This window comes from Serratia sp. AXJ-M (assembly GCF_046531865.1).
GTDB classification, from domain to species: Bacteria; Pseudomonadota; Gammaproteobacteria; order Enterobacterales; family Enterobacteriaceae; genus Serratia; species Serratia liquefaciens.
Genome location: NZ_CP059394.1, coordinates 1,326,446 through 1,383,618, shown reverse-complemented (window position 1 = coordinate 1,383,618; position 57,173 = coordinate 1,326,446). Strand labels below are relative to the sequence as shown.

Here is a 57,173-nt window from a genome sequence, read left to right as displayed (position 1 = left end):
GGCCAGGTAGTCCCGTTCGCTAAAATTATCGGTAATCATGATAATGGGCGTTAGGTATTTATCTGAAACCCGCTGAGAAATATACTCTCTGACCGCCACCTTATCCGCTAACATACTGAAATCATTATGCGGGTAGCGCATGCGCTGATAAATCTTCTCTGAAAATGTTTTCGGGTTTTTGAAGCTAACCCAAGAGCCGTGGGCAAGATAATGGCTGACTTGGTAATAGATAAAATCGGGTGCGGCCCGATAGAGTCGTTTTGCGAGTTTTCTCATTCTTCTCTTTCTTCCATGAACATAGCATACGCAGGAATGCTTCTCACATTCCGATTATTGCATCTCAATTATAAAACCCTGCGGGGCATCCCTTACAGTGGGTAAGGGAATAATCGGACGATTCCTATTATTAGAGGCGACAGGGAAAGTACCAATGAAATTAAAATTCATAGATATCAATATTGTGAGAAATGCGTTTTGGATGATATCCGAAAAAATGGTGTCTATTCTGGGGGTCATTTTCATTACCGCCTATATGGCGAAATACATCGGCCCGGAAAGCTTCGGCAAGATCACCTTCGCTACCGCTATTTTCGCCATTACCCAAACGCTGGCGCTGCTGGGCTCCGATACCGTTCTATTCAAGCGGATTAGCCGCAACCCAGGTTCCGGAACCGCCCTGATGTTTTCCACCAATCGGCTGCGACAGGGCTGCTTTGTGCTGCTCTCTGCGGCAATATTGATTTACACCGGGCTGCGTGAAGATTTCATTACCTTCTATTTTTGCGCCGCCACCTTTGTCGCCAGCTTCTTCTCGCTCAGAGACGTGTTCACCATTTATCACGACGCCCGGCTGGAATCACGCTTCAATACGCTGGCTAACGTAGCCGGGTTGGGCAGCGCACTGCTGGTGCGTTATCTGATTGTTTATCTTGATCTGCACCTGTATTTCCTGGCAATCCCGATCGTGATGGTTTACCTGATCCCCTATCTGATTCGCCACCATATCTACCACCGCCGTTATCCGCGCTTTGTCGCGCCAAAACGCGTACGGCGTAAATATGTGCGCTATTTGCTCGCCAGCGGCCTGCCACTGGCGGTTTCCAATGTCTCCATTGCCATTTATACCCGGCTGGCGCAGCTGTTCCTGATGTGGTTCGTCTCGGCGCAAGCGCTGGGCATTTACTCGGTTGCCATCACCCTGGCAACCGCCTGGATGTTTGTTACCGATGCGGTGATCACCTCGTTTTTCGCCAAAATCTTCGCCTATCACCGCGATGACGCAATGCGCACCGCCGCCAAACTGAATGGGCTGGTGCTGGCCATCGCCGCCGCCATCGTGGCCGGTATCGTTTTGCTTGGCAAACCGGTCATTGTGTTGCTGTACGGGGAGCAATATTTGGCAGCCTATCCGGCGATGGGCGTCTTGGCGGTTTCAACGCTGCTTTCCGCGTTGGGCACCGTAGCCTACAAATACATTGTGCTCTTCTCCGGCTATGGCTTCCTGTCGAAGAAGATGTTTCTGGTGTTTATCATCAACATTCCGCTGTCGTACTTTCTGATCCGCCAGTACGGCATGATGGGCGCCGCTTATAGCACCCTGCTGACAGAGCTGTTGTCACTGACCCTGCTTAACTACTTCTTCCGCCGTGGCGCGGTATTGCAAATGCATCTGCGTTCGCTGAACCCCTGGACCTATATCAGACGCACTCAGCACGCCGGTTGAGGTTGGTAGGCTTCGGGGAGCAAAGCACATTTATCTGCATGAAACCGTTAATTTATGGGATAGTTTGTGCCCGGTACATGCGAGGTAGAACGTGGGTATGGATCTCTCTGACAGGCATATTCTTATTGTGGGCGCAGGCATTATCGGCGCGACCATCGCTTATCATTTGGCTCGCCGTGGTGTGAAGGTCACCGTCATTGACCAACACCACCCGGCATCAGGTGCCACCGGCAGCTCTTTCGGCTGGATCCACAGCACGGTGAGTGATGATGCGCCCGATGTCCTGCTTCGCCGCGCGTCCGTGGCCGACTGGCATCGGCTGGAGAAAGAAGTGCCGGAGCTTTGGCTGCATTGGGCCGGCGCACTCAGTTACGACAGCGATTCATTGGCGGCTCAGGCCCATGAAAAAATGCTTGAGCAATCCGTGATCTCCCAGCTTGAACCCGCGATGAATAATCCGCCTCCACAGGCTTATTATGCAAAACAGGATGGCGCCGTTGACCCGATCGACGCCACCCACGCCTTGCTGGATACGGCTTGCCGCCTCGGCGCTGTATTAAAAACCCAGACGCCGGTCACCGGACTCGTCAGGGAAGGCGATGCCATTACCGGCGTTGACACCCTGCAGGGAACGTTCAACGCAGATTGTGTCGTGCTGGCCTGCGGAACGGGTATTTCCCCTTTGCTAAACGCCATTGGCATCTCACTTCCGATTAAAGCTTCGCCGGCAATTTTGCTGCGCTACAGCACGCAGGACCACGTCATCAATACCCTCATTTCAGGGGATGATATAGAAGTTCGCCATGCCCGCAACGGCGATATCCTAGCCGCTGAAGATTATCCGGCCGTTGGTGGTGCTGATGAGATGGCTTCCGACACCTTGGCGGCAATAGCCAAAAGGTTGAAAGGGACAGGATCCGCACGCCAGCTCAGCCAATCGGTGGGACAACGGCCCGTACCCGAGGACAAATGCCCCGTCATGGGGTTTATCGGTGAGGTTACTGGGCTTTATGTGGCCGTGATGCATCCGGCGGTAACCTGCGCCGCCACGGTTGGAAGGTGGGTCAGTGAAGAACTGATCGACGGTAAAAACCGGGAAATCCCCGAGCGTTATCGACCCACGCGTTTTTGCGAAAAATAGCAGGCCACGCAGTAAAACCGGGCGAAATTCAGGGTTGGAATGAATATCGCCCGCTCAGATCATCAATGCAAACAACGGCCCAAATTAAGACGCTGCTGGTTATGGGTTAGGTCACTTCATATGCAGCACCAGGGCGCCAGCCAGTACCGTCAGCACGCCTGCCCACTGCAAGGCAGATAGCCGCTCGCGCAGTAACAGCGCGCCGAGCAGTGCGGCAATGCCGCCAGACAGGGTGCTCAACACCGTCACAATCGCCAGCGATCCGCTACCGGCCCCCTTGGCAAATGCGCTAAAGCCCGCCAGACTCAGCAGGCTGGCCAGCAGCAGCAGTCCTCCTTGTCGCCAGTTAGGTCGGCTTACCAAAGCGCGTCGGTCAGTATTCAGCGCTAGCAGAGCCGTCAGCCCCACCGTATAACCAAGCCACAGGCTAAGGCTCGGCCCCAGCACCGGCAGCGTGTATTTCCCTTGTAACCAGAAACCGGTGCCATAACAAAAGGCGGCGATCAACGCAAAGGTCACTGCGGGCAAAGTCGAGCGCGATCTGCCCGGCTGACGACCCGGGCTCACGGCAGTCAACATGACGCCCAGCAGACACACCGCCAGCCCTGCCAGGGTCAAAGCTCCCAGCCGTTCACCGCTGATCCACGATAACAGCGTAGTGACCGCCCCGTAGCTGGTAACCAGCGGCGCCACCATCGCCGCCTTGCCGATAGCAAAGGCCTGCGACAGTGCCAAGGTGCCGCTCACCGTCAGGCTCGCGGCCAGCAACGCCAGCCCCCAAATGGAAGCTGAAGCTTCTAACCAAGGGGCCGAAGTGGCCCATAACCACGCGCTAAAAATCACAAAGCCGATCGCCTGCGAGAAAAATACCGCCCTACGCACCCCCACCGCTCGGGCGTTAATGCCAATCAAAAAATCCGTGCTGCCCCAGCACAGCGCGGCGGCCAGCCCCATCATTACGTCCACGCGATACTCCCGTCCGATTGTTGCCCCAAAAGTAAGCAAAAAATCGCTTGTGGAACATCGATAGATTGGCAATATGGTTGAATGAAACTCAAGCTGAACGCTCAACCTCGCCTGCCGTCGCTGAAAGCCTTGCATACCTTCGAGGTTGCTTCCCGCTGCGCCAGTTTTACCGAAGCGGCGGAAGAGTTGAACGTGACGCTGGGTGCGGTCAGCCGCCAGATACGTCATCTGGAGAACGAGCTGGGGGTGGAACTGTTTCACCGCAAGGGCAATGCGGTCGCGCTTAACGAGACCGGAAAAAGGCTGGCGATTGATGTCACCCGCGCGCTGACGCTGCTGCAAAAAGCCAGTGACCGCGCCCGGCCAGAGCAACAGCAAACGCTGAAACTGACCTGTACCCTGGGGATCGCCAGCCATTGGCTGGCGGCACGTTTGCCGGCGTTACGCCGTGCCGATCCCGATGTTTCGCTGGTGTTGGATGCCAACGAAAGCTTACGCGATCTGGCCAGTGGTGAAGCCGACATTGCTATCCGCTATAGCCCCACGGACAACCCGCCGCCACACTCGCACGAACTCCTCGCCGATGCCTTCGCCCCGCTGGCAAGCCCAAGCTTTCTCGCCGCCCATTCAGCGCCGATCACCGCCGCTGACTTGGCATCGATGCAGCTGATCCATTCGCCGTGGAAAGACGGGCATAAGCTCGGCGTTGCCGGTTGGCAGGACTGGTTTGCCGCCTTTGGCGAAGGCACCACCGCGCCACGCGGTATAATCACCTTTAACAGCGTCGGGCATGCGCTTCAAGAAGCCATCGACGGCAACGGCGTGGTACTCGGTAGCCTGGCGGTCGCTCAGGACGCCCTGGCTGCCGGCAAGCTGGTTCGGGTGTTTGGCGAAAACCAACAACTGCCCGCAGCCTATCAATATCGCCTGTGCTGGGCGGACAGCGCGTTCGTCAGCACTACCACCCGCCGCTGGGTGAATCTGCTGCTACAGGCGGCCGGTAAACCCCCGGCGTTCTGACGCAGCACTTATTGCTCCCACAGGTGCGAAAAATCCATCTATTTTATATATCCAAAATAATTCGAGTTGCATCGCGGCGACAACTAAGCGCATCCCCGGGAGCGTACAAACAGTACGTGACTGGGTAAGCGCAGGAAGTCAACAAAGAGGCAGCTTGAAGTATGAAAGATATAATCAAATTTTTTGCTGCGAGACAAACCGTGGACAGACAACGCTACCTGCAACATATTGGATTCGCAGGCATCCCCCAACCAGACCTCCTGACGCTGCAGCAATTACACCGTGGCCATATGCTGCGGGTTCCCTTTGAGAACCTGAGCATTATTTACCATCAGGGCATTGATCTGGAAGAACAGGCGCTGTTCAATAAAATTGTCGAACGCAACCGCGGCGGTTTTTGCTATGAGCTGAACCGGCTGTTCGCCCTGCTACTGAAAGACATCGGTTTCAAGGTGAATTTTATTTCCGGCGAGATCCGCGCCCGCGACGGCAGCTTCGGCGCGCCCTTCGATCATATGGCGCTGATGGTAGAGCTGGATCAGCCGTATCTGGTGGACGTGGGGTTTGGTGATTCGTTCCTGACGCCGCTGAAAATCACCACCACCGAGCAGCAACCGCAAACAAGCGGCACCTTCCATTTGGAACAGGAAGGCGAGACCTACTATCTGGAACGCCGCAATGGCGATAACCGTTCGCATGCCAAAACCCTGTACCGCTTTACCCTGCAAAAACGCGAGCTCAACGAGTTTGCCGACATGTGTGAATACCACAGCACTTCACCGCAGTCGCACTTCACCCAAAAACTGGTGTGTTCCCACGCCACAGAAAATGGCCGCGTGACGATCAGTGAGAACAAGCTAATTATCACCGAAGATCACCACCGTCGGGAGTCGACGTTGCATTCGGAACAGGAGCGCCGTGAAGCGCTGATGCGCTATTTTGGTATCGATCTGGACAACTGACGCTCTGAATTAGCTATGGCATGGCCCGGTGGCGCAGTATAAAAAGGGCTAAGCCGCCCGCAGGGAAATAACGCCCCTTTCAATAGGGGAATATTCCTTCTATTTTATAGCGCTACAAAAATTAAATATTTACGCTTTCCTTCCGCCTTCAAAATATAAGACACAGACTATTGACAATTTAATTAACACCTATAAAAACGATTTAATAATGATAATTTATAAAATTTTACAATTGGCATATTATTTTGTTTATAAAGCAATTTTAACGATATATATCCCGCGATAATCAGTCATGGCAGCTCATAGCACTGATATATTTTTCCAGATAGGGTAGTCTTTATCTGGCAGTCGAAATTATTTAAACGACGTACCCCAAGGAGCTATGCATGAGTGACAATGAAAACAGCAAAACGCAGATTGATAATTTACGTGATGTGGTTTCTCAGCTGAAGGAAATGAGACACTATGCACAATCCAATACCGAGACGCTGTCTGCGCAATGGCTGGCTTTCGACCAAGGCGAATATAAACATAAGGAATTCGCTGGGGCGATTGGCGACCTGCTGAATAAACAGGGTGCCTGCCTTGAAGGGTTGGAAAAAACCATTCAGGATATCGAGATAGAAATAAATCGCCTCGACAGTGAGTCTTGATAATACGAATTTACGCTAACCCGCCTTAGGCGGGTTTTTATTATTCCGAGCGGCAAATTACCCGGGCGATATCTTTTGAATTATTCAAGGTGCGCACTTCGCCGAACAGCTCGGTCGCCTCGTCATATTCCTTACGTAAATAACCCAGCCACTGCTTGATGCGTGCCACGTGATAAAGGCCGGTATCGCCCTGCTTTTCCAGATGAACATATTTTTGCAGCAGCTGCACCACCTGCGGCCAGGGCATGCGCGGTTCATTATACTTCACTACCCGGCTCAGGTTCGGCACGTTAAGCGCGCCGCGCCCCAGCATCACCGCATCACAGCCGGTGGTTTGCAGGCAATCTTGCGCACTTTGCCAGTCCCAGATTTCGCCGTTGGCGATCACCGGAATGGTCAGACGCTTGCGGATCTCGCCAATCGCCGCCCAGTTAATGCGCTCGGCCTTGTAGCCGTCCTCTTTGGTGCGGCCATGCACCGCCAGCTCGGTGGCACCCGCCTGCTGGACCGCGTCGGCAATTTCGAAACTGCGGCTGACGCTGTCCCAACCTAATCGAACTTTTACCGTGACCGGCAAATGATCCGGCACCGCCGCACGCATCGCTTTGGCCCCCTGATAAATCAGCTCCGGATCTTTCAGCAGCGTCGCGCCACCGCCGCTGCCGTTGACCAGCTTGGACGGGCAGCCGCAGTTGAGATCGACGCCATAGGACCCGAGTTCAACCGCACGGGCGGCGTTTTCCGCCAGCCACTGCGGATATTGGCCCAGCAGTTGGATGCGCACCAGGGTGCCGGACGGCGTGCGGCTGGCATGATGCAGTTCGGGGCACAGGCGATAGAAAGATTTGGCGGGTAACAGCTGATCGACCACGCGCAGGAATTCGGTGATGCACAGGTCGTAGTCGTTCACTTCGGTGAGTAACTCACGCACCAAAGAATCGAGAACGCCCTCCATCGGAGCCAATAATACGCGCATGATTACCCCTGCTAAAAAAGACGCGCAATGATACGGGCGAATACCCGCATCAGACAAGCATCCAGGGGAATAAAAGCCGGCTAGCTCAAACGGCGTATCGGTTCATTGGCGAGAAACGCCACGATGTCTTCGATCGCTTCGCGGAAATAAATGCCATAGTTATCATCCGCCACGTAGCCCAAATGCGGCGTCGCCAACACATTGGGCAGACGGCGGAAGATATCGTCGAGCGGCAGAGGCTCGACGTCGAACACATCCAGCCCGGCCCCGGCTATCCGCTGGTTCTGCAAGGCGTCAATCAACGCAGCGCGGTCGACAATGGCCGCACGTGAGGTGTTGATCAGGTAAGCGGTTTTTTTCATTGCCTGCAGCTCCTGCTGGCCCACCAGCCCGCGAGTGCGTTCACTCAGCACCAGATGGACGGAAACAAAATCGCTTTGTTCAAACAGCGCCTGTTTAGATTCCGCCAGGTGAACCCCCTGCTGCGCGGCTTTTTCCGCCGTCAGATTTTGGCTCCAGGCCACCACACGCATGCCAAAGGCCTGCGCGACCACCGCCATCTGACTGCCAATCTTGCCCAGGCCCAACAGCCCCAACGTTTTCCCTTGCAGCGTCACGCCCAGCGCCTGCTGCCAGGGGCCGTTATTACGCAGTCCGGCGTTTTCCGGCACGATATGCTTCGCCAGCCCAAGCAACAGCGCCCAGGTCAGCTCCATCGGCGCGGCCGAACCGCTGGCGGTACCGCAGACCACAACGCCACGTTGCGCCGCCGCGGCCAGATCGACAGACGCATTGCGCATACCCGAGGTGATCACCAGCTTCAACTTAGGCAAACGCACCAACAGCGAGGCCGTGATTGGCGTACGCTCGCGCATGATCACCAGAATGTCGCAATCCTGCAGGTGCACGGCCAACTCCGCTTCGTCGGTAAAATGCTGGCTCATGGCGGAGACTTCTACCCGATCGGCAATAGCCGACCAGTCCGCCATGCCAAGCGCCACCTGCTGATAATCATCAAGAATTGCACACTTCAATTTCATCTTCGGCTCCGGGAAGCAGAGACAGTCAATCAGCCCGTACGTCGATCAGCACCGGGCAGTCGGCGTTTTCTATTACCAAAGCGCTGTGCGAGCCTCTCAACAAACGGTTAAAGGGTGAAAGATGCCTGCGGCCCATAATAATCATGCTGGCATTCAGCTCTTTAGCCTGAGCCACAATGGTTCCCGCCGGTTCACCGGGCACTACCCTGCCACGCGCGCTGACACCGGCATCTTTCAATTCACTCAGAGCCTGACGCACTACGGCTGCCGCTGCGCCTTGTTCATCCTGTGCGTAGCCAAAATCCGCCGGATCTTCACCGACGGCAATGTCATAGGGGCCCGTCGTGGAATAGCTGAGGTCCACACAGCATAGCACCACTACCGTTGCCCGTTGGGCCAACCCCTGTTCAGCAGCCAGTGAAATAACTTTACGAGCGGTGGCGGAATTATCAACTGCGACCAACAGCGTTTTCATCGTGTTATCCCCTTAATCTCGTGTAATAACCTTACCAATCTCATCAAGCAGTGCCTCTTTGCACTTAAGGATCTCCTCGCGATAATCCGCTTCATTCTTTGTAAAACGGGTGCTTGGCACTAACAGGCTGATGGAAAAACGCCCCAGAATGGTATCGATAGCCACTGCCATCATGGAAATGCCTTCCAAAGTTTCCTCCCGATCGTAGGCCAACCCGGTACGGCGTATTTCCGTTAGGTGTTCCAACAATGCCGGGAAGTCACGGATGGTCAGATCAGTAACCGCCTTATAGGCTTCGCCCAACAATTCTCGGGCAGCGTCATCGCTGTCTAATGCCAACAACGCCCGCCCGCCCGATGTACTGTATAGGGGCAGGTTCATACCAATACGCGGCACTACCCGCAGCTCACGATCCGCCACAATGTAATGCACTATCGCCAACTGCAGACCACTGGCGCGCGCCAGCGATACCGTTTCGCCAGTGGCATCACTCAACGCCTGCAACCAGGGTTCAGCAATAGCTACCACCTCTGTATGCACTCGAGCGATCAGTCTTAACAATGAGGGTCCTAAGCGCACACCACCGACACCACCGCGCACCAGTTGAACAGAATCCAGCGCGTTGACAATGCGCTGTACGGTAGAACGCGGCAAATCTACCGCCTGAGCTATTTCACCTAAACTCATACCATTCGGCTTTTCACCCAAGGCATCGAGAATTTTCGCCGCTCGGGTAATAACCTGAATCCCGCCGGCCTTTTCATCATCACAACTCATTGAGGGTTCAGACATAGAGTTTCCCTTTCCTTGCTTTTAATCCGCACTGTATCACTTTTTCTTCCGAACGGGACAGTGCACCACATTGCAATACAGTGACTCACAATGTAGTATGCGCATCACTGTACCGCAATACGATACAGTGCATCGCAATTTTACATCTGGAGTTATATTATGAATGGTCAGCCTGCGGCAGCCCCCACGCCGCATCCTTTCACTTTGCGCCTAGCATTGGGCTTGGTGGGTGTGCTGATCGCTGCCTTGACTTCTGGGCTGAACGATCGTGTCAGCGATCTGGCGCTGGTAGATATTCGCGCCGCTATAGGTATCGGTTACGACGGGGGCAGTTGGATCGCCTCGGCTTATCAAGCGGCGGAGGTGGCGGCCATGATGATAGCCCCTTGGTTTGCCGTAACGTTCTCATTGCGACGTTTTGCTCTGATGATGGTCAGCGGATTTGCCGTCGTAGGCATTATCCAGCCCTTAACCTCTGATCCGTCATTGTTTATTACGCTGCGGGTGATGCAGGGCCTGTTTGGTGGCGCGCTGCCGCCATTGTTGATGACGGCAGCACTGCGCTTTCTGCCGCCGGGCATTAAGCTCTACGGGTTGTCAGCCTATGCGCTCACCGCTACCTTTGGGCCCAATGTAGCGGCCCCATTGGCAGCTCTCTGGACCGATAATCTGGGTTGGCAGTTTGTTTTTTGGCAGTCGATCCCGCTGTGCCTGAGCGCATTTTTACTGATTAGTTGGGGACTGCCGCAGGATCCATTGCGCCTGGAGCGCTTCAGGCAGATCGATCTGTTCGGCATGCTGACCGGCTGCAGTGGCATTGCACTGTTGATCCTGTCGCTAACACAGGGAGAACGACTCGACTGGTTTAATTCGCCGCTGATTAGCCTAATGCTACCGATCTCCATCGCGTTGCTGGTGACGTTTTTAATTAACGAATGGTTTCATCCGTTGCCGTTGTTCAAGCTGCAAATGCTGAGGCGAAAGAATTTCACTCACGGTCTTCTGACGCTAGCCGGGGTGCTGATGTTGATGCAATCAGGGTCAATGCTGCCCTCGCTTTACTTCTCGCAGATAGAGGGGTTTCGCACCGCACAATTCGCGCCGCTGGCACTGACTATCGGCCTGCCGCAGTTGGTGGTGGCACCGTTGATCGCGGCAGTGTTGAACTTGCGCTGGATTGACAGCCGCTGGGTGCTAATCACCGGTGCCGCGCTGATGATCAGTTCTTGCCTGCTTGGCACGCAACTGACTGACGACTGGGCACGGCAAAACTTCTGGTTTATTCAGAGCCTGCAGATATTTGGGCAGCCGATGATGATTTTGCCGGTTTTGCTGGGAGCCACCAGCGTAGTCATGCCGCCGGAGGGGCCCTTCGCCTCGGCGATGTTTAACACCGTTCGCGGTTTCTCAACCGTGGCGGCGGGATGTCTTGTCGAGAATTTTGTTAGCCACCGGGAGAAGTTCCACTCCCATGTCCTGGTGGACCAACTGGGCAATCGCCCATGGCTAATGACCGCAGGTACCCCGGATAGCGTCAGCAATAGCGTACCCTTGCTGCCCGACGGTACCGTCAGTTCGACAGAAAACCTCAGTCATTTTTCGACGCTGATCAGGCACCAGGCGGAGATCCTCAGCATCAGTGATGCCTATCTGCTGATTATCTGCTGCGCACTGCTGTTGGTGCTGTTGACCGCCTGGCTACCGCCCCGCGTCTACCCACCGCAAACCCTTTTACCTTTAGTTCCAAAAACATCAGGATCATAACCATGAGCTTCACTCCTGCAAAACGAACCTTAACTCTGGCGCTGCTGCTGGTCATCCTGTTGGCCATCGCTTTCTTTGTCTATTCATCGCTTACCCGCCACCATTTTCGTACCGACGACGCGGTGGTGACGGCCGATTACACACTGGTGGCCCCCAAGGTTTCCGGCTATATCCGCAGCGTCAACGTAACCGATAACCAGCAGGTTAAACCCGGCGAAGTATTGGCCACTATCGACGACCGCGACTATCGCGTGGCGCTGGAAACGGCGGAGGCCAATCTGCAAATTAGCCAGGCCAAGCTGGCCAGTATTCAAGCGCAGCTGGATCAACAACAGGCCAATATTGCCCAACAGGAAGCCGGCGTCAGCGCCAGCCAGGCCACGCTCAATTATGCAGGGCAGAATGCCGACCGCTATCGCCGACTGCTAAAAACCGGCACCGCAACCGCCGATGAACAGCAAAAGTCCACCTCAGCGATGCAAACCGCCGCGGCACAGCTGAAGCAAAACCAGGCTGGCGTGGTCTCTGCACGCAAAGAGGTCGGGGTATTGCAGGCCAGCAGGAAACAGGCCGAAGCCAATATTGCCGCCTCACAGGCCAGCGTTGACCAGGCACGCCTCAATCTTTCTTATACACAAATCATCGCACCCATTGCCGGCACCGTGGGCCAGCGAGCGGTACGCGAAGGGGCCTGGGTCTCTGCCGGGACGAGGTTACTGGCGGTAGTGCCACTGCAGCAGAGCTATGTCGTCGCCAACTTCCTGGAAACCCAGTTGGCCAATGTCTCCGCCGGCCAACCGGTATCGATCCGCGTAGATGCGCTGCCCGGCGTAACGCTGCGCGGTCATGTCGACAGCATAGCGCCCGCCACCGGCGCCACCTTTGCCGCCATCAGCGCCGATAATGCCACCGGCAACTACACCAAAGTGGTGCAACGCCTGCCGGTGAAAATTCTGCTGGAGCCGAACCAGGCTGACCTGGCACGGTTGCGGGTCGGTATGTCGGTGGTGCCGGAACTCGAAATGCGCTGAGAGTTTTTGCCCCTCGCTTTGACGCGATCATCTGGGTTTCACGTAAAAAAAAGCCACCGTAAACGGTGGCTTTTTTATCATCAGTGACCCGTCCTGAATAGCGTTGACACATTTTACTCACGCACAGAGGAAAATGTGATGAACCAGTATGTTAAACGCACACAACGCGATTATTCTCTATCCTTTAAATTAGCCGTCGTCGAACAGGTCGAAAAAGGCGAGATGACTTACCGTCAGGCGCAAGACCGCTACGGTATTCAGGGCAGCCACACGGTTATGAACTGGCTGCGTAAATACGGTCAGTTTGACTGGCGGACCTCCCCTGCCACCAGAACGTGCGGAGACAACATGCCTAAACTCCCTCTGACGCCCGAACAGCGCATTAAGGAACTCGAACAGCAATTGGCTGAATCCGAGGTTAAAGCCCAGTTCTTCGAAGCCGTCGTCAAAGTGATGAATACCGAGTTCGGTGCCACGCTGACAAAAAAGCAGTTAGCCGCCTTATCGCGCAAACACAAACGCCGCGACTCACAGTAACGCGCGCTTGCCGATGGATGGGTATCAGCCGACAGGCGTGGTATCAGTCCCTGCAACGCGAAGCAGGCAGAGAGGAGCAGGCCCGGCATCTCATCGAACAGGTGATGGCTATCCGCTTGCACCAGCCCCGGTTAGGGGCGCGTAAGCTGCATCACCTGTTGCGACGACGCCCCGAACCAGCGTTGCATGTGGGGCGAGACCGGCTGTTCAGTATCCTGCGTTGTGCACGGTTACTGGTGATGCCCAAACGGGCGTATCACAAGACGACGCAGAGTCATCATCGTTTTTATCGCCATCCCAACTTGCTGAAGGCGGGGGATAATCAGGTAATAGCCAGCCGTCCGGAACAAGTATGGGTGGCAGATATCACCTACCTGCCGCTGAGAACGGGAACGGCGTATGTCAGCCTGATAACGGATGCCTGGTCGAGAAAAATCGTGGGGTATCACGTGCATGACAGTCTGCATACACGACATGTCGCCTGCGCGTTCAAAATGGCGCTGGCCAGCAGACGCTCGGCGCTGCCGTTGGTGCATCACTCGGACAGGGGTATCCAGTACTGCTCGCAAGAATATCAGGCGTTACATCAGAAGTATGGTGTCACTTGCTCGATGACGGACGGGTATGACTGTTATCAGAATGCGCTGGCGGAACGGGTAAACGGGATACTTAAAACGGAATACCTGCTCGGCAGGCCAGAAGACATCGCGCAGGCAAGAAAGATGGTCAGGGAATCGGTGAACATCTACAACACACGGCGGCCGCACCTGTCGCTAAAATATAAAACGCCCGATGAGGTTCATCGGGCGTTATCCGGCTGAAAAGTGTCAACCTATATCAGGACTAGTCACAGTATCAGCTTACTCGGCAGGACGGCTGCGCGGACGACGCGAAGGTGCGCCTGAACGCGGTTTGCCATCACCCTGTGGGCGGGCGCTGCCGCCACCGCGGTTTTCACGCTGGCCGCCGTTGCCACTGCGCTGGCCGCCACCGTTACCGGCGCGTTGACCACCGCCGTTGCCGCGCGGCGCACCACGTCCACCACCCTGACGGCCGTTAATGATCGGCTCCGCCTTGATGCTTGGATCCGGCTCGTAGCCTGGCAGGGCAATACGTGGGATTTCACGCTTGAGCAGGCGTTCGATATCGCGCAGCAGCTTGTGTTCATCCACGCACACCAGTGAGATAGCCTCGCCGGTACGTTCTGCACGACCGGTACGACCGATACGGTGTACGTAGTCTTCCGGTACGTTAGGCAGTTCGTAGTTCACCACGTGTGGCAACTGGTCGATGTCCAGACCACGCGCCGCGATGTCGGTAGCAACCAATACGCGAATTTTACCGTCTTTAAAATCGGCCAACGCACGGGTACGAGCGCCCTGGCTTTTATTGCCGTGGATCGCAGCGGCCGTGATGCCGTCTTTATTCAACTGTTCGGCCAGGTGGTTAGCACCGTGCTTGGTGCGGTTGAACACCAGCACCTGCTTCCAGTCACCTTCACCGATCATCTGGGACAGCAATTCCCGCTTACGCTTCTTGTCTACGAAGTGCACGCTTTGTTCGATCTGCTCAGACGCGGTATTGCGGCGCGCCACTTCAACCGATGCCGGGTTGTGCAACAGCTTGTTGGCCAGCCCTTTGATATCGTCGGAGAAGGTCGCAGAGAACAACAGGTTCTGACGCTTGGCAGGCAACTTGGCCAGCACGCGGCGGATATCATGGATAAAGCCCATATCCAGCATGCGGTCGGCTTCGTCCAGCACCAGAATTTCAACTTTGGACAGGTCAACGGCGCGTTGGTGTTCCAGATCCAGCAGGCGACCCGGTGTTGCCACCAGAATGTCGACGCCGCCGCGCAGTTTCATCATCTGCGGGTTGATGCTCACACCACCAAATACCACCAGCGAACGCAGGCGCAGATATTTGCTGTAGGCTTCGACGTTTTCGCCGATCTGCGCTGCCAGCTCACGAGTTGGCGTCAGGATCAACGCGCGAACCGGACGGCGGCCTTTGACCGGATGGTCATGCTTACTCAGCAGCTGCAACAGCGGCAGGGTAAAGCCAGCGGTTTTACCGGTACCGGTCTGGGCGCTGGCCATCAGGTCACGACCTTCCAATACGACAGGAATCGCCTGGCGTTGAATTGGCGTAGGTTCGCGATAGCCCTGTTCTTCAACAGCGCGCAGAATTTCAGCACTTAAGCCGAGGGTTTCAAATGACATAAAGAGAAAAACTCCAGATCCCCCCTAACCTAACAGTGTTCGGTGCAGTTTCCTGGGAGGATTATCAGACGGGACATTAAGCATGACCACGAGGGATTGGCACAAACTGCAGTGCACCAAGCGGGCGATTGTAGCAGAACTCGAACAAGAAAACGCAATTTTACTGGCTCAAAGCACAATATGCCGGGAATTCAGCCTAGTCCGAAAAAATAACCTTAAATAAACGATGCCTACTGGTTGCATTTTACCCAAGCTGGCATAAAGTTAATCATATGATTGATTAACTTTAGCGAGTGCCATCAATGCCAAATAATCAGACCGCCAGCCGGGCACGGGGTGAGCAGGCGCGGCAGCAGCTGATCGCCGCCGCCATCGAGATGTTCGGCGAATATGGCATTCAGGGTGCGACCACCCGCGATATCGCCCAGCGCGCCGGGCACAACATCGCCGCCATCACCTACTACTTCAATTCCAAAGAAGGCCTGTATCTGGCCGTTGCACAGTGGATTGCCGATTTTATCCAGCAGGCGTTTCGCCCCCTGGCCGACGAGATTGATCGCTTCTGGCAGTTGCCGGCCACCGAACGCCTGCCGGAGCACTACCTCGACCACCTGAAGCGCGGCCTGCTGGCGTTCAGCGATCTGATGACGCAACCGCAGACGCTGAACCTGAGCAAAATCATGTCGCGCGAGCAGCTTTCCCCCACCGATGCCTACCCGCTGATCCACCAACAGGTGGTCGCACCGCTGCATGACAAACTTTGTCGCCTGCTGGCGGCCTACACCGGCCTGGATGGGAATTCGACCAAAATCGTGCTGCATACCCACGCGCTGATCGGCGAAGTGCTGTCGTTTCGCGTGGCGCGGGAAACCGTTCGGCGTCAGGCCGGCTGGCAGCAGATCGGCGCGGCCGAGGCGGAACAAATCAGCGAGGTGCTGGCTGAACATATCGAGATTCTGGTTAATGGGCTGCGCCAACGCTATGGCGCGTAAATTCAGGCAGGGAGTGTTATGAACAAGAAACGCAGTGCCCTCATTGTGGCGGCTATTGTGCTGATCGCCGCGGCCGTTTACGGGGTTTGGTATTACCAGCAGCAGCAGGACAAACCGCTGACGCTGTATGGCAACGTGGATATCCGCACGGTGAATTTGGGCTTCCGCGTCGATGGGCGGCTGGCGTCGCTGACGGTGGATGAAGGCGATGCCCTTCAGCCGGGGCAATTGCTCGGGAAACTGGACGACGCGCCTTACATCAACGCCCTGCAGCAGGCGCAGGCTAACGTCGGCAGTGCCAAAGCCAAACTGGCGCTGCTGCTGGCCGGTTATCGCACCGAAGAAATCGCCCAGGTGCGTTCGGAAATGGCGCAGCGCCTGTCTGCGTTCAGCTACGCCGACAGCTACCTGAAGCGTCAGCAAGGGCTGTGGGCGAAAAACGCCACTTCTGCCGATGCGCTGGAAGATGCCCGTACCGCACGCAATCAGGCGCAGGCCAACCTGCAGGCGTCAAAGGACAAGCTGGCGCAATACCTGAAAGGCAACCGGCCGCAGGAGATTGAAGAAGCCAAAGCCAATCTGGCGCAGAGCGAAGCCGCACTGGCTCAGGCACAGCTTAATTTACACGACACCACTCTGGTTTCCCCGTCGGCCGGCACCGTACTGACTCGGGCCGTTGAGCCAGGCACCATGCTTAATGCCGGCGGCACGGTGTTTACTCTGTCGCTGACCCGTCCGGTCTGGGTACGTGCCTACGTGAATGAAGCCAACCTGGGTAAAGCAACGCCGGGCACCGAACTGGAAATTTATACCGACAGCCGACCGGACAAGCCCTATCACGGCAAAATTGGTTTTGTCTCACCGACCGCTGAATTCACGCCGAAAAGCGTCGAAACCCCGGACCTGCGAACCGATCTGGTGTACCGCTTGCGGGTGATCGTCACCGATGCCGATGACGCGCTGCGCCAGGGGATGCCGGTTACCGTTCACTTTGCCAAACCTTGAGGGGACGGTGATGGAACAGGTGATTGAGCTGGAAGCGCTGGAAAAACGTTTTCCGTCGCTGCAAAAACCGGCGGTCGCCAGCCTGACCACCCGGCTGACCAGCGGCGCGGTTACCGGGCTGGTTGGCCCGGACGGCGCCGGAAAAACCACCCTGCTGCGCATGCTGGCCGGTTTGCTCAAACCCAGCAGCGGAACGTTACGCGTCGCCGGGCTGGATCCGATCGCTCAGGATCGCCAGTTGCATGCGATCCTCGGTTATATGCCGCAAAAGTTTGGCCTGTACGAAGATCTGACGGTGATGGAGAACCTGACGCTGTATGCCGATCTGCGCGGCGTCACGGGCGATCTGCGTAAACAGACTTTTGATCGGCTGCTGACATTTACCGATCTCACCCGCTTCACCAGCCGGCTGGCGGGCAAACTGTCGGGCGGCATGAAGCAGAAGCTTGGGCTGGCTTGTACGCTGGTCGGGCAACCGCAGGTGCTGTTGCTCGATGAGCCCGGCGTCGGCGTCGATCCGATCTCGCGCCGCGAGCTGTGGCGCATGGTGCATGAGCTGGCCAACGACGGCATGCTGATCCTGTGGAGCACTTCCTATCTGGACGAAGCAGAACAATGCCGTGAAGTGCTGCTGCTCAATGAAGGGGAACTGTTGTTCAGCGGCGCACCTAAAGATCTCACCCAGCGCATGGCCGGGCGCACGGTGTTGATAACACCACCAGCCGGCAGCCACCGTGCCTTGCTGCAACGGGCGATCTGCCTGCCTGCGGTCACCGACGGCGTGATCCAGGGCAAATACCTGCGCCTGATCCTGAAAGAAGGCGAAGATCACCGCCAGGTGTTGCAGGCGTTGGATCTGCCGGACGCCGAGCTGAGCGAAGCGGAACCGCGCTTTGAGGATGCATTTATCGATTTGCTCGGCGGCGGGCCGAACAGCAAGTCGGCGCTGGCGGAAATCATGCCAACCGTCGAAGGGGAAAGCACCGAAACCGTGATCGAAGCGCAGGGACTGACGAAGAAATTCGGTGACTTTGCCGCCACCGACCACGTGGATTTTAAAGTGCAGCGCGGCGAGATTTTTGGCCTGCTGGGCCCCAACGGGGCCGGTAAGTCCACCACTTTCAAAATGATGTGCGGGCTGCTGGTGCCAACCGAAGGCAAGGCGTTGGTGCTGGGAATGGACCTGAAAACCAGCTCGGGCAAGGCGCGCCAGCATTTGGGCTACATGGCGCAAAAATTCTCGCTGTACGGCAACCTGACGGTGGCGCAAAACCTGAAATTTTTCTCCGGCGTGTATGGCCTGAGCGGCAAGGCGCAGCGCGAAAAAATCAGTGAGATGTCCCGCGCCTTCAACTTCGACCCCATCATTAACCAGACACCAGATTCCCTGCCGCTTGGCTTCAAACAACGGCTGGCGTTGGCCTGCGCGCTGATGCACGAACCGGATATCCTGTTTCTCGACGAACCCACCTCCGGTGTCGATCCCCTCACCCGGCGTGAATTCTGGCTGCATATCAACGGCATGGTAGACAAGGGCGTCACCGTCATGGTCACCACCCACTTTATGGACGAGGCGGAATATTGCGACCGCATCGGGCTGGTGTATCGCGGCAAAATCATCGCCGCCGGGACCCCGGACGATCTCAAGCATCAGGTGGCCAGCAGCGAGAACCCCAACCCTTCGATGGAGCAAGCATTTATCGAACTGGTGCAGGGTTATGATCAGGAGGAAAAAGCATGAATAGCGAAACGGCCAGCACCGACGACAGCGGTTTCTCCTGGCGGCGGCTGCGCGCGCTGTGCCTGAAAGAGACGCGGCAAATTATGCGCGATCCGAGCAGCGGGCTGATCGCCTTCGTCATTCCGCTGATGCTGCTGTTTATTTTCGGCTACGGCATCAACCTGGATTCCAGCAAGCTGCGGCTGGGGATTTTGATGGAACAACAAAGCGAAGAAGCACGCGATCTGGCTAACGCTTTTACCGGTTCGCCCTATATCGAACCCACCATCAGCGACAATCGCCAGCAGCTGATCCAGCTGATGCAAGCCGGGCGCATCCGCGGGCTGGTGGTGATCCCCAATGATTTTGCCCAACGCATGGCGCGGCCGCACGACAGCGCCCCCTTGCAAATCATTACCGACGGCAGTGAACCCAATACCGCCAACTTCGTTCAGGGCTATACCCAGGGAGTGTGGCAAATCTGGCAACAGCAGCGCGCCACCGACAGCGGGCACGAAGAAAAACCGCTGATCGACGTGCAGATGCGCTACTGGTTTAACCCGGCGGCCATCAGCCGGCATTACATCATTCCCGGCGCCATCACCATTATCATGACGGTCATCGGCGCTATCCTCACCTCGTTGGTGATCGCCCGCGAATGGGAGCGCGGCACCATGGAAGCGCTGCTTTCCACTCAGGTGACGCGAACCGAACTGCTGCTGTCGAAGCTGGTGCCATACTACTTCCTCGGCATGATCGCCATGGTGCTGTGCATGGTGGTTTCGGTGTGGGTGCTCGGGGTGCCCTATCGCGGCTCTCTGCTGATTCTGTTCGTCATCAGCAGCCTGTTCCTCGCCAGTACGCTCGGCATGGGGCTGCTGATTTCCACCATTACCCGCAACCAGTTCAACGCGGCGATGGTGGCGCTGAACGCCGCCTTTCTGCCGTCGATTATGCTGTCCGGCTTTATCTTCCAAATCGACAGCATGCCGGCCATCGTACGCGCCGTCACTTACATCATTCCGGCGCGTTACTTCGTCAGCACGCTGCAAACGCTGTTCCTGGCGGGCAACGTCGGCACGGTGTTGATGATTAACCTGCTGTTCCTGATCGCTTCTGCGGTGGTATTTATCGGCCTGACGGCCTGGAAAACCCAGCGGCGGCTGGATTAAGGGGAAAGAAAATGTTTCACCGTCTCTGGACGTTAATCATTAAGGAAATGCAATCGCTGCTGCGCGACCCGCAGACCCGCGCCATTCTGATTTTGCCGGTTATTCTGCAGGTGCTGCTGTTTCCCTTCGCCGCCACCCTGGAAGTGACCAATGCCACCATTGCGGTGTACAGCGAAGACAGCGGCCATGCCTCGGTCGAGCTGACCCAGCGCTTTGCCAAGGCCAAGGCCTTCTCCCACGTGCTGCTATTGCGCAGCCCGCAAGAGATACAAAGCGTTATCGATAACCAAAAAGCGCTGCTGCTGATCCGTTTCCCGGCACAATTTTCACGGGATATCGCCAGCGGCAATACGGCCCCGCTGCAGTTGTTGCTCGATGGGCGCAACTCCAACAGCGCACAGATCGCCGCCAACTACGTGCAGCAGATTGTGCAGGACTACCAAAATGAGCTGATCGGCAACCGTGCCAAGCCTAACAACAGCGAACTGGTGGTGCGCAACTGGTATAACCCGAATTTGGACTACAAGTGGTTTGTGGTGCCGTCGCTGATCGCCATGATCACCACCATTGGCGTGCTGATAGTGACTTCGCTGTCGGTGGCGCGCGAACGTGAACAGGGCACGCTGGAGCAACTGCTGGTGTCGCCGTTAACCACCTGGCAGATTTTTATCGGCAAAGCGGTGCCGGCGCTGATCGTCGCCACCTTCCAGGCCAGCATAGTGTTGCTGATCGGCATCTTTATCTATCAGATCCCGTTCGCCGGGTCGCTGCTGTTGTTCTACGGCACCATGTTGATTTACGGGCTGTCGCTGGTGGGGTTCGGCCTGCTGATTTCGTCGCTGTGCGCCACCCAGCAACAGGCGTTTATCGGCGTGTTCGTGTTTATGATGCCGGCCATCCTGCTCTCCGGTTATGTTTCACCGGTGGAGAATATGCCGGTGTGGCTGCAAAACCTCACCTGGGTAAACCCCATCCGCCACTTCACCGACATCACCAAACAGATCTATTTGAAAGACGCCAGTTTCAGCATCATCTGGCACAGCCTGTGGCCGCTGTTGGCCATTACCGCCACCACCGGCAGCGCCGCCTATGCCATGTTCCGCCGTAAAATTGCATAAAAAAAGACTCTGCGATCGAGATCGCAGAGTCTTTCTCTTCGCTGTAAATCCTATGGATTTCATGCTGCGGCTAGGCGAGCGCAGTCAACAACGCTGCAGCTTGAAAGACGACGGATTTAACGGCGGTTGCCGAAAATGCGCAGCAACATCAGGAACAGGTTGATGAAATCGAGATACAGCGTCAACGCGCCAACAATGGCGTATTTGCGGAAGCTGTCTTTATCATCGGCATTCAGTTGCTCGCCCATGGCCTTCAGTTTCTGGGTGTCGTACGCCGTCAGGCCAACAAACACCACCACGCCGATATAGGTAATTGCCCACATCAACGCCGTGCTTTTCAGCCAGATATTGACCAGCGAAGCCAGCACAATCCCGATAAGCGCCATAAACAGCATGCTGCCGAAACCGCTCAGGTCGCGCTTGGTGGTGTAGCCGTACAGGCTCATCGCACCGAACATGCCGGCGGTCACCACGAAGGTGCTGGCGATCGAGCTGTAGGTGTAAGCGATGAAAATGCTGGAAAGCGTTAGCCCGGTCAGCGCCGAATAGAGCATAAACAGCGAGGTGGCGACCGTGCCACTAAGACGATTGACCATGCCGGAAATAACGAACACCAGCCCCAACTGCGCGATGATCAGGCCAAAGAAGGTGATCTGGCTGGAGAAGATAAAGTTAAGGATCGCAGGCGTGTTGGCCGCGTACCAGGAAACAAACGCCGTCAACAGCATACCGCAGGTCATCCAGCCATAAACCTGCGCCATATAAGCCTGAATGCCGCTGTTGGCACGTTCGACGATTGAACCATTAGAGCGTGGATATCGGTCCATGACGGTTACCTTTTGCGTATGAAACAAGATTTCGACCCCCATTTATGGGGCTCGGCCTGCTATAAGCGTACCACATAAAACCCGATGGCAAAGCGGCAAAGGTATTGATTTGTTTCCGCTGTTACGCGTTATACGCTGAATAATTGGAGTTGCATCAAGGCGGCAACTGAGCGAATCCCCAGGAGCTTAGATAACTAAGTGACTGGGGTGAGCAAAGGCGGCCAACACAGATGCAGCTTCAAGTATGACGGAATACTGATCGGTTAAGCCTGACTGGCATTTTTTTATTCGGTCCCTGTAGGTTCAGTGTAGGTAGAATTGCCGTCAATATCCGGCATTTCTCTGCCGCCACAATGAACGGCAATTGGAGGGGCCGAAGGCGCGGCCCCTCCACCCGCGCCTTCGCTTAACACCCTCTGTCCGCTCCGCGGATACCCTCGCTGCACCTGCGTTGTCGGGCGGGTCGGCTACGACAAACATCCCTGTTAGTCTCGCCTCAACCGGCCTTCCCTGGCCGGTTGCCCCTGACAACGCCGTCTTGCTCGGCAGCCGGTGATGCGCACCAAGGTCAACACCCGCACTGGCAGCCACCGGGCAGCTTATGCCCTCAGTTTGACGCTACGTGATGAAAGACAGTGAAAATGATGAGATGAGCAGGGTGTTGGGCGCCCTTGAAAACGTCGAACGCAGGAGCGACGCATAGGCGAAACCGCCAGGGACGGCAGTTTCAGGCGAGACAGGCAGGGACGCCTGTCGTAGCCGGCCGTGATGCGGCGTGATGAAGTGAGAGCCGTTGGCGCAGCCAACCGTCTGATAGGGCAAAGGCGCGGGTTGCAAGGGGCCGCGCCTCGGCCCCTTGCTCGGTCGGAGCCTAAGACCCTCAGGGTGCTTTGCTCGTTTATCGACCGAAAATAACCTCGAACTTGCCAAAAAGCACCTTAACTGATCGGCATTTCTTCAAGTATGACGCGTGTTATGCCAGCGTTCCGCCGCCTGGCGATCGCTGTCGCGGGCATCGACCCAGCGGTCTCCCTGCCCGACGGCTTCGCGTTTCCAGAAGGGCGCCCGGGTTTTCAGGTAATCCATAATGAACTCGGCGGCCTCGAACGCCATACTGCGGTGCGCACTGGTCACGCCAACGAAGACAATCTCATCACCGGGAAACAGTTCGCCCACGCGATGGATCACCGTCGCGCGCTGCAAGGGCCAACGGCTACGGGCTTCGTCCAGGATCTCGGCCAGCGCTTTTTCGGTCATGCCAGGGTAGTGCTCGAGCGTCAGCGCACTGACGTCATCGCCCAGATTATGATTGCGTACCTTGCCGGTAAAGGTGACCACCGCGCCATCATCGTCGCACTGCGCCAACCACTGGTATTCGTCGCCGACGCTGAACGGCGCTTCACCCACGCGGATACGGGTATTTTCCACTCTTAACCTCCGGTTACCGGTGGAAAGAAAGCGACTTCATCGCCGGCGCGCAGCGGATGTTCGGCCGCCACCAGCGACTGGTTCACCGCGGTCAACAGCTTGCCGGACTCCAGCGCCAATGCCCAACGGTCGCCACGTTCGCACAGCGCCTTACGCAGCGCTTCAACCGTCGGGTAATCTGCCGGCATCGATAAATCGCCGGTGCCAACCAGTTCGCGTACCTGAGCAAAAAAAAGAATATTAATCATAGTTCCACCTTAAAATCACCGGATTTGCCGCCGCTTTTCGCCAGCAGCCGCACCGGGCCGATCACCATGTCTTTCTGTACCGCTTTACACATGTCGTAAATGGTCAATGCGGCCACTGAAGCCGCGGTTAACGCTTCCATTTCAACACCGGTCTTACCGGTCAGTCGGCAACAGGTTTCAATCCGCACCCGGCTGTGTTCCGGTTGGGCCTCCAACTGCACTTCGACCTTGCTCAGCATCAGCGGATGGCACAGTGGGATCAGCTCCCAGGTGCGTTTCGCCGCCTGAATACCGGCGATGCGCGCCGTGGCGAACACGTCGCCCTTGTGGTGGCTGCCCTCGATAATCCTCGCCAGCGTGGTCGGCAACATCTCGACGAAAGCTTCGGCGCGCGCTTCGCGCACCGTTTCTGCTTTGGCTGAAACGTCAACCATATGGGCTTCGCCCGCGGCGTTAATGTGGGTTAGCTGCGTCATAATTTTTATTTCTTCAGATGTGGCAGAAAGTTGCACGGGCGATGACGCGCGTCCAACTGCTCTTCAATAATGCGTTCCCAGGCGGTGCGACAGGCGCGGGTTGACCCCGGCATGGCAAAAATGACCGTCTGGTTGGCCATACCGGCCAGCGCGCGCGACTGGACCGTGGCGGTGCCAATCTCTTCGTAAGACACCATGCGGAACAGTTCGCCGAACCCTTCCACTTCGCGATCGAACAGCGGCAGCAGCGCTTCCGGGGTGTAGTCTCTGGCGGTAAAGCCGGTGCCCCCGGTGATCAGCACGGCCTGCACCGTTTCGTCTGCAATCCACGTGGAAACGCGTGCGCGGATCAGGTATTTGTCGTCTTTGACGATGGCGCGATCCACTACCCGGTGTCCGGCTTCAAGCGCCGCTTCTTGCAGGTACTGGCCCGAGGTGTCTTCCGCTTCGCCACGGCTGTCCGAAACGGTCAAAATAGCGATATGTACCGGAATGAATTCACTGCTGGCATGACTCATTGTTCACTTTGCTCCTATTCATAGGATACCCAATAGATTTCAAGTTGCAGCTAGGCGGCAAGGCCGTAAATCCCCAGGAGCTTACTCAGGTAAGTGACTGGGGTGAGCGCCCGCAGCCAACAACGCTGCGGCTTGAAAGATGCCGGGGATCAGCCGCCGATAAACGACAGGTTCTGCGTTATGCCACTGTTACCCTGATGCAGGAAGTGAGTCTGTTTCTTACTCAGCAGCCCGCCCTGGATGCGGTCCTTCAGTTCATCAAGCTGCTGATCATTCGTCAGCAGATCGCGCAGACCAATGCCCTGCTCGCCGAACAGACACAGGTGTAAATTGCCGATAGCGGAAACACGCAGCCGGTTGCAGCTGGCGCAGAAATCTTTTTCATACGGCATGATCAAGCCCACTTCACCCTGATAATCCGGATGGCTGAACACCTGCGCCGGGCCGTCGCTGCGGCCGCGCGGCTGGCGCTGCCAGCCCTGCTGTTCCAGCTGCAAACGGATCACTTCACCGGAAACGTGGTGCTTGCGGAACAGATCGCCCCCCTCGCCGGTTTCCATCAGTTCGATAAAGCGCAGTTGAATCGGACGGTCTTTGATCCAGTTAAGGAAGGCGCCCAGCTGTTGGTGGTTTACGTCACGCATCAGCACCGCGTTGACCTTCACCTTGCTGAAACCGGCGGTAAAGGCGGCGTCGATGCCGTCCATCACCTGGCGGAACTTGTCCTGCCCGGTAATGGCATGAAATTGGCGGGGATCCAGGCTGTCGACGCTGACGTTGACCGCCGTCAGGCCGGCATCACGCCAGCCGGCGACGTCGCGCGCCATACGATAACCGTTGGTGGTCACGGCGAGCTGGCGGATAGCCGGGTTTTCACGCACGGCAGCGATGATCTCGGTGAAATCGCGGCGCAGAGAAGGCTCTCCGCCGGTCAGGCGCACTTTTTCGGTGCCCAGTTCGGCGAATGCGCGACTGACGCGTCGGATCTCATCAAGCGACAAGAATGTTTTCGGGCTGCCGTTCGGGCGGTAGCCGTCCGGCAAGCAGTAGGTGCAACGAAAGTTGCACACGTCGGTGATCGACAGGCGCAAGTAATAGAACTTGCGCTCATAAGCATCAATGAGTTGCGGCACCATAACACCTTCCAAAGTCGGGAGATGCGAACGTTTCCGCTCTGCACCCTGGTGGCTGACTTCGCCACGGCCCAAGCGCCATATTGTTCGCAGGAACAACGTAGGCCCAGAGGCTAGGAGTTTTGGTCTCAGTTCCCGCAGTCGGAGTAGCCGGAACGAAACCGTGGTTTTCATCGGAATTCTAGCGCTAAACAAACGCGATAGCCAACGCGCAATTTCGCTATATAATTGTGTATACAGCGATTTTAGGCGATTCCTAATCTGGTAAACCATGATAAACAGCCTTTAGGGAGACGAATTGACCGGAATCACGCAAACCACACTCTTTTTCGCGTTTTTACGCCAAATCCGCTACTTTATGCGGGCAGTTAAGCCCCCTTGTAAGGAAATTTATGCGTAATCGAACCCTGGCCGATCTCGATCGGGTAGTGGCATTAGGCGGCGGTCATGGTCTTGGTCGCGTGATGTCTTCCCTGTCGTCTTTAGGCTCCCGTTTAACCGGTATTGTCACCACCACCGATAACGGCGGTTCTACCGGCCGTATTCGCCGTTCGGAAGGGGGCATTGCCTGGGGCGATACCCGTAACTGCCTGAATCAGTTGATCACCGAACCGAGCGTGGCTTCCGCGATGTTCGAATACCGCTTCAGCGGCAATGGCGAACTGTCTGGGCACAACCTCGGCAATCTGATGTTGAAAGCCCTGGATCACCTGAGCGTACGCCCATTGGAAGCGATCAACCTGGTGCGCAGCCTGCTGAAGGTGGACGCGGCGCTGATCCCGATGTCCGAACAGCCGGTGGACCTGATGGCGCACGATCATGAAGGCAACCACGTTTACGGCGAGGTGAATGTCGATCAACTGACCGACATGCCACAGGAGCTGATGCTGTCACCTCACGTCAACGCAACGCGCGAAGCGCTGGATGCTATCGCGCAGGCCGACGTGATCCTGATAGGACCGGGCAGTTTTCTGACCAGCCTGATGCCTCTGCTGTTGCTCGATGACCTTACGCAGGCTCTGCGTCGCAGCAGCGCCAATATGATTTATATCGACAACCTCGGACGCGAATTAAGCGTCGCGGCGGCAGCCTTGACGCTGAAGAACAAGCTGGAATTGATGGAGGCGAAAATTGGCCGCCAGATGATTGATGCCGTCATTGTCGGGCCAACGGCGGATACCCGTGAAGTGCAAGATCGGGTGGTGATCAAACAGCCGCTGGAAGCGCAGGATATTCCTTACCGCCACGATCGTCAGTTGCTGCGCCAGGCGCTGGATCAGGCGTTGATCGAGTTAGGTGCCCGCGCCTAAGCGTTTATTTGCCGCCACGTAGCCACGGGTTATCGCTGGCGGCCTGCTCAACCATGTCGAGATAAAGATCTTCCACCTGTTTGCGCGCCCAGGGCGTGCGACGCAGAAATTTCAGGCTGGACTTGATGCTGGGATCGCTGCTGAAGCAGTTGATGCGAATGCGTTCAGCCAGCCCTGACCAACCGTAGTTTTCCACCAGTTTATTCAGAAGCTGTTCCAGAGTGATGCCGTGCATCGGGTCTTTGGACTGGTGTTGGGTCATGGTCGGTGGCTCGCAGTAGTCAAATGGCCGCACACCATAATCAGCTTTGGCGGAGGCGACAAGGATTTTATGTTTTGGCGGCGCCGCGGTCTGCAGCGCGCCAATGGGTTATGAAATGGCAATAAACTGCTCGCGCAGCTGGTGGATTTCGTCACGCAAGCCCGCCGCCTGCTCGAACTCCAGGTTTTGCGCGTGGGTATACATCTGCGCTTCCAACTCGCGAATCTTCTGATCCAGCGCTTTTGGCGTAAGATTTTGGTACTGGGCGGCGTTTTCCGCAGCTTTGCCCTTCCCTTTGCCCTTGCTGCGGGTACTGGGTTTACCCAACTGTAAAATATCAGAAATTTTCTTGTTCAAGCCCTGCGGTACAATGCCGTTTTCTTCGTTGAACGCCTGCTGCTTGGCACGGCGACGCTCGGTCTCGCCGATCGCTCTGGCCATCGAATCGGTAATTTTGTCACCGTAGAGGATAGCTTTACCGTTCAGGTTACGCGCCGCACGGCCAATGGTCTGGATCAATGAACGTTCGGAGCGCAGGAAGCCCTCTTTATCGGCATCCAAAATCGCCACCAGCGACACCTCTGGCATGTCCAGCCCTTCACGCAACAGGTTGATACCCACCAGCACGTCAAACTCGCCCAGGCGCAGGTCACGAATGATTTCGACCCGTTCCACGGTATCGATGTCCGAGTGCAGGTAGCGCACCCGCTCGCCATGCTCTTCCAGGTATTCGGTCAGATCTTCCGCCATGCGTTTGGTCAGCGTGGTAACCAGCACACGCTCGTTGATCGCCACCCGCTTGCGGATTTCGGAAAGCAGATCGTCCACCTGGGTGGTCACCGGCCGCACTTCGATTTGCGGATCCAGCAGCCCGGTTGGGCGCACCACCTGATCGATAATGTCACCACCGGATTTTTCCAGTTCGTATTTGCCCGGCGTAGCAGACACATAGATAGTCTGTGGCGCCAGCGCTTCGAACTCTTCAAAGCGCAGCGGGCGGTTGTCCAGCGCCGACGGCAGGCGGAAACCGTATTCCACCAGCGTTTCCTTGCGTGAACGGTCGCCTTTGTACATACCGCCGATTTGCGGAATGGTCACGTGGGACTCGTCAACCACCAGCAGGCCATCCGCCGGCAAATAGTCGAACAGCGTTGGCGGTGGCTCACCCTCGCCGCGCCCGGACAGGTAGCGCGAATAGTTTTCAATGCCGGAGCAGTAGCCCAGTTCGTTCATCATCTCCAGATCAAACTGGGTGCGCTGCGTCAGACGCTGTTCTTCCAGCAGCTTGTTATTGGCCAGCAGCACCTTGCGCCGCTCGGCCAGATCCACCTTGATCTCTTCCATCGCCTGCAGGATCCGCTCGCGCGGCGTCACATAGTGCGATTTGGGGTAAATGGTAAAGCGCTGCACCTCTTGTTCGATCTGGCCGGTCAGGGGATCAAACAGCGAAAGCCGTTCGACCTCTTCGTCAAACAGCTCGATGCGCAGCGCCAATTCATCCGACTCCGCCGGGAAGACGTCAATCACTTCACCCCGCACGCGGAACGTCGCGCGCTGGAAAGCCTGATCGTTGCGGCTATATTGCAGCTCCGCCAAACGACGCAGAATCGCCCGCTGATCGATGATCATGCCTTTGGTCAGGTGCAGCATCATCTTCAGGTACAAATCCGGATCGCCCAGGCCGTAAATCGCCGATACCGACGCCACCACGATCACATCGCGACGTTCTAGCAGTGCTTTCGTCGCGGAAAGGCGCATCTGCTCGATGTGTTCGTTCACCGAGGCATCTTTTTCGATAAAGGTGTCGGAGCTGGGGACGTAGGCCTCCGGCTGATAGTAGTCGTAGTAAGAAACGAAATACTCGACCGCATTCTCGGGAAAGAACTCTTTCATCTCACCATACAGCTGCGCCGCCAAAGTTTTATTGGGCGCCAGCACCATGGTGGGCCGGTTGAGATCGGCGATCACATTAGCGACGGTGAATGTCTTGCCCGAGCCGGTTACGCCCAGTAGCGTTTGGTGAGCCAGGCCGTCTTCCAGGCCCTCTTCCAGCTTACGGATGGCTTCCGGCTGGTCGCCGGCCGGCTTGAATTCGGAATGCAGTTTGAACGTTTTACTCATTGACTCGGCTACCCTGTGGAGATGCGCGCGCTCAGGCGGCCATGGAGCTGCTGCTCGGTGAATGGCCTCTAATTATGGAAAGCCCCGGCGATTTTCGCCAGTGCCTATGATACTGGATATAAAACCAGCTTCAAGCGGTTCGTTGCTTTGGCGTGCGTCAATCCGGGCTGAATGCACCGCCAGAGTTACAGCGGCGTGACATTTTTATTGTCAATAACAGTTTTATCCCCAAAATCCGCCACGAATTAACTTATTGATAGCACTGTGGCGAAAAATCATACATAGGCACTTCATCAATACAGAGGCCGCTTGATTTTAGTTAATTTATTGATTAATAATGATTTTATAAAAAAGACGAGATTGCGGACAAAGCGAACAGAACCCGCGTCCGCTCTCGCTTTAAACCGGTTTTCTAAATCTAATGCACAAGGTTATCCACAGGAATAGTGGATAACTCTCACCGCCCCGCCCCCGGCGGGAGTTGCAGAAAGAACGCTTTTTGGCGTTTCTTCTCGCCAAGATGGCTTTTTTAGTTATTTTTTCACAAAAATATCGCTTTGTTTATGCCGATTAATGCTAAAAAGACCCATTGCCAAAAACAGATTTGTCCCATTGTTACCTTCCTTTGCTGCATCTTGCGGCGAGCGATGGAATAGCTTGCACCATAACTCTTCTGCTCAGCACCGGAAGAGTGCAAAAATCGTCCGTGTTAACTTTCCCGCTATTTTCCGCTATTCCACCCAGCCCGCGTCTGGCGCGCCAGGCCGTTAACAAGGCAATAACAATCTCTGATTTACAGCGTTCAAAAAGTTGGCCCAAGGGTTGCATTACCCTTTGACGGCGAAAGTGGGCTCGGGGAAATCTACGCCCCGAAACGGCAGAATGAGCTGCTCGGGGTTTAGCGTCACGCCAATACGAATCAACTGACATTGGCGACATAAACATGAGAGAGCGCTAACGAATGGCCTTTAGGTGCCATTTTCACCTATGTATTGCTTGCTTAAGTCAAAACTTAACTACCTCGTTGAAGGTAGCAGATCAGCATTTTGTTCCAGACATTGAAACACTCGGGAAAGAAACCGCTAAGGCGGAAATCGCAGTAGGGAGTGGATTAAGCGAGGAAGAAGGGGTTCGTCCCCCTTCCCTGCACCGGCCGCCTGCGGTTCCGGCGGGTGAAATCGGCGCGGCCTGTTAACGCCGCGTTACGCCGACGCCCGCTATGGGCGTACAACCACGAGTGGAAGACAGGTCTTTGAGGAGAATGCCGGATGTTGAGTTTAAGGTCAGTGAATCAGTTTTATGGGCAAAACCATACCCTGTGGGATATCAATCTGGAACTGCCGCGTGGCCAATGTACGGTGCTTATCGGCCGTAACGGCGTAGGCAAAACCACGCTGGTCAACTGCATTATGGGTCATTTGCCGGTGGTCAGCGGCAGCATGACCTGGCAGTTGGCAGACGAACCCCCGCAAAATCTGCTGCAGCAGCCGGTAGAAACCCGAACGGAGCTGGGGATCAGCTACGTTCCCCAGGGGCGACAGATATTTTCACAACTCAGCGTTGAGGAAAACCTGCAGGTGGCGCTGATGGCCGGACGCGATAAATCCCGCCGCATCCCGCCGTTGATTTATAACCTGTTTCCCAACCTGAGGGAGATGCGCGGACGTCGGGCCGGCGATTTGGGCGACGGTGAACAGCAGCAGCTGGCGATTGGCCGCGCACTGGTACTGGAACCAGAGCTGCTGATCCTCGACGAACCCACCAGCGGTGTTCAACCGTCCATCGCCGCCGATATCGGCAACGTGATCCGCAAACTTAACCGGGAACTGGGCATGACTATCCTGCTGGTGGAGCACAAACTGCCCTTTGTCCGCCGCGTGGCAGATCGCTTTTGCCTGATGGATAAGGGCCGCAGCGTGGCGGATGGTACGCTGGAACAGTTGGATGAGGACTTGATCAATGCCTATCTGGCGGTGTGATAAGCAGGGACGCAAATAATGCGTCCCTGCTTTTAATTAGCCGATGCTGAATTAACACCTCTGCCGTTGTACCAACGCAGACAGAACGATAGAGACTGGAAGTGGTCAGACACGCCCTCCATATTCAACGGGTTTTCACATCCAATATACTTGAATCGAGGGTTAGATCATGGCTGATAATGATGCACAATTTATCCAATATAGCGATCTGAACAGTAAAGTCTGGACGCTAAAAGAGCGTCTCGATGTGGCGGGTATTTACGTCAAGTCGCGCGACGAGCTGGTCATAGCGCAAACCTTCATTAAAGACACCTTAAAAAGACCAACAACCGTAAAATTCGCCTCCCCGTTTCAGACCTGGATAGCCCCCAAGACAGATATCGACGTTGGCTTCGTTTATATTGACGGTAATGGTGTAAAAATCACCACTAACATTCCAAGCGGCACTGAAAACGATCACAACTACTTTATGCGTTGCTATGCGACCTCGCTCGCACTGGATAATGATGTCCCCATTCGGCCAGCGCCAATCTTAAAAAACTTTAGCGTCAAAGGGATCGGTGCAAAGAAAAAAACTGCGTTACCTGATATGGCAGATGAAAAAAAAGACGAATACAACTTTATTGACGGGATCTTGTTTGATTCGCCAGAAAAAAAAGATCCACAGGGAAATCTGCTGGGAGGCCTGCTGGGGAACTTTTCCGTTAATAACGTGTATATTTCTGGTTTTTATTACGGTATGTATTTTGGCGCTAACGCCTATATTGGACATCACTACGCCTGTGAGGTCATCCGTTGTTATGAATGTGTACATATGCCATCCGCTGAATCCGGTGCTAAAAACTTTGGCGAAGGAATTAACTTCTTTGGCGGTACACTCGGTAACTCGCAAGGTCTGGCCATTGGCAACCAGAATCCGAACGGTGCATTTCGTTTTTTCGGTACATCAATAGATTACGCTGGTGCTATTGTAAATGTGCAAGCGGGGAGCGTCGAATTGCACGGTTGCCATATCGAGTTCAATAATGAAAATAGTCCGCTTACTGATTTCCCGTTCCGCTGTAGTGCCAACCAAAACGCCTCGCTACTTATTCAGGGGGGTGAAATTATTACGCTGGAAGGCCCCCTGACCAAAGAATACTGTTTTTTTGCCGAAGCTGGCAGCAGTGGAATTATCGTCGAAAATGTCAAATTTTATGGTGTGAGAACCACGACAGGACGTTATTTCGGCGGCACCGGTGACTTCGTGATCCGTAATAGCCGCCTCGATGGTGGCGGCGGAGGCAAAGGTCTTCAAACTTTAACCACCATGAATAATAACAAGATTAAAGACGGAAGTTTTTCATTCACGACGAAACCTTTAGGTTGGGAAGTCTCTGGCGGTAGCGTCAGCGATCCCTTCACCTCAGACGCCATCACTATCGCCATCGAATCTGGTGCAGGCACTAACGGCAGTAATGCGTTAAAAGTGACAAAATTGGGCAATACCAACACCAATGCGGGCCTAAGGTTGATTGTGCCAGTATCACAATATGAACAATTAGGTGCTTGTTTTACCCTGAAAACACTGAATGGCGGCACCGGCAATTTATTTTCCACGCTGCACTATGCCTGTATTCAGGAAACCGAAAGCAATGGTGTGTCGATCATCGCGAAATCGGATGCCGCCGCCTGGGATGGCATGCTAAACACCAATGATTATCTCGAATTCAAAGAATACCGATTTAATAGCAACAGGCGAAAAGTGCCGGTTTGGGCAACTCACATTATCTTGTCATTCAATTTGTATGCTTTAGCTAAAAACGGGGTTTTATACGTGGATAACGCTTGTATCACCGCCATGTAAATAGGTAACCAGGCGATCTCCGTCCATGGCGAATACCCTGGACGGAGGATCTAACGCTTAAAGGGGTAAAACGCTCAAATCCAGATACTGCCCCAGCGCCTGCCGTTCGGCTTCGGGCAGATGGGGGATCTCCCCCAGCAACGGGACCGGTAACATGCGCCGCAGCGTGGCCATATATTCCTGATGGCGGCGACCCGGTGCGCAGACGTCATTGGCGATCCAACCGACCAGCGGCAATCCCGCCTGCCGGATAGCCTGTGCGGTCAGCACGGCATGGTTGATGCAGCCCAGCCGTATTCCCACCACCAAAATGACCGGCAGTTGTTCCTGCTGCACCCAGTCGGCAAAGGTATGTTGTTCACTAAGCGGCGTAAACCAGCCCCCGGCGCCTTCGACCAACAGCCACTCGGCCCGCTGCTCCAGGTGACGTAACCCGGCGGAAAGCTGAGCCAGTTCGATCGGCCGCCCTTCGTCGGCGCTGACAATGTGCGGTGAGGTCGGTTCTGCAAACACATAAGGGTTTACTTCGCCATAGCTTAGCGCCACCGAACTATTGGCCTGCAATGCCAACGCATCGCCGTTACGTAGCCCTTCCGTGGTCATCTCGCTGCCTGAAGCTACCGGTTTGTAGCCGGCCGTGCGGTAACCCGCCAAATTGGCTGCCTGCAGCAAGGCACTGCTGGCCACGGTTTTGCCCACTTCGGTATCGGTGCCGGTGACAAACCAACGCTTAATCACGATAAATCACTCCATAAACCAGATGATAGCTGAGCGGAAATTGTCCACGGCGGCAGGGATAGGCTGCCTGCAAGGCGGCGAGGCGCTGTCGGGACAGCAGGCCGGCTTCGCGCCCCTGATGCAAATGGGTCGCACCAATCCCCTTGAGGGATCGCATCAACGCCATTACGTCCGGGTAATTCAGGGTTTGCCATTCCGCCTGCAGGTGATGGCGATAACCCGCACAGGCCGCCTCAATCTGCGCCAGCGGCAGAAAATCATTAACATGGCGCTCACCGTCCACCTGCTGCCAGGCGTCACCCAATTCATGCAGCGAACCTTCAGCCAGGGTGGAAAATAAAATCACGCCGCCCGGGCGGGTAACGCGGTACAGCTCTGCCAACGCCCGCGGCAGATCGCTGCACCATTGCACCACCAGGCTGCTGAAACTGATATCCACGGCAGCATCGGCTAAGGGAACATTTTCGATGTCGCCCAGCAGATAATGATCCGCTGCCTGCTGCTGGCGGGCAAAGGCCAGCATGCCCGGTGCCAAATCGAGCGCCGTCACCTGCTTGCCCAGTTCACGCCAGCGGCGGCTGAAATAACCGGTGCCACAGCCGGCATCGAGCAGTTGCTCGCCCCGGTGCTCCTGCCCCATCCCCAGTAAGCGCTCACCCACATCACGCTGCAATACCGCTGCCGCGTCATAACCCACGGCCGCACGGCTAAAGGCCGAGGCGACCGCTTGCTTGTTAACCTGTTCAAACGCTGACGTCATGCAATACCTCCAGCAGACGATCGATATCCTGTGGCTGATGCGCCGCCGTCAGGGTAATACGCAAACGCGCACCGCCCGGCGGTACCGTTGGCGGGCGGATCGCACTCACCCACAGGCCTTGCGCACGCAGGTGCTGCGCCAAATCAAGCGCTCGCTGATTATCCCCCACCAACAACGGCTGAATGGCGGTTAGAGACTCCGTCAACGTCAGCGACAACTGGGCCGCCCCCTGGCGAAATCGCTGAATATTCGTGTTCAACCGCGTGCGTAATTCGTCACCCTGCTGGATACAATGCAACGCTGCCTGCAGCGCACAGGCCTGTGCCGGCGGCATCGCCGTGCTGTAAATCAGATGGCGGGCAAACTGCAACAGGTATTCAGCCGTAGATTCATCGCACAGGACCGCAGCGCCACTGAGGCCAAAGGCTTTGCCGAAAGTGACCACCAACAACTCGGGCCGTACGCCCTGCTGCCAGCAACTGCCGCGCCCCTGTTCACCCTGAACGCCAATGCCATGTGCGTCGTCAACCATCAGCCAGGCGCCTGCCTCGCGGGTCAAACGGTGCAGCTCTGCCAAAGGGGCACTGTCGCCGTCCATGCTGAATACCCCTTCGGTGACCGCCAACGTCTGGCCGCCGCAGGGTTTTGCCAGCAAATCGGCCAACGCCTGCGGTTGGTTATGGCGAAAGCGTCGGAGTTGGGCCGGTGAGTGAGCTGCCGCCTCCAGCAGCGAGGCGTGGCTAAGCCGATCGGCCAGAATGCGATCCTCTTCCTGCATCAGCGCCGCCAGCAGCGCCTGATTGGCGGCATAGCCAGAGATAAACAGCAGCGCGCGCGGATAACCCAACCACTGCGCCAATTGTTGTTCCAGCGCCTGATGCGCAGTACAAAAACCGGTGACGTGGCCGGAACCGCCGGACCCCACGCCATATTGCTGCGCACCCTGCTGCCAGGCAGCGATCACCTGCGCATTCTGGCTCAGGCCCAGATAGTCATTGCCGGAAAAATTCAGGTAGCGTTGGTCGTTAAGCTGAAGATGGCGGCCATTGCCGCCCTGATTCACCAAACGGTGGCGGTAAGCGGCGCTCTGTTGCCGCTCCTCCAGCGCCTGTTCAATACGTTGTTGCCAGCTCATTACAGCGCCGCGTTGTAAAACTCAGCGGTATCGGCCTGCATCAGGCGCGCAGCCAGCACTTCTTGTTGCTGGTTGTCGCCGTGCTCGGTTTCGGTCTGCTGCGGGTTGAGGCCCAGCTTGCGGAACAATTGCAGATCCTTGTCCTCTTCCGGGTTTGGCGTGGTCAGCAGCTTGCAGCCGTAGAAGATGGAGTTGGCACCGGCCATAAAGCACATCGCCTGGGTTTGTTCGTTCATCTGCTCGCGACCGGCTGAAAGACGCACGTAAGAAGACGGCATCATGATGCGTGCCACTGCGATAGTACGAATGAAATCAAAAGGATCGACGTCGTCGTTGTCCGCCAGCGGCGTCCCCTTAACCTTCACCAACATGTTGATCGGCACGCTCTCCGGCGGCGTGGGCAGATTGGCCAACTGTACCAGCAGCCCTGCGCGGTCACGCACCGTTTCTCCCAGCCCAACGATGCCGCCGGAGCAGACTTTGATACCCGCACCACGCACCTTGCCCAACGTATCCAGGCGTTCCTGATAGCTACGGGTGGTGATGATATTGCCGTAGAATTCCGGCGAGGTATCCAGGTTGTGGTTGTAATAATCCAGCCCGGCTTCGGCCAGGCGTTCCGCCTGTGAGCCATCCAGCGTGCCCAGGGTCATGCAGGTTTCCATCCCCATGGCCTTCACGCCTTGCACCATCTGCTGCAGGTAAGGCATATCGCGCTCGTGCGGGTTTTTCCACGCCGCGCCCATACAGAAGCGGGTCGATCCGTTTGCCTTGGCCTTGCGCGCCGATTCCAGCACCTGTTCCACCTGCATCAACCGCTCCGACTCCAGGCCGGTTTTGTAGCGGGAGCTCTGCGGACAGTACTTGCAGTCTTCCGGACAGGCGCCGGTTTTGATTGATAACAGCGTGCTCACCTGCACCTGACGCGGATCAAAATGCTGGCGGTGAACCGTCTGGGCTTCAAACAATAACTCAAGCAGGGGTTTATCAAACAGGGTCTGGGCGAGACCCACTGTCCAGTGAATGCGATCGGCCATCACGGCGTCTCCAAAAATGAAAAAAGTGTCGTCAGTTTAGATATTGTGGATATACTGTCAACCATTACACACATGATTTGGTTTACAAGTATGTCTGTCACTGACTCCGACCTGGAATTCGATCAGCGCCATATCTGGCACCCTTACACCTCGATGAGCCACCCACTGCCCTGTTATCCGGTAGAGGCCGCCAGCGGCGTTGAACTGCAGTTGGCCGATGGCCGACGCCTGATTGACGGTATGTCGTCCTGGTGGGCGGCCATTCACGGATATAACCACCCGCAGTTGAACCTGGCCGCCACGCAGCAGTTGGAAAAGATGTCGCACGTGATGTTCGGCGGCATTACCCACCCCGCCGCGATTGAACTGTGTCGCAAGTTGGTCGCTATGACGCCGGAAGCGCTGCAATGCGTGTTCCTGGCGGATTCCGGATCGGTGGCGGTGGAAGTGTCGCTGAAGATGGCGTTGCAATACTGGCAAGCGCGCGGGGAACGGCGGCAGCGCATTCTGACCCTGCGTCACGGCTATCACGGCGATACCTTCGGCGCGATGTCGGTATGCGATCCGGACAACTCGATGCACAGCCTGTATCAGGGCTATCTCGCGCCGCACCTGTTCGCTACCGCGCCGCAGTGCGGTTTCGATCAGGCCTGGGATGAAAATGATATCGCCCCGTTCGCCGCGCTGTTGGAACAACACGCCGGTGAAGTGGCGGCGGTGATCCTGGAACCGGTAGTCCAGGGGGCGGGCGGCATGCGCATCTATCACCCGACTTACCTTAAACGGGTACGCGAACTCTGTGACCGCTATCAGGTGCTGCTGATTGCCGACGAGATCGCTACCGGTTTCGGGCGCACCGGCAAGCTGTTCGCCTGTGAACATGCCGAGGTAGTACCGGATATTCTGTGTCTGGGCAAGGCGTTGACCGGCGGCTATATGACGCTTTCCGCCACCCTGACCACCCGCCACGTGGCGGAAACCATCAGCAACGGCGCTGCGGGCTGCTTTATGCACGGTCCTACCTTTATGGGCAATCCTTTGGCCTGCGCGGTGGCGAATGCCAGCCTGTCGCTGCTGGCGGAAAATCGCTGGCAACAGCAGGTGGCCGCCATCGAGACCCAGTTGAAACAGCAGCTATTGCCGCTGAAAATGCAGCCAAAAGTAGCGGACGTGCGGGTATTGGGGGCGATTGGCGTAGTGGAAATGCGCGAGCCGGTGGATATGGCGCAGCTACAGCGCGGATTCGTCGAGCGCGGCGTGTGGATCCGCCCGTTCGGCAAACTGATTTATTTAATGCCGCCTTACATCATCGAGCCTGAACAGCTCAGCAAATTGACCGCCGCAGTCACCGCCGCGGTCCAATAACAGATTACCAATGCTGGTCCAGATAACGGGCCAGCAATACCAGACACAACACCCACAGCAAAATGATCATTACCGCCGCCATCCGCCCGGTAGGATTGTCGATACGCCTTTGCGCCTTCTCGCGGAACTCCACCATCAGCGGCTTGGGGATCAACCGCACCGCCAGCATTATGCCCAGCGGCACAATAATCACGTCGTCCAGATAGCCCAGCACCGGAATAAAGTCCGGGATCAGATCGATAGGCGATACCGCATAACCCGCCACCAGCAGGGCGATCAATTTGGCATACCAGGGCGTGCGCCGGTCACGGGCGGCCAGCCAAAGAGCATAAATATCGCGCTTGATGCCCTTGGCCCAGCGGCGCAGCCAACCAAACCACGGCGTGCGTTTTTTTAATGAAATCATGATTGCTTGTATCGATCTGTGAATTATTGATGTCGCGTATGTAGCTTCGGCGTTAACGAGGATAACTCATAGAGCAGGCCGCTGGCGAGGCGCAATGAGGCTTGTGTTATTACGTCAAAAAGGTCTAGCTTAGGCATTCAGCTTTTACCGACCAATGGAGTCATTATGAGCTTTCGTTTGTACAGCAACGATTTGCAGGACGGCGCGAAAATGCCGGAGCGCCAGGTATTCAACGGCATGGGTTATCATGGCGATAATCTGTCGCCACATCTGGCCTGGGACGGCGTGCCGGAAGGCACCAAGAGTTTCGTGATTTCGGTATACGATCCCGATGCCCCGACCGGCTCCGGCTGGTGGCACTGGGTGGTGGCCAATATCCCGGCAGCCACGCGTGAACTGCCGCAGGGCGCAGGTTCCGGCAAGGGGGGCTTACCGGCCGGCGCCGTGCAGACCCGCACCGATTTTGGTTCCGCCGGCTATGGCGGCGCGGCGCCACCGCAGGGAGAAAGCCACCGCTATCACTTCACCGTCCACGCACTGGACGTAGAAAGTATTGAGGTGGATGAAGGTTCCAGCGGCGCGCTGGTCGGTTTCAACGTGCACTTCCATAGCCTTGGCAGCGCCACGCTGACGGTGAAATACAGCTGATTTTCGGGAAAAACAACCCCAACCCGAGAGACTGTAGGGGCGCAGCAAGCTGCGCCCTCATTATTCATTCACCCTTACGGCAACCGGGTATCATTTACTTCGCTAATACGCTTACCCACATCGGGCCTTTACCCACCGGGTAACGTGCCAGAGTGGTCAGCTTGCCGCTGGCCTGATCGATTTCATATACCCCGATATGATCGGACTTCTGGCCGGACGAGATCACAAAGCGGCCGCTGTGGTCGATGTTGAAGCCGCGTGGCTGCTCTTCAGTCGGGTGGGAGCCAACGACCGACAGGGTACTGCCGTCTTCGGAGACGCTGAAAATGGTCAAAATGCTGGCGGTGCGGTCGCTGGTGTAGAGGAAGCGGCCATTCGGCGTGAGGTGAATATCCGCCGCCCAGCGGGTGCCGTTGAAATCGGCAGGCATGATATCCAGCGTTTGCGCCAGGGTGTATTTAGCGCCGTTTTCACTGATGGCCAGCACGTCTACCGTGCCGTCCAGCTCGTTGACGCAGTAGGCAAATTTATCGTTAGGGTGGAATGCCATGTGGCGCGGGCCAGCACCGGCGGCGGTTGCAACCGCTTCCTGAGCATGCGGCGTCAGTTCACCCTGTTGGTCCAAATTGAACAGACGAATGCGATCTTCTTTCAGGCAAGGCACCAGCAGCAGCTGATTGGTCGGATCGATATTGGCCGAATGCGGCGCAGTTAAACCGTCAATCTGCTGAAGAGGTGCGCCCACTACGCCGTCATGGCCGATCGGACTGACGCTGGCGCAGTTGCCGCTGTAGGAGGCGGAGAACAGATAACGCCCCTGCAAATCGGTGGAGATGTGGGTCGGGCTGCCCGGCAGCGGTGCCATGCCCGCCTGTTGCAGCGTGCCGTCCGCCTCGATGCGGTAGCTGACAATGCCGAACGCCGGGCGCACGCCGACGTACAGGTGCGTTCGGTCCGGGTGGATAGCCATCGGTTGCACCTGACCCGGGACTTCGACGGTTTGCAGCAGCGCCAGGGCCCCTGCATCGCCTAACTGCCAGACGTGAATTTGTTGGCTTTCCGGGCTGGCGACATAAACGATTTGCTTCATGTGTTCTCCTTGAATAGGGTAAGAGAGAAACCGGTTTCAGGTTTTTCGGTTTCCCCTAGCTTACCTCACATCCGTGACATAACAACCCTGTGTTGCTGAGGAAATCTGTGCTGTTTTATCCATCGCTTATCCGGTGTACCATCGGTTTAATTTTGTTGCTAACGATAATGAGATCCCTATGAGCTACCGCGTCATTGCCCTCGATCTGGATGGCACCCTGCTGGACAACCAAAAACGCATTTTACCGCAGTCGCTGGCAGCCCTGGCGCAAGCGCGCGCTGCCGGTATCAAAGTGATTGTCGTCACCGGCCGCCATCACGTGGCGATCCACCCGTTTTATCAGGCGCTGGAGATAGACACCCCGGCAATCTGCTGCAACGGCACCTATCTGTATGACTTCCAACAGCAAAAAGTGCTGGCCGCCGATCCGCTGGCCAAAGATCAGGCCAAACTGGTGCTGCAAATGCTGAAACAAAGCGGCATTCACGGCCTGATGTACGTGGACGACGCCATGCTGTATCAGGAACCCAGCGGCCACGTCACCCGTTCACTTGCCTGGGCGGAAACCCTGCCGCCGGCGCAGCGCCCAACGCTGTTGCAGGTCAACAGCCTGGTACAGGCGGCCGATGAAGCACAATCCATCTGGAAATTCGCCACTTCGCACGCCGATATTCCCGCTCTGCGCCAGTTTGCCGAAACGGTGGAAAAAGAGCTGGGACTGGCCTGCGAATGGTCGTGGCACGATCAGGTCGATATCGCCAAAGGCGGCAACAGCAAAGGGAAACGCCTGCAGCAGTGGGTCGAGTCGCAGGGCCTGAGCATGGATCAGGTGGTGGCGTTCGGGGATAACTACAATGACCTCAGCATGCTGGAAGCGGTAGGCCTGGGCGTGGCGATGGGCAATGCCGATGACGCTATCAAGCAACGCGCCGATTTGGTGATCGCCGATCACCTGCAGCCCGGCATCGCCGAGGTGATCCGCACGCGCGTGCTGGGTCAGTAATTCGTGATTGCCCTCCCCGCGGGGAGGGCGCTATTTAACGCGCCTCGCGGCTGATCGACACGCTTTTCACCTGCGCATACAACCATTGACCCGGTCGGATCGCCAACTCATCACGCGCCCACGGCGTAATACGCGCCCACAGCACGCTCTCTCCCACCGCCAGTTTCACCTCCACCTGTCCATCCACGTCCAGGCACTCGCTCACCTTGGCCGGCAGTACGTTGCGGATACTGCTGTTGACCGGCGGCTGCAGCACCAATGAAACGTCGGCGGCGTTGATTCGGATGCGCAGTTGAGCGCCCAACGCGGCATCGACTCCACTGACCCACAGGCGTTGGTCGCCCAACGCCAGGGCCGTCATGGCGTAGCGCGCATGATGTTCAATTACGCTAACGCGCAGCACGCTGCTTTGATCTTCACGCTGCAACCATGGCCGCAGTGCGCTGCTGGCCCACACTTCTTCCAGCCCGCCGAATGCCCTTACCTGACCGTTATCCAGCACCATCACCTGCTCGGCCAAACGCAGAATTTCATCCATGCTGTGGCTGACGTAAAGGATCGGCGTATTGACGTCCTGCGCCAACCGCTCCAGATACGGCAGCAGTTCGCGCTTGCGCGGCAGGTCCAGCGACGCCAGAGGTTCATCCATCAGCAGCAACTCCGGCGCGGTCAATAAAGCACGACCAATCGCCACCCGCTGTTTTTCACCGCCGGACAGCGTCAACGGCAGGCGGTTGAGCAAGGGTCCGATACCCAGCAATTCAACAATGTTGTCGAACTGAGCACGCATACTGGTCGCCATACCGTATTGCAAGTTGCCACGTACCCGATAATGCGGGAACAGGCGCGCGTCCTGAAACACGTAGCCAATCCGCCGCTTCTCCGGTGGCAGGCACAGGCCGCTGGCGGTATCCACCAGCGTACGGCCATTGAGCACAATGCGGCCTTGCTGCAGGCGCGTCAGGCCGCCAATGGCATTGATTAAGGAAGTTTTACCCGCACCCGACAGGCCAAAAATCGCGGTGATGCCCTGCGCGGGCAGATCGGCGCGCACGTTAAGGTTTAAATCCCCAAGGCGTTGGGAGAAATCCAGCTCCAGCATTTACACGCCCATCCGTTTACGACCCCAGCGGGCCAGCCACTCGGAAACCATCAGTGAAAGCAGTGACAGCACTATGGCAATCACGCACAGGCGCGCGGCGGCGGCTTCAGCCCCCGGCGTTTCAATCAGGGTATACATCGCCAGCGGTATGGTACGCGTCTCGCCGGGAATGTTGGAAACAAAGGTAATGGTGGCGCCGAACTCGCCCAGAGAACGGGCAAAGGCCAATACCACACCGACAATCACGCCGGGCAGCGACAGCGGCAGCGTGATGGTGAAAAACACCCGCCACGGGTTGGCCCCCAGGGTGCGGGCAGCCTGCTCCAGCCGGGTATCCACCGCCTCCAGCGCCAACCGGATGGCGCGCACCATCAGCGGGAACGCCACCACGGCAGAAGCCAGCGCCGCACCGCGCCAGCTAAAGCTGAAACTGAAGCCAAACCAGTCATACAGCCATTCACCAATCACGCCGCGCCGCCCCATGGCGATCAGCAATAAATAGCCGACCACCACCGGTGGCAGTACCAGCGGCAGGTGAATAATACTGTCCAGCAGCGATTTACCCGGGAAGCGGCAGCGTACCAGTACCCAGGCCATCAGAATGCCAAAGGGTAAACTGCACACCACCGCCAGGGCGGACACTTTCAGGCTCAGTTCAACGGCCTGCCACTCGTACTCACTCAGGATCATTTACGCGGGGAGAATCCATAATGTTTGAAAATAGCAGCCGCTTCCGGGCTCTTCAGGTAGCTGTAGAACGCGCTGACGGCCGGGGTTTGATGACCTTTCACAATCGCCATCGGGTATTCCACCGGTTTGTGGCTGTCTTCCGGGAAGATGGCCACCACGCTGACTTTATCACTGGCTACCGCGTCTGAACCATAAACAATGCCCAATGGCGCTTCGCCACGTTCTACCAGTGCCATGGCGCTGCGTACGTTGTTGGCCCGGGCCAACTTAGGTTCCAGCGCGGTCCAGGCTCCGAGATTCTGCAGCGCTTCCTTGGCATAAATGCCGGCAGGCACGTGATCCGGATCACCCACCGACAGGCGGCCGCCATTGAGCAGTTTTGCCCAGTCGGTTTGCTTGTCGAGTGTGATTTTAGCCGGTTTGGCGTCTTTTGCCGCGATCAGCACCAGTTCGTTGCCCAACAGGGTATAACGGGTGTCTTTGACCATTTGCTGTTTGTCGATGGCGTAATCCATCCACTGCTGATCGGCAGAGATAAACAGATCGGCCGGGGCGCCCTGCTCAATCTGGCGCGCCAGCGTGGAAGAGGAGGCGAATGAGGAAACCACCTGCACATCCTTGCCTTTCTGGTATTGGGTCGCGATATCCTGCAGTGCGTTAGTCAGCGAGGCGGCCGCAAAAACGGTAATTTTATCCGCTGCCGATGCCTGCATAACCATACCGGATGCCAATACGATACCGCCGACCCACTTAGTCCATTGCTGTTTCATTGTTTTCTCCGCAAGTTAACGTGCATTATCACTCTTCGTTATATAAAAAATAATATAACGTCGCGCAGAAGCTTGTCATGCGGTTTATCGGCAGGGTGTGAGATATCTTGATATACCCGTCATACTTCAAGCTGCTTGGGTGTTGGCTCTCCTCGTTCACCCCGGTCACTTACCAGAGTAAGCTCCCGGGGATTCACTGCGTTGCCGCCTACAAGCCACTCGAATTATTTAGGGCATATATCTACCTGCCGAACGACGCCGGCAGGCTTTGAAATGGGGATGGGTAACGATCAGTGCTGGGTACGATTTTCTTTCGAACGGCCCACTTTGGAGAAAATGTTGAACACTTCCGCCAAACCGTAGATCAGGCCGAGGATGATGGCCATCACAACCGGAACCATGACCACAGCGAACAGCAAACTTTTCAATAAATCCAACATGGTAGCCTCACTTAACTGCCCATTGAGCGGTAATGAACACCGCCACGTAAATTCTAGTTTAAACCAAAAAACCGACTAAAACGGGGTTATTTTAAAGACTTGGCGGAATTTGTAACCGGCCAAACGTGCCATTTGTGCTCCGGTGGCGTCTATCGGCCTGCGGCGAACGCTATTGAACAGGATAATAGATCAGCGGCGCGGCATAATCGCTAACCGCCGCCAGCCTGGCCTCTACCCCATAAACCCTGTCTATCGTCTCCGATGTCAGCACCTGCTGCGGGGGGCCGAACGCGTGTAAACCGCCCTGCTTTAACAACATCAGCCGGTCACAGTAGCAGGCCGCCAAATTCAGGTCGTGCAGCGAAACCACTACGCTGATGCCCAGCCGCCGCAATAACGCCATAAACTGCTGCTGATGGGCAATATCAAGATGGTTGGCAGGTTCATCCAATAACAGCCATGGCGTTTGTTGCGCCAGCGCGCGTGCCAGATGAACGCGTTGCTGTTCCCCGCCGGACAGCTGATGCCATTCACGCTCGGCCAGGTGCGAAATGCCGACCTGCTCCATCGCCTGCCCGGCAATGCGATAATCTACCGCGCTGAATCCTGCCCAGCGGCTGGCGTAAACCAGACGCCCGAGCAACACCACGTCTTTCACCGCAATGGCAAAGGCGCCGGGCCCGGACTGTTCGAGGAAAGTCATGGATTTGGCTCGCTCGCGCCCTTTCATTGAGGCAATATCGGTTTGCTGCAAATACACCCGGCCACGGCTGGGGGAAATCAATCCCGCCAGTAACTTGAGCAGCGTAGATTTTCCGCTGCCGTTGACGCCGAGCACGCCGGTAATTTCACCGGGCCGGGCGTGAAAACTGAGGTTATTCAGCACCACTCTTTCTGCCGTTGACCACCCCAACCCTTCGGCACGCAGCCCCGATAACCGGCTTTCAATATTCATGCGTTTATTTTCCGATACAGCAGGGCGAGAAATACCGGGACACCCAACAACGCGGTCAAGACACCCACCGGCAGTTCACGCGGTTCAAACAAGGTTCTGGCCAGGGTGTCCGCCGCGACGGCAAACAACGCGCCGCACAGCGCGCTGGCCGGCAACAGCAACCGGTGACGCGGCCCGACCAGCAGTCTGGCGACGTGCGGCACCGTCAGCCCAATAAACCCCACCGCGCCGCTGAATGCGACGATAACGGCCGTCAGCGCCATGGTAATGCCGTACAGCAGCAGCTTCAGCGGCGCCACCGCCACTCCCAACGACGCCGCGGTCAGGCCGCCGAATGCCAGTGCGTCCAGCTCGCCCGCTTTCATCCAGCAAACCGCCAGTGCCGCCGCCAGCAGCAGAGCGCAAAGCCCCACCTGCGACCAGCGGGCGTCACTGAAGGATCCCAATAGCCAGAACATCACGCCACGCGTGGCATTGGCGTCCGCTTGCCATAGGGTAATCAGCGAGGTCAGTGCCGAAAGCAGTTGCGTGACCGCGACCCCCGCCAAAATAAACAGCGATGACTCGGCGTTCAAGGAACGCCCGGCGAGCAGTAAAACCAGAGCAAAGGCCCCGGCCGCACCGATAAATGCTCCGCCAGACACCGACAACAGGCAGCCGCCGAGCCCCAACACCAGCACCAGAACAGCGCCCACGCCTGCCCCGGAAGAGATCCCTAGCACCCAGGGATCGGCCAACGGGTTGCGCGTCAGCGACTGCAGGACGGTGCCGGCCAGGGCCAGACCGGCCCCTGCCACCGCGGCCAACAGCGCCCTCGGCATTCTCAATGACCAGATTATCCGTTGATAAATCTCGCTACCGTCCTCGGCGTTAGCGGCGCCAGGGGCAGACAAAATACGCCACGCGTCATGCAGCGATATTGGCGCCGGTCCGTACAACGAGGCAGCGAGCAAAAATAGCGGCAACGCCAGCGCCAGCATGCACAACCAACCGCCTGAACGCCTGGCCCCCCGGCGTACCGATCCGTCCATACTATTTCCAGCCTGCAATCACGTAGTCATCCAACAACTGCCAGACCGGCCCTACTTCGGTAAACCCCGCTTGCGTCAGGCTGGCAAGTTGGAAATCCAATGCCGTCGCCGGAGGGACAGGACGCCCGGCGAACAGCTTTTCCCGCTGTTGCCGATATTGCGCCAGCTCCGGCAGCTGCTGCACCTTGTCAAACCACTGCTCCCAGTCTTCGACACCGTTGCGCCAGGCCTGTTGCTGCGTCTGGTTATCGTGCAGTTCAGCCAACGTTTTAACGCGTGGCTGTCGATGGTCATAACGCTGGTGGTCAGCATTCAAAAATACGCCCCCCTTGGGCAGCCGTTCGGCGATGTTGCGATACAGCACCGTCAGCTGTTCCGGCATTAACCAGTGCAGCGCCGTGCTGGAAACCACCGCGTCAGGCGTTGCCCCCTCGAGCGATGAGAAACACTCAGGATCGGCGAGATCGGCCTGAAGAATGCGGATCCTGTCGCCATATTCCGCCAGGGCACCGCGGGCGATAGCCAACAGTAACGGATCGAGATCCATCGCCGTCACTTTGGCCTGCGGGAAACGCTGAAGGATGCGCAGGCTTAGCGATCCCGGCCCACAAGCCAGATCTAGTACGTGAAAATCCTCGCCGACCGAAAGCGCTAACACCTCGAGTTGAGCATTAAAACGCGCTTCTCGCTCGGCGATGTAAGCCCCTTGTTGCTGATCCCACGAGGTCAACAGTGAGGAGAATGAAAGAGAAGACATATCAGGGTTCCTTTTTAAGAATGGATGATCCTAAGGCCTGTTGATGCAGGCCCTGAATTAAACGTTGCAAGGCTGCCAGGGTACGTACCGAGGGATCCAGGTCGTAGCCGGGCAAAATGACATAGCGTTTTTGGCGCACGGCGCGCAGGGTTGAGGTCAGGGGGTGATGCTCCAGAAAATGGATCTTATCTTTGGCACTGTCGCCGAGGCCGCCACGGGGTAAATCGCCCAGCACAATCACGTCGGGATCGCGGGCGGCAATGGTTTCCCAGGATACGGTGGGCCAAAGCTCGGGCAGATCCCCAAACAGATTTTGACTGCCAATCTGACGGGTCAACAGTGCAGGTGCGCCGCAGCATCCCGCCACATAAGGGGTTTGCGTACCGGCATACCACCAAAGTAGCCGCTGTTGGGGCAAGGACACCGCCTGACGCTCCAGTTCCCGCAGTTGTGACTGCTGCTTTTTAATTAAGCGCTCAGCTGCGCCGGTGACGTGAAAAATTCGGGCAATTTCACGCAGTTCGGCAAAAATACCCTCGAAGCTCGCCGAGCGGCTTACGGTACTTTGTTGGCCACTGCAGACGTCAGGCGAGAGATAGGTAGCGATTCCCCACTCCGTCAGCCGATCGCGGCTGGGCGTTTCCGGGCTGTTAAACCAGTAGTAACTGGCCGAATAGACCAAATCCGGATTGAGCAACAGCAAAGGTTCCGCCGCCGGCGGTGCGGCGGCCGACAACTGGCTCAGGGCTTTGCCCCGCGTCGTCGGAGACGGAGCCGTATCCCGTGCATAGTCATAACCGATAATGCCGACGATGCGCTGCGCCAGTCCCAGCGCCAGCAGGTTTTCCAACGCGGGGTTGGCGTAAACCAGCACCCGCTCAGGCGCCGTGGGGTAGCGGTACGCCTGGTCACAGTTGTTGAGGGTGACAGCACCGGCCTGTGCCAGCGCATGAAACGACAGGCCCAGCGCCACCAGCAGGCAGATTATCGGCTGCATGGCAGGATCAGAACCTCACCGAAATAAAGCTTTCATAGGTGCGCGATGGCGCGATCAGCACCTGATCCGGGTAAGTACGTTGATAGGCATACAGCTGGTTAGTGACGTTTCTGATACGCACGCCCACCCCCACGGTCCGGGTGATCTGATAGTCCGTCGCCAGATCGAGCGTGGTGTAGGACGGCATTTTACGCTGGTTGGCGTCGTCGTTATAACTGCTGCCTACGTAGCGCAGCGATGAGGTGAGCCCCCACTGTTCCGTCGGCATATAACGTGCCGTAAGGTTGGCGGTCCAGTCAGGGATGTAGGCCGGACGATTACCGTTATAGCTACGTAACGGGCTGCCGCCGCGGTACTCATCATAACGGGCGTGGGTGTAGGCCGCATTGGCGGCCAGCTCCCAGCGATCGCTGGGGCGCAACATCAGGCTTAATTCCACGCCGCGCGAGGTCTGCCGGCCAACGGCATTTAGCGTATCCGGCTGCTGCGCATTGAGCACAAACAGGTTGTCCTTGCGCAGTTCGTACAACGCCAGCGTGGCCTCTCCCTTGTTATCCCAAAACTGCCCCTTGGCGCCGACTTCCCATTGGCGTACCCGGGTAAGCGGCAGACCGGTTTGCGCCGGACTTAAAAAGAACAGGTCGTTGCCCGGCTCCTTGCCGGTAGTGTAGTTGGCGTAAATATTGATGTTATCGGTCAACGCATAGCTGGGGCCCAGGCTCCAGACGCTGAAGGCGTAGGTTTGCGCGGAGCGCTCTTCTTGCGGGCCCTGAAAATGCCAATCCATATCCATATGGTTGTAGCGCAACTGCCCCAGCAGGGTTAAACGTTCAGTCAGGCTGAAGCGGTCTTCCATAAAAGCGGCGTACTGGTTTTGCGTAACGTGGCGAACCGGAGAACGTTGGCTAGCGGTGCCCTGTGAAAAACTTTCTCTGATCGGTGCCTGCAGCGGAACCTCTTCGGAACCGGGGAAGCCGTTGGAGTAGTACTGAAAGCGACGTTTACTCAGATCAAGGCCGACAATAAACCGGTTATCGAAGCCGCCCAACGGCCGGTCGAACACCAGTGAACTGCGGTTGCCGATCAGGTCGTCATCGTGGGCCAGCGCCCCGAACGAATCACGATTGACATAGCCGGGCTGAGTGGCGGCCGAGATGCGAAAGCGTTCCACATTGCGCCATTCACGAAAGCCGCTGTAGTAGTAGAACTGGTTATGCAGCTCAATTTCAGGCGTGGTGAACCAATCCAGGCTGGCCTGAAACGACGTGGCGTTGCTCTGGATACGGCTGTCGGTCAGGTTGTTGTAGTTGATATCGCGCAGTTCGCGGGCGATGTTCCCTTCCACCAGCGGCGTGCCGTAGTAAGGGTTGTTGGTGCGATTGAGCATGCGATCCAGGCTTAACGTCAGCAGGGCATTATCAGACAGTTTAAACAGCAGCGCGCCGGATACCCGTTTCTGTTTGTCACGCTCATATTGCACATTGGTGCCGCTGTCGCTGCCGCTGACGTCCAGACGATAGGCTGCCACGTCGTCGACTAACGTCCCTCCCGCTCCCAGGTGCAGGCGCTGGCTGTTATAACTCGACAGGCCATAGTCGAACTCGATGGGCTGGCGGCTGAAGGTCGGCTGGCGCGAAAGCAGATTGACGCTGCCGCCGGCGGCGCTCAGGCCATTGAGCACCGATCCGGGGCCGCGCAACACTTCTACACTGCCGTAATGGGAAGGATCCGCTAGCTGAAGGGTGCTGCCCGGCGTTTCGACGCCGTTATACAGCCAGGACACCGGCCTGAAACCGCGAAGTGAAAAGTTATTGCTGAGCGTGGGGGAAGCCACGCCGGACATGCCGGGAGCACGCTCGACAACGGCGGCGAGCGATTTATCACCCCGCTGCTGGATAGCCTGTGCGCTGATAACATCAATACTGCGTGGGGTTTCCAGATTGGTCAGCCCCAGGCGCGAAGCCGACTGGGTGACGACCTCCAACGAGCCATAGGTGCTCTGGGGCTGGCTGGATGCCTGCACGGTTAAGCTGTCTTCGCAACGTGATGACTTTTCGGTTTTGTCGCAAGCGCCGACGGCCAGCGCGGCGTTCGGCAGGCTTAACAGCAAAGCGGTAATCAGGTAATAAGGTGGTTTTTTGGGCGTGACGAAACCCAGACGTGCAGCACTCATTTACAGCATCCCTTTGGTGAAATAAAAACCCGCCGTGGCCGGCATCAATCATTATATTTTTTGTTATGTTATAACATCTCAATTATTGAAGGCCAGTTTTTATTGTTACCGAGCCCTGACTGTAGCCGACGCATCCTTTGGCGCTTTGCGGCTAAATCGGCGACAATAAGGCTTTTGCAGCCGACAGGACGCGTTATGCAGGCCGAAATTCTTCTTACCCTAAAACTTCAGCAGAAGCTGTTCGCCGACCCGCGCCGCATCGCGCTGCTGAAACAGGTCCGGCACACCGGCTCCATCAGCCAGGGCGCCAAACTGGCGGGCATCAGTTATAAAAGTGCCTGGGACGCGATTAACGAAATGAACCAGTTGGCGGAGCAGACGGTGGTGGAACGTGCCACCGGCGGCAAAGGCGGTGGCGGTGCGCAGGTGACTCGCTATGGTGAGCGGTTGATCCAGCTTTACGATCTGCTGGGGCAGATCCAACAAAAAGCCTTCGACGTGCTGAAACAGGACGAGTTGCCGCTCGATAGCCTGTTAGCGGCAATCTCGCGTTTCTCGCTGCAAACCAGCGCCCGCAACCAGTTCTTTGGCACCGTGATCGAACGCGATCACCAGCAGGTGCAGCAGCATCTGGATATTCTGCTTAACGACGGCAAAACCCGTCTCAGCGCGGCCATCACCCAACAGAGCGCCGATCGGCTGCAGCTCTCCCCCGGCAAGGAAGTGCTGGCGCTGATTAAAGCCCCCTGGGTGAAACTGAATACCGATCCGGCTCTGGTCGGGGCAGCGGACAACGCATTGGCGGGCGTGGTCGCCAGCATTCAACCGGGTGCCGATCACAGCGAGGTGCTGGTCACGCTGACGGGCGGTGAAACCCTGTGCGCCACCGTGGCCAACCCAGAGCTACAGCAGCTTAAACTGCGCACCGGCAGCCAGGTTCACGCCTTGTTTAACGCCGATCGGGTGATTGTCGCCACGTTGTGCTAAACGCAACGTAACGTAACGTTGCATTTTTGCCGATTGACATCGCTCCGCAATGCGCCTATTTCTAAACAAAATAATTGCATAAAAAGGAACAGGTGATGTCGTCGTTGCACATTTCGCAAGGTTCATTTCGCTTAAGCGATACCCGTACCCTGACGCTGGAAGCGCTGGAGATTCAGGCCGGCGACAGCTGGGCCTTTGTCGGCGCCAACGGCAGCGGCAAATCCGCCCTGGCACGCGCGCTGGCCGATGAACTGGTGTTGCTCAACGGCGAGCGCCGCAGCGATTTCAAGCATGCGGTACGCATCTCCTTCGAACAGTTGCAAAAGCTGGTCAGCGACGAATGGCAACGTAACAATACCGACCTGCTCAGCCCAGGCGAGGAAGATACCGGACGCACCGCAGCGGAAATCATTCAGGAAGAGGTCAAAGACCCCACGCGCTGCGCGCAGCTGGCGGAGCAGTTCGGCATTACCCCGCTGTTGTCACGTCGCTTTAAATACCTTTCTACCGGCGAAACGCGCAAAACCCTGCTGTGCCGGGCGCTAATGCCACAACCCGATTTACTGATCCTGGATGAACCCTTCGACGGGCTGGACGTGAATTCACGCGCTCAGTTGGCTACGCTGTTGAATGATCTCTCCGGGCATGGCTATACCCTGGTGCTGGTGCTCAATCGCTTTGACGAAGTGCCGGACTTTATCCGTAACGTGGGCGTGCTGGCCGATTGCACCCTGGCAAGCCAGGGGACGCGCCGGCAGGTGATGGCGGAAGCGCTGGTAGCGCAACTGGCGCACAGCGAGAATCTGGATGGCCTGGCGCTGCCGGAAACCGAAGATCCGGCGCAGAAAACCACGCTGCCGGCGGATCAACCGTTAATTATCCTGCGCGACGGGAGGGTCAGCTACAACGATCGACCTATTCTCAATCACCTCGACTGGCAGGTTAATCCCGGCGAACACTGGCAGATCGTCGGCCCGAACGGTGCCGGTAAATCGACGCTGCTCAGCCTGATCACCGGCGATCACCCTCAGGGGTACAGTAACGATCTTACCCTGTTCGGCCGCCGGCGCGGCAGCGGGGAAACCATCTGGGATATCAAACGCCATATCGGCTACGTCAGCAGCAGTCTGCATCTGGATTACCGCGTCAGCGCCAGCGTGCGCAACGTGATCCTGTCCGGTTTTTTCGATTCGATCGGCATTTACCAGGCGGTATCCGATCGCCAACGGCAATTGGCTGACCAATGGCTGGCGTTGCTGGGGCTGGGCGGTGCAAACGGCGAGGCCCCCTTCCACAGCCTTTCCTGGGGCCAGCAACGGTTAGCGCTGATCGCCCGCGCACTGGTCAAACACCCGGCGCTGTTGATCCTCGACGAACCGCTGCAGGGGCTGGATCCGCTCAATCGCCAGTTGGTCCGTCGCTTTGTCGACGTGTTGATCGGCCAGGGATCGACCCAACTGCTGTTTGTCTCCCACCATGCGGAAGACGCGCCGCAAAGTATTACCCACCGCCTGAGCTTTGTCCCTGATGGAGACGGCTACCGTTATCAGTTGGATACGCTGATCTGAAATCCTCGATAATCCGCGCGGATGGGTAGCCCCGCTACTCATCCGATGACATATCCGGCAACACTTCCTCTGCAACACATCACATTTGGCCTTTTATCATAAGGAGTAAAGGATCCGCTTCTGGAGACACCATGTCCGCCGCACTGATTATTATCGATCTTATCGACGATCTGATTGGCCCCAAAGGGCGTGCGAATCATTGCCGTGAGCAGGTGTTGGCACTAAACCTGATTGCCAACACCAACGCCGCCGCGGCTTACGCCCGGGTACGTAAAATTCCTGTGATTTGGGTGCGCGTCGGTTTTGCCGACGATTATCACGACATTCCCGCTCACTCTCCGCTGTTCAGCCACCTGAAACAGATTGGCGCACTGCGTCTGAGCAGCCCCGGCTGCCAATGGGATAAGGATTTGCAGGTGCTGCCAACGGATATTCAGTTCGAAAAGCACGGCGTTAGCGCCTTTGCCGGTAACAATTTGTTAGCCTGGCTGCAGCAGCACCGCTGCCATCATTTGCTGCTAGGCGGGGTCAGTACCCCACTGGCGATCGAAAGCACAGCTAGACAGGCGCACGACGCCGGTTTTCAGGTGACCGTCTTGCAGGACTTATGCGCCGCACCGACGCAGGAAATCCACCAGCAGAGTCTGGATATCCTGCAGAACCTGGCGGAAATCACCCGTTCGCAAGCCTGGATGAAGGGTTAACAGCACTATTTCACCCACTGCACCGACCTTTATCGTCATTTCGCTGTGCTACTATCCGGCATAGTGCCCAACTCACCGATCATTCGCACACCGATAAAGCAATGATTGCCTTCGGTAATGGGTACCGTGTGCATATTTTAAAGGGACATAGTTATGTGGGGCGTACTGGCTTCTTCGTTATTCTTTTTGCCATTTAACCGGCTTATTGCCTGGTTGATTCTGGCCGCATCGGCGGGGATGGGCATGTACCACGCGGTACTCACCCCGCTCAGCCTGACTTGCTTATTAGGCATTGCCGCCCTCGCAGGGCTGCGACACCATTTTCGGACACGGCGTAATCTGGCTGTCCCACTTGAAGTGTTAGTGGTTTTAAGCTGTGTGGCGCTATTCCTGCACCTGGTGCCGGGGATCAATAACCAATTGATGATCGACGGCGATAAAGCAGGCCCGTTAAGCGCACCCTTCACCATGTATTACAACTTTGACAAGGCGATAGTGCCCTTCCTGTTGTTCGCCTGTCTACCAACGTTGTTTAAACGCGATAAACCTGAAAAAAGCGTAGGTACATCGGCCTGGACGGCGCTGATTATCAGCGTTCCGGCCTTGCTGTTGCTGGCGGTGGCGCTTGGCGGCCTGAAGATTGAGCTGCATACCCCAGCCTGGATCCTGCCGTTTATCATGGCCAACCTGTTCTTTGTCTGCATGGCTGAAGAAGCGCTGTTCCGCGGTTATCTGCAGCAACGGCTGAGCCAATGGTTGGGGGCTTGGCCGGCATTGATTATTGCCGCGCTGATTTTTGGCGCCGCGCATCTGGCCGGTGGCATGCTGATGGTCATTTTCGCCACGCTTGCCGGGTTGATTTACGGCCTGGCATGGATGTGGAGTGGCCGCTTGTGGGTGCCGATTTTATTCCACTTCGGACTTAATCTGACCCATCTGCTGCTGTTCACTTACCCGCTGTACCAGCATTCCTGATCGCCATAACCGGCAGGTGAACGCCTGCCGGTTACCAGTGTGAAAACGCTATCACTTCCAGCCTGATGCCAACTTTTTCAGCTTTCCCCCTCCTACACTGCCAGCGGTTTTCTCACTTGCATCACGCAGTGTAAACGATTCCATTTTTCGCTCTGGATCACCTTTTTCCCCCGTGGGACGTGCTATCTTTTTGCTCATAGTTATCCATTTGTATGAGTCAAGGGTAGGTTAGCGGAAGATGAAAGCGATTACACCGCGCCGCATCGCCCGAGAAAAAGGAACCACCATGACGGATTTTAACCCCGTAGATCATCCCCATCGCCGCTACAACCCGCTGACCGGCCAATGGGTATTGGTCTCGCCACACCGTGCCAAACGGCCGTGGCAAGGCCAGCAGGAGTCCACACAGCAGGAAACGTTGCCGCAGCACGATCCCGACTGTTTCCTCTGCCCGGGCAACACCCGTGTTACCGGCGATAAAAACCCGAACTATCAGGACACCTACGTATTCACCAACGACTTTGCCGCGCTGATGACGGATACCCCGCTGGCACCGGAAAGTCAGGATCCGCTGATGCGCTGCCAGAGCGCCCGTGGCACCAGCCGGGTGATTTGTTTCTCGCCCGATCACAGCAAGACCCTGCCGGAATTGCCGCTGCAAGCGCTGGAACGAGTGATTGCCACCTGGCAGGAACACACCGCCGATCTGGGACGCAGCTATCCGTGGGTGCAGGTTTTTGAAAACAAAGGCGCCGCGATGGGCTGCTCTAATCCGCATCCGCATGGACAGGTTTGGGCCAACAGCTTCTTGCCGAACGAAGTCGAGCATGAGGACCGGCTGCAACGCGAGTATTTCCAACGGCACCACTCCGCGATGTTGACGGATTACGTCCAGCGCGAACAGGCTGACGGCAGCCGTACGGTGGTGGAAACCGAACACTGGCTGGCCGTGGTGCCCTACTGGGCGGCCTGGCCGTTTGAAACGCTGCTGTTGCCGAAGAGTTCCGTGCAGCGCATTACCGATCTCAGCGCCGAACAGAGCCGTGACCTGGCCGTGGCGCTGAAAAAACTGACCAGCCGTTACGACAACCTGTTCCAGTGCTCCTTCCCCTACTCCATGGGCTGGCACGGCGCCCCGTTTAACGACGCAGATAACCGCCATTGGCAACTACACGCCCACTTCTATCCGCCGCTGCTGCGTTCTGCCACGGTGCGTAAATTTATGGTGGGTTACGAGATGCTGGCAGAAACCCAGCGCGATTTGACTGCAGAACAGGCCGCAGAACGTCTGCGTGCCGTTAGCGATGTTCATTACCGTGAAGCCGGAGCCCAACAATGAGTTTAAAGAACCTTACCCACACCCTTTTTACCGAACGTTTTGGCTACGCGCCCGCACTGACTATCCAGGCCCCGGGCCGGGTGAACTTGATCGGTGAGCATACCGACTATAACGACGGTTTTGTGCTGCCGTGCGCCATCGATTACCAGACGGTGATCGCCTGCGCCAAACGCGACGACCGTCAGATCCGGGTGATCGCCGCCGATTACGACGCCGAGCAGGATCTGTTTTCGCTCGACGAACCGATCGTCAGCCATCCAACCCAACGCTGGTCCGATTACGTACGCGGCGTGATCAAACACCTGCAGCAGCTCAACAGCGATTTTGGCGGTGCGGACCTGGTGATTTCCGGTAATGTGCCGCAAGGTGCCGGCCTCAGTTCTTCCGCCTCTTTGGAAGTCGCCGTTGGTCAGGCCATGCAGGCACTGTATGCTCTGCCGCTGGATGGCGTAGCGCTGGCCCTCAATGGGCAAGAAGCAGAGAACCAGTTTGTCGGCTGTAACTGCGGGATTATGGATCAACTGATTTCTGCGCTCGGCGAACGGGATCATGCTTTGCTGATCGACTGCCGAACGCTGGAAACCCGCGCAGTATCGGTGCCGGAAGATATCGCGGTGGTGATCATCAATTCCAATGTGAAACGCGGTCTGGTAGACAGCGAATACAACACCCGCCGCAAGCAGTGTGAGGAAGCCGCGCGCTTCTTCGGTGTCAAAGCGCTGCGCGATGTCAGCCCGGATCTGTTTTTCCCGATCCAGCATGAGCTGGATCCGATCGTCGCCAAACGAGCGCGTCATGTGATCAGCGAAAACGATCGTACACTGGCTGCTGCCGATGCGCTGGCCGCTGGTGATATGAAGCTGATGGGCAAACTGATGGCGGAGTCGCACGCCTCGATGCGCGATGATTTTGAAATTACCGTGCCGCCGATCGACCGGCTGGTGGAGATCGTCAAAGCCGTTATCGGCGACCGCGGCGGCGTGCGCATGACCGGCGGCGGTTTTGGCGGCTGTATCGTGGCGCTAATGCCACAGGCGCTGGTCGAG

Annotated in this window: 54 protein-coding genes, 1 pseudogene and 1 riboswitch (2 of these 56 running past the window's edge); of the genes and pseudogenes, 25 read left to right on the top strand and 30 right to left on the bottom strand. The window is 56.8% G+C overall.

Annotated features, from left to right (window positions below; genetic code table 11):
* On the bottom strand, positions 1-276 hold the beginning of the coding sequence (locus H0S68_RS06480; protein ID WP_174573893.1) for an ATP-grasp fold amidoligase family protein. Its footprint begins 579 nt before the window's first position; only the first 276 of its 855 coding nucleotides appear in the window; it begins with the start codon at positions 274-276; the stop codon falls past the left edge of the window.
* A gap of 154 nt (positions 277-430) precedes the next feature.
* Here H0S68_RS06480 and H0S68_RS06475 point away from each other — a divergent pair, with 154 nt between their 5' ends.
* Positions 431-1,723: an oligosaccharide flippase family protein gene (locus tag H0S68_RS06475; protein ID WP_020825746.1), complete on the top strand. Its 1,293-nt coding sequence runs from the start codon at positions 431-433 to the stop codon at positions 1,721-1,723.
* Positions 1,724-1,820: 97 nt separating this feature from the next.
* Positions 1,821-2,864 carry an NAD(P)/FAD-dependent oxidoreductase gene (locus H0S68_RS06470; protein WP_410529247.1) on the top strand — a complete coding sequence of 348 codons (1,044 nt, stop codon included), beginning with the start codon at positions 1,821-1,823 and terminating at the stop codon, positions 2,862-2,864.
* 111 nt (positions 2,865-2,975) lie between these two features.
* Here the strand turns inward: H0S68_RS06470 and H0S68_RS06465 are convergent, their stop codons facing one another.
* Entirely contained in the window at positions 2,976-3,821 is an 846-nt protein-coding gene (locus H0S68_RS06465; protein WP_410529449.1) for an EamA family transporter, read from the bottom strand.
* A 90-nt stretch (positions 3,822-3,911) separates the two neighbouring features.
* Between H0S68_RS06465 and H0S68_RS06460 the strand changes: the two genes are divergently transcribed.
* The 3 genes from H0S68_RS06460 to H0S68_RS06450 all read left to right on the top strand — a co-directional run bounded on the left by H0S68_RS06460 (position 3,912) and on the right by H0S68_RS06450 (position 6,465).
* Positions 3,912-4,850, top strand: coding sequence for a LysR substrate-binding domain-containing protein (locus H0S68_RS06460; protein WP_410529246.1), 939 nt, complete (start codon positions 3,912-3,914; stop codon positions 4,848-4,850).
* A 200-nt stretch (positions 4,851-5,050) separates the two neighbouring features.
* The gene (locus H0S68_RS06455; RefSeq protein WP_149573484.1) at positions 5,051-5,812 is read left to right on the top strand and encodes an arylamine N-acetyltransferase family protein; all 762 of its coding nucleotides are present in this window, start codon (positions 5,051-5,053) and stop codon (positions 5,810-5,812) included.
* 386 nt (positions 5,813-6,198) lie between these two features.
* Positions 6,199-6,465, top strand: coding sequence for a hypothetical protein (locus H0S68_RS06450; RefSeq protein WP_020825741.1), 267 nt, complete (start codon positions 6,199-6,201; stop codon positions 6,463-6,465).
* A gap of 40 nt (positions 6,466-6,505) precedes the next feature.
* Here the strand turns inward: H0S68_RS06450 and dusC are convergent, their stop codons facing one another.
* The 4 genes from dusC to H0S68_RS06430 form a co-directional block, all read right to left on the bottom strand.
* Positions 6,506-7,441, bottom strand: a complete 936-nt coding sequence (gene dusC / locus H0S68_RS06445) for a tRNA dihydrouridine(16) synthase DusC (protein ID WP_262244521.1) — start codon at positions 7,439-7,441, stop codon at positions 6,506-6,508.
* An 80-nt stretch (positions 7,442-7,521) separates the two neighbouring features.
* On the bottom strand, positions 7,522-8,481 hold the full coding sequence (locus tag H0S68_RS06440) for a D-2-hydroxyacid dehydrogenase family protein (RefSeq protein ID WP_201895625.1): 960 nt from the start codon (positions 8,479-8,481) through the stop codon (positions 7,522-7,524).
* Between the two features lie 25 nt (positions 8,482-8,506).
* Complete coding sequence (locus tag H0S68_RS06435) at positions 8,507-8,956, bottom strand: universal stress protein (protein ID WP_201895626.1); 450 nt, start codon at positions 8,954-8,956, stop codon at positions 8,507-8,509.
* Positions 8,957-8,968: 12 nt separating this feature from the next.
* Positions 8,969-9,748: an IclR family transcriptional regulator gene (locus H0S68_RS06430; protein WP_128863941.1), complete on the bottom strand. Its 780-nt coding sequence runs from the start codon at positions 9,746-9,748 to the stop codon at positions 8,969-8,971.
* A 159-nt stretch (positions 9,749-9,907) separates the two neighbouring features.
* On the opposite strand from H0S68_RS06430, the gene H0S68_RS06425 reads away from it, so the two are divergent.
* The 3 genes and pseudogenes from H0S68_RS06425 to H0S68_RS06415 all read left to right on the top strand — a co-directional run bounded on the left by H0S68_RS06425 (position 9,908) and on the right by H0S68_RS06415 (position 13,927).
* Entirely contained in the window at positions 9,908-11,512 is a 1,605-nt protein-coding gene (locus H0S68_RS06425; RefSeq protein ID WP_128863940.1) for an MFS transporter, read from the top strand.
* A gap of 2 nt (positions 11,513-11,514) precedes the next feature.
* Positions 11,515-12,543 carry an HlyD family secretion protein gene (locus H0S68_RS06420; RefSeq protein ID WP_410529245.1) on the top strand — a complete coding sequence of 343 codons (1,029 nt, stop codon included), beginning with the start codon at positions 11,515-11,517 and terminating at the stop codon, positions 12,541-12,543.
* A gap of 138 nt (positions 12,544-12,681) precedes the next feature.
* A pseudogene (locus H0S68_RS06415) lies at positions 12,682-13,927 on the top strand (IS3 family transposase).
* A gap of 13 nt (positions 13,928-13,940) precedes the next feature.
* Here the strand turns inward: H0S68_RS06415 and rhlE are convergent.
* Entirely contained in the window at positions 13,941-15,302 is a 1,362-nt protein-coding gene (gene rhlE / locus H0S68_RS06410) for an ATP-dependent RNA helicase RhlE (RefSeq protein ID WP_020825734.1), read from the bottom strand.
* Positions 15,303-15,604: 302 nt separating this feature from the next.
* Between rhlE and cecR the strand changes: the two genes are divergently transcribed.
* The 5 genes from cecR to H0S68_RS06385 are packed head-to-tail and all read left to right on the top strand — an operon-like array spanning position 15,605 to position 21,309.
* Entirely contained in the window at positions 15,605-16,294 is a 690-nt protein-coding gene (gene cecR, locus H0S68_RS06405) for a transcriptional regulator CecR (protein ID WP_020825733.1), read from the top strand.
* Positions 16,295-16,312: 18 nt separating this feature from the next.
* On the top strand, positions 16,313-17,299 hold the full coding sequence (hlyD, locus tag H0S68_RS06400) for a secretion protein HlyD (protein ID WP_048761240.1): 987 nt from the start codon (positions 16,313-16,315) through the stop codon (positions 17,297-17,299).
* A 10-nt stretch (positions 17,300-17,309) separates the two neighbouring features.
* Positions 17,310-19,040, top strand: a complete 1,731-nt coding sequence (locus tag H0S68_RS06395) for an ATP-binding cassette domain-containing protein (protein ID WP_261439888.1) — start codon at positions 17,310-17,312, stop codon at positions 19,038-19,040.
* Positions 19,037-20,191, top strand: a complete 1,155-nt coding sequence (locus H0S68_RS06390; protein ID WP_410529244.1) for an ABC transporter permease — start codon at positions 19,037-19,039, stop codon at positions 20,189-20,191. Before H0S68_RS06395 ends, H0S68_RS06390 begins: the two co-directional genes overlap by 4 nt.
* 11 nt (positions 20,192-20,202) lie before the next feature.
* On the top strand, positions 20,203-21,309 hold the full coding sequence (locus H0S68_RS06385; protein WP_020825729.1) for an ABC transporter permease: 1,107 nt from the start codon (positions 20,203-20,205) through the stop codon (positions 21,307-21,309).
* Positions 21,310-21,425: 116 nt separating this feature from the next.
* Here the strand turns inward: H0S68_RS06385 and H0S68_RS06380 are convergent, their stop codons facing one another.
* The 6 genes from H0S68_RS06380 to moaA all read right to left on the bottom strand — a co-directional run bounded on the left by H0S68_RS06380 (position 21,426) and on the right by moaA (position 25,942).
* Positions 21,426-22,136 carry a Bax inhibitor-1 family protein gene (locus H0S68_RS06380; protein ID WP_020825728.1) on the bottom strand — a complete coding sequence of 237 codons (711 nt, stop codon included), beginning with the start codon at positions 22,134-22,136 and terminating at the stop codon, positions 21,426-21,428.
* A 957-nt stretch (positions 22,137-23,093) separates the two neighbouring features.
* Complete coding sequence (gene moaE, locus H0S68_RS06375; RefSeq protein ID WP_128863937.1) at positions 23,094-23,564, bottom strand: molybdopterin synthase catalytic subunit MoaE; 471 nt, start codon at positions 23,562-23,564, stop codon at positions 23,094-23,096.
* Between the two features lie 2 nt (positions 23,565-23,566).
* Positions 23,567-23,812, bottom strand: coding sequence for a molybdopterin synthase sulfur carrier subunit (gene moaD / locus H0S68_RS06370; protein WP_012005757.1), 246 nt, complete (start codon positions 23,810-23,812; stop codon positions 23,567-23,569).
* Positions 23,809-24,288 carry a cyclic pyranopterin monophosphate synthase MoaC gene (gene moaC / locus H0S68_RS06365; RefSeq protein WP_262244525.1) on the bottom strand — a complete coding sequence of 160 codons (480 nt, stop codon included), beginning with the start codon at positions 24,286-24,288 and terminating at the stop codon, positions 23,809-23,811. The genes moaD and moaC overlap by 4 nt, the downstream gene beginning before the upstream one ends.
* Positions 24,289-24,293: 5 nt before the next feature.
* Positions 24,294-24,806 (bottom strand): molybdenum cofactor biosynthesis protein B, encoded by a 513-nt coding sequence (gene moaB, locus H0S68_RS06360; RefSeq protein ID WP_046374237.1) that lies wholly within the window; start codon positions 24,804-24,806, stop codon positions 24,294-24,296.
* Between the two features lie 149 nt (positions 24,807-24,955).
* A complete protein-coding gene (moaA, locus tag H0S68_RS06355) occupies positions 24,956-25,942 on the bottom strand; it encodes a GTP 3',8-cyclase MoaA (RefSeq protein WP_020825724.1) in 987 nt (328 codons plus the stop codon).
* A riboswitch (molybdenum cofactor riboswitch) is annotated at positions 25,929-26,071 on the bottom strand. (Overlaps the previous gene by 14 nt.)
* A gap of 260 nt (positions 26,072-26,331) precedes the next feature.
* On the opposite strand from moaA, the gene H0S68_RS06350 reads away from it, so the two are divergent.
* Positions 26,332-27,249: a uridine diphosphate-N-acetylglucosamine-binding protein YvcK gene (locus H0S68_RS06350; RefSeq protein WP_020825723.1), complete on the top strand. Its 918-nt coding sequence runs from the start codon at positions 26,332-26,334 to the stop codon at positions 27,247-27,249.
* A gap of 4 nt (positions 27,250-27,253) precedes the next feature.
* On the opposite strand, the gene H0S68_RS06345 is transcribed toward H0S68_RS06350, so the two are convergent.
* Positions 27,254-27,511 (bottom strand): VF530 family DNA-binding protein, encoded by a 258-nt coding sequence (locus tag H0S68_RS06345; RefSeq protein ID WP_020825722.1) that lies wholly within the window; start codon positions 27,509-27,511, stop codon positions 27,254-27,256.
* A gap of 108 nt (positions 27,512-27,619) precedes the next feature.
* Positions 27,620-29,632 (bottom strand): excinuclease ABC subunit UvrB, encoded by a 2,013-nt coding sequence (gene uvrB / locus H0S68_RS06340; RefSeq protein WP_020825721.1) that lies wholly within the window; start codon positions 29,630-29,632, stop codon positions 27,620-27,622.
* 1,268 nt (positions 29,633-30,900) lie between these two features.
* On the opposite strand from uvrB, the gene H0S68_RS06335 reads away from it, so the two are divergent.
* Together H0S68_RS06335 and H0S68_RS06330 are read left to right on the top strand one after the other, a co-directional pair.
* Entirely contained in the window at positions 30,901-31,611 is a 711-nt protein-coding gene (locus H0S68_RS06335; protein ID WP_041414306.1) for an ATP-binding cassette domain-containing protein, read from the top strand.
* A gap of 169 nt (positions 31,612-31,780) precedes the next feature.
* The gene (locus H0S68_RS06330; RefSeq protein ID WP_410529243.1) at positions 31,781-33,457 is read left to right on the top strand and encodes a hypothetical protein; all 1,677 of its coding nucleotides are present in this window, start codon (positions 31,781-31,783) and stop codon (positions 33,455-33,457) included.
* Positions 33,458-33,514: 57 nt separating this feature from the next.
* On the opposite strand, the gene bioD is transcribed toward H0S68_RS06330, so the two are convergent.
* From bioD to bioB, 4 genes are read right to left on the bottom strand one after another with little or no spacing between them, the layout of a single operon-like run.
* Positions 33,515-34,195, bottom strand: coding sequence for a dethiobiotin synthase (gene bioD / locus H0S68_RS06325; protein WP_410529242.1), 681 nt, complete (start codon positions 34,193-34,195; stop codon positions 33,515-33,517).
* Positions 34,188-34,955, bottom strand: coding sequence for a malonyl-ACP O-methyltransferase BioC (gene bioC, locus H0S68_RS06320; RefSeq protein ID WP_234529446.1), 768 nt, complete (start codon positions 34,953-34,955; stop codon positions 34,188-34,190). Before bioC ends, bioD begins: the two co-directional genes overlap by 8 nt.
* The gene (bioF, locus tag H0S68_RS06315) at positions 34,939-36,090 is read right to left on the bottom strand and encodes an 8-amino-7-oxononanoate synthase (protein ID WP_130015927.1); all 1,152 of its coding nucleotides are present in this window, start codon (positions 36,088-36,090) and stop codon (positions 34,939-34,941) included. The genes bioC and bioF overlap by 17 nt, the downstream gene beginning before the upstream one ends.
* Positions 36,090-37,127 (bottom strand): biotin synthase BioB, encoded by a 1,038-nt coding sequence (bioB, locus tag H0S68_RS06310; RefSeq protein WP_020825716.1) that lies wholly within the window; start codon positions 37,125-37,127, stop codon positions 36,090-36,092. The genes bioF and bioB overlap by 1 nt, the downstream gene beginning before the upstream one ends.
* A 90-nt stretch (positions 37,128-37,217) precedes the next feature.
* On the opposite strand from bioB, the gene bioA reads away from it, so the two are divergent.
* The gene (gene bioA / locus H0S68_RS06305) at positions 37,218-38,492 is read left to right on the top strand and encodes an adenosylmethionine--8-amino-7-oxononanoate transaminase (protein ID WP_116690988.1); all 1,275 of its coding nucleotides are present in this window, start codon (positions 37,218-37,220) and stop codon (positions 38,490-38,492) included.
* 4 nt (positions 38,493-38,496) lie between these two features.
* Here the strand turns inward: bioA and H0S68_RS06300 are convergent, their stop codons facing one another.
* On the bottom strand, positions 38,497-38,898 hold the full coding sequence (locus H0S68_RS06300; RefSeq protein ID WP_048761208.1) for a YkvA family protein: 402 nt from the start codon (positions 38,896-38,898) through the stop codon (positions 38,497-38,499).
* 165 nt (positions 38,899-39,063) lie between these two features.
* Here H0S68_RS06300 and H0S68_RS06295 point away from each other — a divergent pair, with 165 nt between their 5' ends.
* The gene (locus H0S68_RS06295) at positions 39,064-39,546 is read left to right on the top strand and encodes a kinase inhibitor (protein WP_020825713.1); all 483 of its coding nucleotides are present in this window, start codon (positions 39,064-39,066) and stop codon (positions 39,544-39,546) included.
* A gap of 94 nt (positions 39,547-39,640) precedes the next feature.
* Here H0S68_RS06295 and pgl read toward each other — a convergent pair whose 3' ends face one another.
* Positions 39,641-40,636 carry a 6-phosphogluconolactonase gene (gene pgl / locus H0S68_RS06290; RefSeq protein WP_410529241.1) on the bottom strand — a complete coding sequence of 332 codons (996 nt, stop codon included), beginning with the start codon at positions 40,634-40,636 and terminating at the stop codon, positions 39,641-39,643.
* A gap of 178 nt (positions 40,637-40,814) precedes the next feature.
* Here pgl and H0S68_RS06285 point away from each other — a divergent pair, with 178 nt between their 5' ends.
* Complete coding sequence (locus tag H0S68_RS06285) at positions 40,815-41,639, top strand: pyridoxal phosphatase (protein ID WP_020825711.1); 825 nt, start codon at positions 40,815-40,817, stop codon at positions 41,637-41,639.
* 34 nt (positions 41,640-41,673) lie between these two features.
* On the opposite strand, the gene modC is transcribed toward H0S68_RS06285, so the two are convergent.
* The 9 genes from modC to H0S68_RS06240 form a co-directional block, all read right to left on the bottom strand.
* Positions 41,674-42,741, bottom strand: a complete 1,068-nt coding sequence (modC, locus tag H0S68_RS06280; RefSeq protein ID WP_046374245.1) for a molybdenum ABC transporter ATP-binding protein ModC — start codon at positions 42,739-42,741, stop codon at positions 41,674-41,676.
* Positions 42,742-43,431, bottom strand: coding sequence for a molybdate ABC transporter permease subunit (modB, locus tag H0S68_RS06275; protein ID WP_020825709.1), 690 nt, complete (start codon positions 43,429-43,431; stop codon positions 42,742-42,744). It abuts the gene before it with no gap.
* A complete protein-coding gene (gene modA / locus H0S68_RS06270; protein ID WP_020825708.1) occupies positions 43,428-44,201 on the bottom strand; it encodes a molybdate ABC transporter substrate-binding protein in 774 nt (257 codons plus the stop codon). The genes modB and modA overlap by 4 nt, the downstream gene beginning before the upstream one ends.
* 290 nt (positions 44,202-44,491) lie before the next feature.
* Positions 44,492-44,641, bottom strand: coding sequence for an AcrZ family multidrug efflux pump-associated protein (locus H0S68_RS06265; RefSeq protein ID WP_020825707.1), 150 nt, complete (start codon positions 44,639-44,641; stop codon positions 44,492-44,494).
* A 169-nt stretch (positions 44,642-44,810) separates the two neighbouring features.
* Positions 44,811-45,596, bottom strand: coding sequence for an ABC transporter ATP-binding protein (locus H0S68_RS06260; protein ID WP_122077635.1), 786 nt, complete (start codon positions 45,594-45,596; stop codon positions 44,811-44,813).
* Positions 45,593-46,627 (bottom strand): FecCD family ABC transporter permease, encoded by a 1,035-nt coding sequence (locus tag H0S68_RS06255; protein ID WP_410529240.1) that lies wholly within the window; start codon positions 46,625-46,627, stop codon positions 45,593-45,595. Before H0S68_RS06255 ends, H0S68_RS06260 begins: the two co-directional genes overlap by 4 nt.
* A gap of 1 nt (position 46,628) precedes the next feature.
* Positions 46,629-47,384, bottom strand: coding sequence for a class I SAM-dependent methyltransferase (locus H0S68_RS06250; protein WP_142815725.1), 756 nt, complete (start codon positions 47,382-47,384; stop codon positions 46,629-46,631).
* A 1-nt stretch (position 47,385) separates the two neighbouring features.
* Positions 47,386-48,381, bottom strand: a complete 996-nt coding sequence (locus H0S68_RS06245; RefSeq protein ID WP_410529239.1) for an ABC transporter substrate-binding protein — start codon at positions 48,379-48,381, stop codon at positions 47,386-47,388.
* Positions 48,382-48,388: 7 nt separating this feature from the next.
* Positions 48,389-50,554, bottom strand: coding sequence for a TonB-dependent receptor (locus H0S68_RS06240; protein WP_410529238.1), 2,166 nt, complete (start codon positions 50,552-50,554; stop codon positions 48,389-48,391).
* A gap of 195 nt (positions 50,555-50,749) precedes the next feature.
* Between H0S68_RS06240 and modE the strand changes: the two genes are divergently transcribed.
* The 6 genes from modE to galK form a co-directional block, all read left to right on the top strand.
* Complete coding sequence (modE, locus tag H0S68_RS06235; RefSeq protein ID WP_410529237.1) at positions 50,750-51,541, top strand: molybdenum-dependent transcriptional regulator; 792 nt, start codon at positions 50,750-50,752, stop codon at positions 51,539-51,541.
* A gap of 95 nt (positions 51,542-51,636) precedes the next feature.
* Positions 51,637-53,109, top strand: a complete 1,473-nt coding sequence (gene modF, locus H0S68_RS06230; RefSeq protein WP_174573881.1) for a molybdate ABC transporter ATP-binding protein ModF — start codon at positions 51,637-51,639, stop codon at positions 53,107-53,109.
* Between the two features lie 131 nt (positions 53,110-53,240).
* Positions 53,241-53,813 (top strand): cysteine hydrolase family protein, encoded by a 573-nt coding sequence (locus H0S68_RS06225; RefSeq protein ID WP_410529236.1) that lies wholly within the window; start codon positions 53,241-53,243, stop codon positions 53,811-53,813.
* Positions 53,814-53,966: 153 nt separating this feature from the next.
* Positions 53,967-54,788: a CPBP family intramembrane glutamic endopeptidase gene (locus H0S68_RS06220; RefSeq protein WP_020825698.1), complete on the top strand. Its 822-nt coding sequence runs from the start codon at positions 53,967-53,969 to the stop codon at positions 54,786-54,788.
* A 286-nt stretch (positions 54,789-55,074) separates the two neighbouring features.
* Positions 55,075-56,127: a galactose-1-phosphate uridylyltransferase gene (galT, locus tag H0S68_RS06215; RefSeq protein ID WP_410529235.1), complete on the top strand. Its 1,053-nt coding sequence runs from the start codon at positions 55,075-55,077 to the stop codon at positions 56,125-56,127.
* A protein-coding gene (gene galK, locus H0S68_RS06210) for a galactokinase (protein WP_410529234.1) crosses the window boundary here: on the top strand, positions 56,124-57,173 show its 5' portion. It continues 102 nt past the right edge of the window; only the first 1,050 of its 1,152 coding nucleotides appear in the window; it begins with the start codon at positions 56,124-56,126; its stop codon lies beyond the right edge, outside the window. Before galT ends, galK begins: the two co-directional genes overlap by 4 nt.

Excerpts from the sequence above, each read along its gene's own strand:
- H0S68_RS06475 (WP_020825746.1), top strand. The coding sequence starts at position 431 with ATGAAATTAAAATTCATAGATATCAATATTGTGAGAAATGCGTTTTGG.
- H0S68_RS06470 (WP_410529247.1), top strand. The coding sequence starts at position 1,821 with ATGGATCTCTCTGACAGGCATATTCTTATTGTGGGCGCAGGCATTATC.
- H0S68_RS06465 (WP_410529449.1), bottom strand. The coding sequence starts at position 3,821 with ATGATGGGGCTGGCCGCCGCGCTGTGCTGGGGCAGCACGGATTTTTTG.
- H0S68_RS06460 (WP_410529246.1), top strand. The coding sequence starts at position 3,912 with ATGAAACTCAAGCTGAACGCTCAACCTCGCCTGCCGTCGCTGAAAGCC.
- H0S68_RS06450 (WP_020825741.1), top strand. The coding sequence starts at position 6,199 with ATGAGTGACAATGAAAACAGCAAAACGCAGATTGATAATTTACGTGAT.
- dusC (WP_262244521.1), bottom strand. The coding sequence starts at position 7,441 with ATGCGCGTATTATTGGCTCCGATGGAGGGCGTTCTCGATTCTTTGGTG.
- H0S68_RS06440 (WP_201895625.1), bottom strand. The coding sequence starts at position 8,481 with ATGAAATTGAAGTGTGCAATTCTTGATGATTATCAGCAGGTGGCGCTT.
- H0S68_RS06435 (WP_201895626.1), bottom strand. The coding sequence starts at position 8,956 with ATGAAAACGCTGTTGGTCGCAGTTGATAATTCCGCCACCGCTCGTAAA.
- H0S68_RS06430 (WP_128863941.1), bottom strand. The coding sequence starts at position 9,748 with ATGTCTGAACCCTCAATGAGTTGTGATGATGAAAAGGCCGGCGGGATT.
- H0S68_RS06425 (WP_128863940.1), top strand. The coding sequence starts at position 9,908 with ATGAATGGTCAGCCTGCGGCAGCCCCCACGCCGCATCCTTTCACTTTG.
- H0S68_RS06420 (WP_410529245.1), top strand. The coding sequence starts at position 11,515 with ATGAGCTTCACTCCTGCAAAACGAACCTTAACTCTGGCGCTGCTGCTG.
- rhlE (WP_020825734.1), bottom strand. The coding sequence starts at position 15,302 with ATGTCATTTGAAACCCTCGGCTTAAGTGCTGAAATTCTGCGCGCTGTT.
- cecR (WP_020825733.1), top strand. The coding sequence starts at position 15,605 with ATGCCAAATAATCAGACCGCCAGCCGGGCACGGGGTGAGCAGGCGCGG.
- hlyD (WP_048761240.1), top strand. The coding sequence starts at position 16,313 with ATGAACAAGAAACGCAGTGCCCTCATTGTGGCGGCTATTGTGCTGATC.
- H0S68_RS06395 (WP_261439888.1), top strand. The coding sequence starts at position 17,310 with ATGGAACAGGTGATTGAGCTGGAAGCGCTGGAAAAACGTTTTCCGTCG.
- H0S68_RS06390 (WP_410529244.1), top strand. The coding sequence starts at position 19,037 with ATGAATAGCGAAACGGCCAGCACCGACGACAGCGGTTTCTCCTGGCGG.
- H0S68_RS06385 (WP_020825729.1), top strand. The coding sequence starts at position 20,203 with ATGTTTCACCGTCTCTGGACGTTAATCATTAAGGAAATGCAATCGCTG.
- H0S68_RS06380 (WP_020825728.1), bottom strand. The coding sequence starts at position 22,136 with ATGGACCGATATCCACGCTCTAATGGTTCAATCGTCGAACGTGCCAAC.
- moaD (WP_012005757.1), bottom strand. The coding sequence starts at position 23,812 with ATGATTAATATTCTTTTTTTTGCTCAGGTACGCGAACTGGTTGGCACC.
- moaC (WP_262244525.1), bottom strand. The coding sequence starts at position 24,288 with ATGACGCAGCTAACCCACATTAACGCCGCGGGCGAAGCCCATATGGTT.
- moaB (WP_046374237.1), bottom strand. The coding sequence starts at position 24,806 with ATGAGTCATGCCAGCAGTGAATTCATTCCGGTACATATCGCTATTTTG.
- moaA (WP_020825724.1), bottom strand. The coding sequence starts at position 25,942 with ATGGTGCCGCAACTCATTGATGCTTATGAGCGCAAGTTCTATTACTTG.
- H0S68_RS06350 (WP_020825723.1), top strand. The coding sequence starts at position 26,332 with ATGCGTAATCGAACCCTGGCCGATCTCGATCGGGTAGTGGCATTAGGC.
- H0S68_RS06345 (WP_020825722.1), bottom strand. The coding sequence starts at position 27,511 with ATGACCCAACACCAGTCCAAAGACCCGATGCACGGCATCACTCTGGAA.
- uvrB (WP_020825721.1), bottom strand. The coding sequence starts at position 29,632 with ATGAGTAAAACGTTCAAACTGCATTCCGAATTCAAGCCGGCCGGCGAC.
- H0S68_RS06335 (WP_041414306.1), top strand. The coding sequence starts at position 30,901 with ATGTTGAGTTTAAGGTCAGTGAATCAGTTTTATGGGCAAAACCATACC.
- H0S68_RS06330 (WP_410529243.1), top strand. The coding sequence starts at position 31,781 with ATGGCTGATAATGATGCACAATTTATCCAATATAGCGATCTGAACAGT.
- bioC (WP_234529446.1), bottom strand. The coding sequence starts at position 34,955 with ATGACGTCAGCGTTTGAACAGGTTAACAAGCAAGCGGTCGCCTCGGCC.
- bioF (WP_130015927.1), bottom strand. The coding sequence starts at position 36,090 with ATGAGCTGGCAACAACGTATTGAACAGGCGCTGGAGGAGCGGCAACAG.
- bioB (WP_020825716.1), bottom strand. The coding sequence starts at position 37,127 with ATGGCCGATCGCATTCACTGGACAGTGGGTCTCGCCCAGACCCTGTTT.
- bioA (WP_116690988.1), top strand. The coding sequence starts at position 37,218 with ATGTCTGTCACTGACTCCGACCTGGAATTCGATCAGCGCCATATCTGG.
- H0S68_RS06300 (WP_048761208.1), bottom strand. The coding sequence starts at position 38,898 with ATGATTTCATTAAAAAAACGCACGCCGTGGTTTGGTTGGCTGCGCCGC.
- H0S68_RS06295 (WP_020825713.1), top strand. The coding sequence starts at position 39,064 with ATGAGCTTTCGTTTGTACAGCAACGATTTGCAGGACGGCGCGAAAATG.
- pgl (WP_410529241.1), bottom strand. The coding sequence starts at position 40,636 with ATGAAGCAAATCGTTTATGTCGCCAGCCCGGAAAGCCAACAAATTCAC.
- H0S68_RS06285 (WP_020825711.1), top strand. The coding sequence starts at position 40,815 with ATGAGCTACCGCGTCATTGCCCTCGATCTGGATGGCACCCTGCTGGAC.
- modC (WP_046374245.1), bottom strand. The coding sequence starts at position 42,741 with ATGCTGGAGCTGGATTTCTCCCAACGCCTTGGGGATTTAAACCTTAAC.
- modB (WP_020825709.1), bottom strand. The coding sequence starts at position 43,431 with ATGATCCTGAGTGAGTACGAGTGGCAGGCCGTTGAACTGAGCCTGAAA.
- modA (WP_020825708.1), bottom strand. The coding sequence starts at position 44,201 with ATGAAACAGCAATGGACTAAGTGGGTCGGCGGTATCGTATTGGCATCC.
- H0S68_RS06265 (WP_020825707.1), bottom strand. The coding sequence starts at position 44,641 with ATGTTGGATTTATTGAAAAGTTTGCTGTTCGCTGTGGTCATGGTTCCG.
- H0S68_RS06260 (WP_122077635.1), bottom strand. The coding sequence starts at position 45,596 with ATGAATATTGAAAGCCGGTTATCGGGGCTGCGTGCCGAAGGGTTGGGG.
- H0S68_RS06255 (WP_410529240.1), bottom strand. The coding sequence starts at position 46,627 with ATGGACGGATCGGTACGCCGGGGGGCCAGGCGTTCAGGCGGTTGGTTG.
- H0S68_RS06250 (WP_142815725.1), bottom strand. The coding sequence starts at position 47,384 with ATGTCTTCTCTTTCATTCTCCTCACTGTTGACCTCGTGGGATCAGCAA.
- H0S68_RS06245 (WP_410529239.1), bottom strand. The coding sequence starts at position 48,381 with ATGCAGCCGATAATCTGCCTGCTGGTGGCGCTGGGCCTGTCGTTTCAT.
- H0S68_RS06240 (WP_410529238.1), bottom strand. The coding sequence starts at position 50,554 with ATGAGTGCTGCACGTCTGGGTTTCGTCACGCCCAAAAAACCACCTTAT.
- modE (WP_410529237.1), top strand. The coding sequence starts at position 50,750 with ATGCAGGCCGAAATTCTTCTTACCCTAAAACTTCAGCAGAAGCTGTTC.
- modF (WP_174573881.1), top strand. The coding sequence starts at position 51,637 with ATGTCGTCGTTGCACATTTCGCAAGGTTCATTTCGCTTAAGCGATACC.
- H0S68_RS06225 (WP_410529236.1), top strand. The coding sequence starts at position 53,241 with ATGTCCGCCGCACTGATTATTATCGATCTTATCGACGATCTGATTGGC.
- H0S68_RS06220 (WP_020825698.1), top strand. The coding sequence starts at position 53,967 with ATGTGGGGCGTACTGGCTTCTTCGTTATTCTTTTTGCCATTTAACCGG.
- galT (WP_410529235.1), top strand. The coding sequence starts at position 55,075 with ATGACGGATTTTAACCCCGTAGATCATCCCCATCGCCGCTACAACCCG.